General features: G+C 64.6%; 35 protein-coding genes. 7 read left to right on the forward strand and 28 right to left on the reverse strand.

Annotation, left to right across the window (positions count from 1 at the left end):
- Positions 1-46: 46 nt before the first annotated feature.
- The 8 genes from OPU71_RS18995 to pta all read right to left on the reverse strand — a co-directional run bounded on the left by OPU71_RS18995 (position 47) and on the right by pta (position 13,355).
- Positions 47-1,102 (reverse strand): type VI secretion system Vgr family protein, encoded by a 1,056-nt coding sequence (locus OPU71_RS18995; protein WP_267729645.1) that lies wholly within the window; start codon positions 1,100-1,102, stop codon positions 47-49.
- Between the two features lie 12 nt (positions 1,103-1,114).
- Complete coding sequence (locus tag OPU71_RS19000) at positions 1,115-2,026, reverse strand: hypothetical protein (RefSeq protein WP_267729646.1); 912 nt, start codon at positions 2,024-2,026, stop codon at positions 1,115-1,117.
- Positions 2,023-3,462, reverse strand: coding sequence for a hypothetical protein (locus tag OPU71_RS19005; RefSeq protein WP_267729647.1), 1,440 nt, complete (start codon positions 3,460-3,462; stop codon positions 2,023-2,025). The genes OPU71_RS19000 and OPU71_RS19005 overlap by 4 nt, the downstream gene beginning before the upstream one ends.
- 3 nt (positions 3,463-3,465) lie before the next feature.
- The gene (locus tag OPU71_RS19010) at positions 3,466-6,228 is read right to left on the reverse strand and encodes a type VI secretion system Vgr family protein (RefSeq protein ID WP_267729648.1); all 2,763 of its coding nucleotides are present in this window, start codon (positions 6,226-6,228) and stop codon (positions 3,466-3,468) included.
- A 127-nt stretch (positions 6,229-6,355) separates the two neighbouring features.
- Entirely contained in the window at positions 6,356-8,107 is a 1,752-nt protein-coding gene (locus OPU71_RS19015) for an ABC transporter ATP-binding protein (protein WP_267729649.1), read from the reverse strand.
- Complete coding sequence (locus tag OPU71_RS19020) at positions 8,097-9,842, reverse strand: ABC transporter ATP-binding protein (protein ID WP_267729650.1); 1,746 nt, start codon at positions 9,840-9,842, stop codon at positions 8,097-8,099. The genes OPU71_RS19015 and OPU71_RS19020 overlap by 11 nt, the downstream gene beginning before the upstream one ends.
- A gap of 164 nt (positions 9,843-10,006) precedes the next feature.
- Entirely contained in the window at positions 10,007-10,681 is a 675-nt protein-coding gene (locus tag OPU71_RS19025; protein ID WP_267729651.1) for a DUF642 domain-containing protein, read from the reverse strand.
- 625 nt (positions 10,682-11,306) lie between these two features.
- Entirely contained in the window at positions 11,307-13,355 is a 2,049-nt protein-coding gene (gene pta, locus OPU71_RS19030) for a phosphate acetyltransferase (protein ID WP_267729652.1), read from the reverse strand.
- A 232-nt stretch (positions 13,356-13,587) separates the two neighbouring features.
- Here pta and yegQ point away from each other — a divergent pair, with 232 nt between their 5' ends.
- On the forward strand, positions 13,588-14,901 hold the full coding sequence (yegQ, locus tag OPU71_RS19035; RefSeq protein WP_267729653.1) for a tRNA 5-hydroxyuridine modification protein YegQ: 1,314 nt from the start codon (positions 13,588-13,590) through the stop codon (positions 14,899-14,901).
- Between the two features lie 25 nt (positions 14,902-14,926).
- Here yegQ and OPU71_RS19040 read toward each other — a convergent pair whose 3' ends face one another.
- From OPU71_RS19040 to msrA, 9 genes are all read right to left on the reverse strand, one after another.
- Positions 14,927-15,877: a substrate-binding domain-containing protein gene (locus OPU71_RS19040; protein ID WP_267729654.1), complete on the reverse strand. Its 951-nt coding sequence runs from the start codon at positions 15,875-15,877 to the stop codon at positions 14,927-14,929.
- Complete coding sequence (locus OPU71_RS19045; RefSeq protein WP_267729655.1) at positions 15,874-18,171, reverse strand: PAS domain S-box protein; 2,298 nt, start codon at positions 18,169-18,171, stop codon at positions 15,874-15,876. Before OPU71_RS19045 ends, OPU71_RS19040 begins: the two co-directional genes overlap by 4 nt.
- Positions 18,172-18,253: 82 nt before the next feature.
- Entirely contained in the window at positions 18,254-19,003 is a 750-nt protein-coding gene (locus OPU71_RS19050) for a hypothetical protein (protein WP_267729656.1), read from the reverse strand.
- A 54-nt stretch (positions 19,004-19,057) separates the two neighbouring features.
- Positions 19,058-20,107: an aminopeptidase gene (locus OPU71_RS19055; RefSeq protein WP_267729657.1), complete on the reverse strand. Its 1,050-nt coding sequence runs from the start codon at positions 20,105-20,107 to the stop codon at positions 19,058-19,060.
- A gap of 67 nt (positions 20,108-20,174) precedes the next feature.
- On the reverse strand, positions 20,175-21,986 hold the full coding sequence (locus OPU71_RS19060; protein ID WP_267729658.1) for an aminopeptidase P family protein: 1,812 nt from the start codon (positions 21,984-21,986) through the stop codon (positions 20,175-20,177).
- 43 nt (positions 21,987-22,029) lie between these two features.
- Positions 22,030-22,239, reverse strand: a complete 210-nt coding sequence (locus OPU71_RS19065; RefSeq protein ID WP_267729659.1) for a hypothetical protein — start codon at positions 22,237-22,239, stop codon at positions 22,030-22,032.
- A 159-nt stretch (positions 22,240-22,398) separates the two neighbouring features.
- The gene (locus OPU71_RS19070; protein ID WP_267729660.1) at positions 22,399-23,421 is read right to left on the reverse strand and encodes an inorganic phosphate transporter; all 1,023 of its coding nucleotides are present in this window, start codon (positions 23,419-23,421) and stop codon (positions 22,399-22,401) included.
- 41 nt (positions 23,422-23,462) lie between these two features.
- Positions 23,463-24,089 (reverse strand): DUF47 domain-containing protein, encoded by a 627-nt coding sequence (locus OPU71_RS19075; protein ID WP_267729661.1) that lies wholly within the window; start codon positions 24,087-24,089, stop codon positions 23,463-23,465.
- Between the two features lie 83 nt (positions 24,090-24,172).
- Entirely contained in the window at positions 24,173-24,718 is a 546-nt protein-coding gene (gene msrA, locus OPU71_RS19080) for a peptide-methionine (S)-S-oxide reductase MsrA (protein ID WP_267729662.1), read from the reverse strand.
- A gap of 123 nt (positions 24,719-24,841) precedes the next feature.
- On the opposite strand from msrA, the gene OPU71_RS19085 reads away from it, so the two are divergent.
- Positions 24,842-25,051 (forward strand): hypothetical protein, encoded by a 210-nt coding sequence (locus OPU71_RS19085; protein WP_267729663.1) that lies wholly within the window; start codon positions 24,842-24,844, stop codon positions 25,049-25,051.
- On the opposite strand, the gene OPU71_RS19090 is transcribed toward OPU71_RS19085, so the two are convergent.
- The 7 genes from OPU71_RS19090 to rpe all read right to left on the reverse strand — a co-directional run bounded on the left by OPU71_RS19090 (position 25,038) and on the right by rpe (position 34,633).
- Complete coding sequence (locus tag OPU71_RS19090; protein ID WP_267729664.1) at positions 25,038-29,063, reverse strand: translocation/assembly module TamB domain-containing protein; 4,026 nt, start codon at positions 29,061-29,063, stop codon at positions 25,038-25,040. The genes OPU71_RS19085 and OPU71_RS19090 overlap by 14 nt on opposite strands.
- Before the next feature lie 20 nt (positions 29,064-29,083).
- The gene (gene trpC, locus OPU71_RS19095) at positions 29,084-29,911 is read right to left on the reverse strand and encodes an indole-3-glycerol phosphate synthase TrpC (RefSeq protein ID WP_267729665.1); all 828 of its coding nucleotides are present in this window, start codon (positions 29,909-29,911) and stop codon (positions 29,084-29,086) included.
- A gap of 15 nt (positions 29,912-29,926) precedes the next feature.
- Complete coding sequence (trpD, locus tag OPU71_RS19100) at positions 29,927-30,955, reverse strand: anthranilate phosphoribosyltransferase (RefSeq protein WP_267729666.1); 1,029 nt, start codon at positions 30,953-30,955, stop codon at positions 29,927-29,929.
- Positions 30,956-30,963: 8 nt separating this feature from the next.
- On the reverse strand, positions 30,964-31,527 hold the full coding sequence (locus tag OPU71_RS19105) for an anthranilate synthase component II (RefSeq protein WP_267729667.1): 564 nt from the start codon (positions 31,525-31,527) through the stop codon (positions 30,964-30,966).
- Positions 31,528-31,537: 10 nt separating this feature from the next.
- A complete protein-coding gene (gene trpE, locus OPU71_RS19110) occupies positions 31,538-33,025 on the reverse strand; it encodes an anthranilate synthase component I (RefSeq protein ID WP_267729668.1) in 1,488 nt (495 codons plus the stop codon).
- 226 nt (positions 33,026-33,251) lie between these two features.
- Complete coding sequence (locus OPU71_RS19115) at positions 33,252-33,938, reverse strand: phosphoglycolate phosphatase (RefSeq protein ID WP_267729669.1); 687 nt, start codon at positions 33,936-33,938, stop codon at positions 33,252-33,254.
- 2 nt (positions 33,939-33,940) lie between these two features.
- Positions 33,941-34,633, reverse strand: a complete 693-nt coding sequence (rpe, locus tag OPU71_RS19120; protein ID WP_267729670.1) for a ribulose-phosphate 3-epimerase — start codon at positions 34,631-34,633, stop codon at positions 33,941-33,943.
- Between the two features lie 137 nt (positions 34,634-34,770).
- Here rpe and apaG point away from each other — a divergent pair, with 137 nt between their 5' ends.
- Positions 34,771-35,154 carry a Co2+/Mg2+ efflux protein ApaG gene (gene apaG / locus OPU71_RS19125; protein ID WP_267729671.1) on the forward strand — a complete coding sequence of 128 codons (384 nt, stop codon included), beginning with the start codon at positions 34,771-34,773 and terminating at the stop codon, positions 35,152-35,154.
- An 11-nt stretch (positions 35,155-35,165) separates the two neighbouring features.
- On the opposite strand, the gene OPU71_RS19130 is transcribed toward apaG, so the two are convergent.
- From OPU71_RS19130 to secA, 4 genes are all read right to left on the reverse strand, one after another.
- Entirely contained in the window at positions 35,166-36,971 is a 1,806-nt protein-coding gene (locus tag OPU71_RS19130) for a diguanylate cyclase (protein ID WP_267729672.1), read from the reverse strand.
- On the reverse strand, positions 36,971-38,212 hold the full coding sequence (gene argJ / locus OPU71_RS19135; protein ID WP_267729673.1) for a bifunctional glutamate N-acetyltransferase/amino-acid acetyltransferase ArgJ: 1,242 nt from the start codon (positions 38,210-38,212) through the stop codon (positions 36,971-36,973). The genes OPU71_RS19130 and argJ overlap by 1 nt, the downstream gene beginning before the upstream one ends.
- 61 nt (positions 38,213-38,273) lie before the next feature.
- The gene (locus OPU71_RS19140) at positions 38,274-39,719 is read right to left on the reverse strand and encodes an HDOD domain-containing protein (protein WP_267729674.1); all 1,446 of its coding nucleotides are present in this window, start codon (positions 39,717-39,719) and stop codon (positions 38,274-38,276) included.
- A 120-nt stretch (positions 39,720-39,839) separates the two neighbouring features.
- Complete coding sequence (gene secA, locus OPU71_RS19145; RefSeq protein WP_267729675.1) at positions 39,840-42,560, reverse strand: preprotein translocase subunit SecA; 2,721 nt, start codon at positions 42,558-42,560, stop codon at positions 39,840-39,842.
- 78 nt (positions 42,561-42,638) lie between these two features.
- On the opposite strand from secA, the gene OPU71_RS19150 reads away from it, so the two are divergent.
- From OPU71_RS19150 to OPU71_RS19165, 4 genes are all read left to right on the forward strand, one after another.
- On the forward strand, positions 42,639-43,100 hold the full coding sequence (locus tag OPU71_RS19150) for a DciA family protein (protein ID WP_267729676.1): 462 nt from the start codon (positions 42,639-42,641) through the stop codon (positions 43,098-43,100).
- 165 nt (positions 43,101-43,265) lie between these two features.
- Positions 43,266-45,137, forward strand: a complete 1,872-nt coding sequence (locus tag OPU71_RS19155) for a tetratricopeptide repeat-containing diguanylate cyclase (protein WP_267729677.1) — start codon at positions 43,266-43,268, stop codon at positions 45,135-45,137.
- 54 nt (positions 45,138-45,191) lie between these two features.
- Positions 45,192-45,575: a DUF6394 family protein gene (locus tag OPU71_RS19160; RefSeq protein WP_267729678.1), complete on the forward strand. Its 384-nt coding sequence runs from the start codon at positions 45,192-45,194 to the stop codon at positions 45,573-45,575.
- Between the two features lie 8 nt (positions 45,576-45,583).
- The gene (locus OPU71_RS19165) at positions 45,584-47,275 is read left to right on the forward strand and encodes a potassium channel family protein (protein WP_267729679.1); all 1,692 of its coding nucleotides are present in this window, start codon (positions 45,584-45,586) and stop codon (positions 47,273-47,275) included.
- Positions 47,276-47,367: the final 92 nt, after the last annotated feature.

A 47,367-nucleotide genomic window follows, 5' to 3' on the forward strand; every position in this document is an offset into this window, starting at 1 on the left:
AAGCTCGCCGAACGCTTCGCCGCTTTCGTCGCTTTGTCCGCGTCCGTTATTTGGCTGGCTTGATTGTCAACAGACCCAAGCTGGCAGCGCTGTCGAAGGCGATCACCGGGTGCCCGAGCTTGTGGGCGGCCTCGGCCTCAGAGCGGCTGCCGGCGGCGTGGATCTTTTCGCTCTGGCCACCTTGCGGACCGCTGTGGCGCGCTTCGAGGGTCTTGATCAGTTCGGGTAGCGGCTGTTTGTCTTGCGCCGCTTGCAAGGTGCCAGCGCTGTGGGTGCTGGCGTGTTGCGCGAGGGTTTCAACCAGTTGTTTGGCGCCTTTGGCGCGGGCGAGCGCTTCGGCAGCATCGAGCTGGGTGGAGGCGCCCTGCGGCCGCGCGTGGGTGGTGAGGAGCAGGCCTTCACTGGCGCGCACGGTGGTCCAGGCGTCGGTGGCAAGCTCGAAGCCTTCGCCGCGCCAGGCGCCGCGGCTGCCACTGGCGCCGCTCTGGCGGGTGATCCAGCCCAGTTCCAGGCGTGCGGCGGCAAGGTTCGTAGCAAGGCGGGCGCGCTGCTGGCCGGGGGTGTCGTCGATCAGCCACTGGGCGTGGCCGGATTGGTCGAGCGTAGGCTGGTGGATGCCGCTGACCACGCCGGGCTGCCCGCTGGCTGCGTCGATGCCGCCTTCGAAGGGTGGCGTATGGCTGCCGTTGAAGGCGCTGCCGATCACTTGCGGGCGATCGGGGTCGTCACTGATGAAGCCGACCAGCACCTCGCTGCCGATCGGCGGGGTGAACTGGCTGCCCCAGTTGGGGCCGGCGGCCCATTCGGCGATACGCACCCAGATGCCGCTCTGTTCGTTGCCCGGTGCGCGTTCGGCGTCGGACAGGCCACCGGGGTTCGGTGATTCGCCGCGTTGCCACGGAAACTGCACTTTGACGCGGTGATCGCGCGTGGTGCTGACCGCCTCACCCTCCACACCCACCACGCGGGCGGTGTGGCTGCCGCTGGCGCGGGGCCGCGCAGGCATGTCGGGCACGATCGGCACCGCGGCGGGGAGTACGGCGAAGCGGTTGCGGTAGGTGCCAAATTCGGTGCCGCGCTCAACGCCCACGGCAGCGAGCAACTCGCTGGCGAGTCAGTCCACCAACTCACCTGGTTTGTACTGCTTATTCGGAAACAGCGGCATCTTCTTCGGCGCCTTTGGCACAGGCCATCCGTTCTTCGCAGCCCATGCCTTGATGTCAGGGATGATGCCTGGCGCATCCCCGTTGGGGCATTCGTGCAGGCAGACCCAGTTCGTGCCGTGGCGACCTATGACGGGTTTAGGCGGCACGTCGAAACGCCCCCACCCAATGACGGGGCGGATGTAGGCTTCGCGCCGCAACGGGTACTTACCTGCTTTGTTTCGCTTCTTCGTATCGTCCTCGCCCCACGTATAAGAGGTAACGTCGATGTAAGGGTAATCGGCGCTCATTAGGTAGTATGCCCATTCGCGGCAGCCAAAGTTACCGACTCGATCGTACGCTTCTGCCTGATAGCCTTTCGTATAACGCCGTTCGTCATCGCCTGAACAGATCGCCGGTATGTAAAGCGTGTCATCGGCGGTGTGGCCAGTGAACCACTCGCCGACGTCAAACTGCAAGTCGTTCGGGCCGTTGCCGGGGGCGAGCACGACGCCACGGATGCGATTGATGCGTCCGAATAGTTTATGGGGCCAATCGTATGGCGAGATCACTTCGCCTTGCTCGCTAAAGCTCATCAGCAGCGTGCTGACCTTGTTGTCGTACTCGTTGTACTCATTAGGGATTTCGAAGGTCTTCACGTCGGGCATGATGGATTCGGGTTCGTAATAGCCAAGAGGATCTCCCTTGGCCAGTTCATCCTTCCCCTGCTTTGCGCTGACCGCGAACCAAGACGGCTCGCCGATTTTCAAGATGTACCGGAACTCCCAGGCGCGTTCAATCCATACGCGTGACCCTCGCTCTTGCGCCTGCGCGGTACTCAGCATTCCCAGCAATATGGTTAAGGCAAGCAGATAGGGCCTCATGGCAGCGGCAACCCTTCGTTGCGCACGGTCAAATGCAAATGGTCTGCATGCAAGGTTTCATTGCTGTCTAATTGAACGTTCGGCTCCGGCGTAATGTCATCCTTAGTGTTCTTGTCCATAAACCAAGGGTCAAACACCGAGCGCACGCAATCGCACTTCATCAGACGGGTACGGAAAGATTTGACTGACGCGGGCTCGTTCTTGTCGCGCTCATCATTCCATGCCTTTGTAGCTTTCTGCCGCGCAGCTACTTTTGTTTTGGCTTCGGCTTTGGCCGCCTCAATCTCCTTCGGCAGCGCCGCCTCACGCAACGGATCGACCTTGCCGGGAGCGGTTTTCTTTGCTTTGTTCAGTTCAGCAAGCTCTCTCTCGAGTTTCTTCAGCGCAACGTCGGCTTCCACAACCGCCTTTTCCGCCGTGAGCTTCTCGTCAAACAGCCTCTTCTCTTCCGCGCTCACGTTCTCGGTGTCCGGTGCACTGCTGTACTTCTCCGACCGCAACTCACGGCGGTTTAGCCTTGCCTTGTCCAGATAGTTCACATCCAGCCCCAAGCCAACGCGGTGCAGGATCGACCCGATCATCGGGCGCCAGCCGGAGCTGATGGTCACTTTTCCGACCTGTGCTTCGAGTGCCGACTCAATGACAGCCACCCAGGCTTGCGGATGGACGCGCGGCAATCCGTCGCTGTATAGGTTGAAACTTTTGATGTTGTCCGAGCAGTTCTCGGAGGCAGCAAAGCTGAGGGTGACCGTACGGGTAGTCTTGTCGGCCTGCTCAACGCTCACACTCAAATCCCCGGTGTGTTTGCCGCCGTAGAGCTTAAGCACGGCATCGCGGATCGCCGCGGCGGTGCCCGCAGGAATGCGCGCCTTGGCTTCAGCCTCGGTGTACTTGTGCGTGATCTTGAGCCAGATGTCACCGGTGAGCGTACCGGTATGGTGGTGCGTCTTTCTTGTCGTTCCACTCTTGTCGTCTTTGACTTCTTTCGTTTCCTTGAAGCTCAAGCTCGCAGCGTCAGCGTGCTTGCCTGTCTTCTCGGTGATGCGAATTTCGGCTGGAGCGTCACCTACCGTAAAGGCATAGACCGGCTCCTTGCGGAAGTCTGGGTGCGCGTCGCTGCACAAGTAAAGCTCAATCTTGTCGCCTTGCGCGGCATGTATCGACAATCCCATGAGTACGACTTTTTTGCCGTTTTCAGTCGCGCAGGCATGCGATTTTGCTGTCTTGGCGAAGGCCGCATCGACCTTGCCATTGATGGCGTACGCATACGGGAGTTTGAGGGTCGCTTTCGAACCGATATCGAAGAAGTAAGTCACCTTGCGCTTCACAACGCACGGCACATCCACGCATGAGCCAAGCGTAGTGTTGGTGGTAGCCGTTGCATCGGGCTTCGGCGCATTGGCTTTGGGGCGTGGCGCGGTCAGTGTTTCGGCCATGTTTCAGCATTCCTGTTCCGCAGCACTGGCGGCTGCATTTGAGTCGAAATCCGTGCTCAACCAGTAGAGTTTGATGCCCTGCGGATCCTGCGTCATCACCCGCTGGGTCTTACCGTCCTTGTCCGTCACGCCCTCGAACACATCACCTTCCGCTGTCTCTATCCGGTAAGGCTGGCCAACAATCGACGCGCCATCGGCCTTGTCGACGGCCCTGAATTGTTCGTCGTAGAACTTGAGTCGCGAATCTGGCAACCCATTCAGCTTCGCCGCCGCACTCCCGCCACCCAAGAACGCATGACTCCCACCCTTCACCTCGAACTTGCCGGGGCATTTGAAGGTGATGTTTGAGCCTGCGATTTCGATCTGGCTTTGCCCGGCGCCGAGGACGATCTTGTCTTGGGCGAGGATGTCGATGCCTTCGCTGCTGCTGGTGACGGTGACGGATTTGTCGGCGGCGAGTTCGAGCGCGTCGGTGTGGGCGCGCAGCGTGAGCGGCCCGGCGGCGGCGATGGCGGCTAGATCCTGGCCGGCGGTGAAGAGACTGATTTCGCGCGCGGCGGTGAGCGTGGCGCTGTGGCCGGCGGCCAGATGGGCGTCGCCGTGGGCGGTGAGGCTGGTGCTCTCGCCGCTCATCATCTGCAGGCTGGCGGGGGTGGTGGCGAGGAGGCTGGCGGCGCTGTCGAAGGCGATCACCGGGTGCCCGAGCTTGTGGGCGGCCTCGGTTTCGCTGCGGCTGCCGGCGGCGTGGATCTTTTCGCTCTGGCCGCCTTGCGGACCGCTGTGGCGTGCTTCGAGGGTCTTGATCAGTTCGGGCAGCGACTGTTTGTCTTGCGCGGCTTGCAGGGTGCCGGCGCTGTGGGTGCTGGCGTGCTGCGCGAGGGTTTCTACGAGCTGCTTGGCGCCCTTCACGCGCGCGAGCGCTTCAGCGGCATCCAGTTGAGTCGATGCGCCTTGCGGCCGCGCGTGGGTGGTGAGGAGCAGGCCTTCGCTGGCGCGCACGGAGGTCCAGGCGTCAGTGGCAAGTTCAAAGCCTTCGCCGCGCCAGGCGCCGCGGCTGCCGCTGGCGCCGCTCTGGCGGGTGATCCAACCCAGTTCCAGGCGTGCGGCGGCAAGGTTGGTGGCGAGGCGGGCGCGCTGCTGGCCGGGGGTGTCGTCGATCAACCACTGGGCGTGGCCGGATTGGTCGAGCGTAGGCTGGTGGATGCCGCTGACCACGCCGGGCTGCCCGCTGGCTGCGTCGATGCCGCCTTCGAAGGGTGGCGTATGGCTGCCGTTGAAGGCGCTGCCGATCACTTGCGGGCGATCGGGGTCGTCACTGATGAAGCCGACCAGCACCTCGCTGCCGATCGGCGGGGTGAACTGGCTGCCCCAGTTGGGGCCGGCGGCCCATTCGGCGATACGCACCCAGATGCCGCTCTGTTCGTTGCCCGGTGCGCGTTCGGCGTCGGACAGGCCACCGGGGTTCGGTGATTCGCCGCGTTGCCACGGAAACTGCACTTTGACGCGGTGATCGCGCGTGGTGCTGACCGCCTCACCCTCCACACCCACCACGCGGGCGGTGTGGCTGCCGCTGGCGCGGGGCCGCGCCGGTATGTCGGGGACGATGGGGACTGCGGCGGGGAGCACCGCGAAGCGGTTGCGGTAGGTGCCACGCTCAACCCCCACGGCGGCGAGCAACTCGCGCGTGTCCGATTCCAGGTTGTTGGCCGCTTCGTGCTCGACCCATAGCACGGTGAGCTTGGCGTCGCGACCGGCAAGCGCGCCGAATGCGTCGTGATCAGCGAGCGTGAAAGCCTGCGCCGGGGCCAGTGCGCGCACCGAGGATTCGCCCGCCCAGGTTTTGACAGCGCGCTCCTGCGCCTGCATGCGCAGCCGTGCAAAGCGCTCGGCCGCGGCGGTGTCGGCGTAGCGGCGTTCGCCTTCGCCGAAATACTGTTCAAGCGTCGGCATCTCGCCTGCCGGCCAGGCGCTGGTTTGCTGCGCGGCGGTGGCGACCAGTGCGGTGTCGTCCCAGGCGGAAAGGGCGACCTGCGTGCTGCGTACTTCGCGCCAGGCGCCCAGGCTGTGGATCGCGTCGGCGCTGTCGGTAGCCGACAGGCGCGTGAAGCGGATGCTCGCTTGCGGGCAGGCCGGCCATTCGGCGCTGGCATCGGCGATCACCAGCGTGTGCGCGTCGCCGCTATCGGCGTGTTCGAACCAGTACGACAAGCCTTCTTCGCCCAGCAGGCGCTGGACGAAGTCGAAGTCGGTTTCGCGGTACTGGGTGATCAGCGCGCGCGGCGCGATGGCGCCCGCGTCGGCCACCCGCACATCGAAACGGGCGATCGGGTAATCACCGAACACCGCCTCGACCACTTCGAGTGCGCTCTGGTCCTGAAAGATGCGGCTGGTGCGGCGGTGATGCAGCGTGGCGAGCCAGGGTTCGAGCTGGATCCGGTAGCGGGCGAGGCCACCGTCGGCGCCCAGTTGCGCGGCGTGCGCGACGATGGTGTGCCAACTGCGCATCGAGCCATCGGCCTGGCGCAGGCGCAACGTGACGCCCTCACCGATCAGCTTGCGCAGATCCAGGTGGGCCGAAGCTGAGAGGCAATCGAGCGCGAAATAAAAGGGCTCGGACAAGGCTTCGCGGCCGGCGAAGCGCTCGGGCAACAAGGCGTCGGCGCCGAGCGGGGTCTTCAGATCGAGCAGGCGCGCCTCTTGCGACAAGGCGCGGCGGAAGGCGGCCAGTCCGGGCAAGGCGGCGGTGAGCGTATCAATCGAGAGCATGCGGGGTCCTGCGGACTTGCGGGGGTGCGCGAAGTTAGCAGTTTTGCATACGCGTCTGGCATTTTCATTGCCTTGCCGGGGCGCGGCGGGGAGCTTGTCACGGAGCGCCCCGTTTTGGCGGAAACCCTCAGGCCTCGATCTGCTGCAGCTCGTAGAGCCGCCGGTAAATGCCGCCTTCGATGGCCATCAGCGCGTCGTGATTACCGCGCTCGGCGATGCGGCCGTGGTTGAGCACGGTAATCGTGTCGGCATCGCGGATCGTCGAGAGCCGGTGCGCGATCGAGATGATCGTGACGCGCCCGCGCAGTTCGTTCAGCGCGATCTGCACTACCTGCTCGGTTTCGCTGTCGATGTGCGAGGTCGCTTCGTCGAGCAGCAGGATCTTCGGCTGGCCGGCGAGCGCGCGGGCAATCGCCAGCAACTGCTTCTGGCCGACCGAAAGCCGCGCACCGCCTTCGCCCAACTGGGTTGCGTAGCCCTCGGGCAAGGCGCAGATGAAGTCATGCGCGCGGGCCGCGCGGGCGGCGGTTTCGATTTCAGCGTCGCTCAGGCCGCGGCCCATGTCGATGTTCTCGCGCGCATCGGCAGCGAGCAGGAAGGGCTCTTGCGGTACGAGGCCAACCGCACTACGGAAGGTCGCCTCGCCCAGCTCGAACAGCGGCGTGCCGTCGATTTCGATGCGGCCACTTTGCGGGCTGTAGAAGCGCAGAAGCAGCGAGAGCAGCGTGCTCTTGCCGCTGCCGGTATGGCCGACGATGCCGTGAAAGCTGCCGGCCGGAATCGTCAGCGACAGATCGTGGATCACCGGATGCGCCGGATCGTAGCCGAAGGCCAGTTCGCGCAGCGCGACTTCGCCCGCGCCGATGTGGCCGCCCTCGCCCGCCGGCGTCGCGAGCGGTTCGGCCAGCAGGGTGTCGACCCGCGAGGCGGCAATCAGCGACTGCTGCAACTGCGAGAACTGCAGCGTGATCTGGATCAGCGGCTCAACCACACGCGCCATCAGCCCGACGAAGGCGTACAGCACGCCCACCGCGGCCACGCTGCCGCGCCCGGCAAAGCTGGCCAGCACGCCCACCAGCAGCAGCACGTTGAGCAGGTCGAGCGCCGGCCGCAGCAGCCAGGCGTTGGCGCGCAGCTCGGCACGGCGGGCGTCGAAATGCGCGCGGTTGGCCTTGGCAAAGCGCTCGGCGAAGCGGCCCGCCGCGCCGGTGGCCTGCAGCACCGGCATGCCGGCTATCGATTCGGCTACCTGCGCGTTGATCTCGCTGCGCAGTTCGCGGGCGCGCGTCACCGCCGGTGCGCTCAGGTGTTTGTAGAACCACACGATGCCGATCACGGCGGGGATCAGCAGCGTCACCACGCCCATCAGGCGCAGGTCGAGCCAGGCCATCGCGGCGAGCGATCCGCACAGCACGATCACGCTGTCGAGCATCACGAACAGCACCTGCACGTAGAGGGCCTTGACCGCCTCGGTGTCGTTCGTGACGCGGCTGACGAGCTGGCCGGTGATGGCGCGGTCGAAGTAGGCAATCGGCAAGCGCAAGACGTGGCCATACACCGCCTCGCGAATCCGCTGCACCGAGCGCGCGGCCACGCCGGAAAGCGACAGCAGCTGCAGGTAGCGCAGCGCGTTGGCGCACCACACGGCGACCAGTGCGCCGCCCAGCAGCAGCCCGATGGCGGCCAGATCGCCGTTGCGCGGAATCAGGTAGTTGTCGATGAAGGCCTTGCCGAGCATCGGCCCCATCACTTCAAGCCCGGCGGCGAGCGCCAGCCCGCACAGCGCGAGCCACAGGCGGCGGCGCTCGGGTTGGGCGGCGCGCGCCAGCAGCGCGGCGGCGCGGGCGATGTCGCCGCGTTTGTCCAGATCAGGCTGCATCGAGGCTGGCCTCCAGTTGCTGGTAGCGCCACTGGCTGGCGTACCAGCCGTCGTGCGCCAGCAGCTCGGCGTGCGAGCCGGCTTCCACCACGCGGCCCGCGCGCAGCACCAGGGTGTGTTCGGCATCCATCACCGCCGAGAGGCGGTGGCTCACGATGATCACCGTGCGGCCGCGCCGCGCGTCGCGCAGGTGGCTGAGGATGCGGGTTTCGGTTTCGGTATCCACCGCCGAGAGCGCGTCGTCGAGCAGCAGGATCGGCGCGTCTGACAGCAGCGCGCGCGCAATCGCCACCCGCTGCCGCTGTCCGCCCGAGAGCGAGACCCCGCGCTCGCCCACCGGCGTTTCGTAGCCCTGCGGCAGGCGCAGGATGTCGTCGTGAATCGCCGCGATGCGCGCCGCCTGCTCGATCTGCTCGCGGCTGGCATCAGGGCGCGCGAGCGCGATGTTGTCGGCGATCGAGGCGGAGAACAGGAAGGCTTCCTGCGGGACCCAGGCCATCGCGGCACGCAGCGCGTCGAGCGAGTAATCGGCGAGCGGGCGGCCGCCCCAACGTATCTCGCCACTGGCGGCCACGTCCTGACGCAGCAGCAGGCGGATCAGCGTCGATTTGCCGGCCCCGGTAGCGCCGACCAGCCCCAGCGTATGGCCCGCTTCGAGGCGCAGGTTCACTGAATCCAGCGCCGGGATGGCCTGGTCGGGGAAGCGGTAGCCGACGCCGATCAGCTCGATCGCCGCGTCGCTGCAGGGCGCGGCGTGGGTGCCGTGATCGGGCATCTCGGGCGCGGCGTCCAGCACCGGTTGCAGGCGCTCCCACGCGGCACGGCCACGCTCGATCAGCGAGAGCACATGCCCGGCGGCGAACATCGGCCAGATCAGCTGCCCGAGGTACATCGAAAAACCGGTCAGCAGGCCGATCGTCAGCTCGCCCTGCCATACCAGCCAGCCGCCGAGCGCGAGGGTGAGCGTGCTGGCGGCCGAGAGCGCGAGGCCGACCGCCGGCTCGTAGGCCGCTTCCCAGCGCTGTGCGGTGTCGCCCGCCTTCGCTGCGGCGGCGGTCAGTTCCGCGAAATGCGCGCTGCTGCGCGCTTCCAGCCCGAGGGCGCGCACCGTGCGCACGCCGGCCAACGTTTCCTGCACATGGTCGTTGAGCTTGCCGAAGCGCCCGAGCGAATCGCGCCAGGCGTGGTGCACATGGCGCGAGATGCGCCAGAACGCGAAGGCCATGAAGGGGAATGGCAGCAAGGCGGCGAGGCCAAGGCGCCAGTCGATCCCCAGGGTCATCATTGCAACGACGAGGATCAGCGTCATCGTGCCGTCGAAACCTGCCAGCAACGCCTCGCCGGCCGAGAGTTCCACCGCGTCGATGTCGTTGGTGGCGCGCGCCATCAGGTCGCCGGTGCGGCTGCCCTGGAAGAAGCGCGCGCCCTGCAGCGTGAACTGCCTGTAAAGCCGCGTGCGCAGCTCGACCCCGAGCTGGTAGGCGGTGGCGTAGAGCATCAGGCGCCAGCCCACGCGCAGGAAGTAGATCGACAGCCCCATTGCGATCAGGATCGCGAATTCGCCAGCCAGCGCCGAGGGCGTGACCTGGCCGTGCACCAGGCGATCGATGATTGCCGCAACGCGGCGCGGCACCCACACGGTCAGGATTGCAATGGCGGCCAGCATGAGCGCCGAGGCGGCGTAGGCGCGAGCGTTGCGGCGCACGAAGGAAAGCAGCAGGGCAAAAAGGCTCATCGGGGGTGTCCGCGGCGAAGGCAGGGCACACCGCACCCGGTCGGCGCGATGGCGAAGGGCGACATTCTACGGGTGTCGCACGCACACGACGGCGCCGCGCGCCCGGCGTTCGGGCAAAAAAAAAGCGCACCCGGCAGGGTGCGCTTTTGCGGACCGTGTGGCGCTTAGCCCATGCGGCGGCGCGAGATCAGCCCAAGGCCGATCAGACCTGCCATCAGGGTTGCCCACGACGCGGGTTCCGGCACGGGCGACACGGCAGAGACGCTGACATTGTCAAGCGAACCGCCGTAGCTGTTGCTGATGCCGCCTGCAGCGAAGACCAGCGTCGAGAAGCCACCGGTAGCAACGAAATTGAAGTCGTATTCTTGCCACACGTTGCCCGACGCGCCCACACCAGAACCGGATGCGGTCAGCAGCGCGGTGCCGTTGATGAAGGCAGTGATGTCGTTCGAGTTCGCAGCAACATTCATGCGCGGCGAGTAGAAGAAAGACACGTTGTAGGCTTGGCCCAGTGTCGTCTCGAACGTTTGCGCAATCCAGGAATTGGCGGTCGTGTCGAGTTCGACAAAGTTCTTGCCATCCAACGCGGAACCCGAGACGTTATTGCGGATCTCGACGCCTTTACCACCCACTTGCCAGCCTTTGAGCGACGAGTAGATGTTCCAGGTGCCCGCCTTCTGGCTGACACTTTCAAAACTGCCGTTTTCGATCAGATTGATCGGGCCTGCCGAAGCGGTGGCCGAACCAATCAACGCAAAACCGGCCGCAGCGGCGAGGGCCACGCGTAGGGACGTTGTTTTCATATGTTCTCCATGGGGGTAGGTCATCGTGTCATGCACGCATCACTGCCAGATCATGCAAGTAGCCGATTTGGAAATTGTGCGTGAGTTGGATGATATTTGCTGCGGCGAAACCGTTTTTGACGTTTCGTGCTGCGTCGCGACATTTATCACACCGAAAATAGTCGGGCAAGACCATGCGGCCATCCCCGGGCCGCTCAGTTGGCGCACGGATGCCCCCGATGCGGATTGGATCGCCATCGGACTCATCCCGCGGAGATCACGCCGCACAGCCGATATGCACGCCGGCCCTGCCCCGTAGCGGGCATTTGTTGCCTGCATCGCGACAACGGGTGGCCCAAGATGCCGCAATTGGCTGGCGGCAGCGCGGCGCATCCAATCGTCAGGGTGCCTGTCCGGACAGCCATCCGGGTTGAAGTGCCCGCCGCCCTCGATAACCCGATCTTGACCACAGCGCGCAAGGATTCAGGCGGCACCCCGGCTCCGGCCGCCGGCAGGGCTGCAGCGAACACAACAGAAAACGGGGGCGATTCAAATCATGGTGCGCCGCGGGGCCTTGCGAGTTCGGCTTGCGGCCTGCCGATGCAACGGGTGCCGGCAAGGCGCCGCCCAAAAGAAAACGGCATGCCCATTGGCATGCCGCTGCGCTTGGAGCGTCTTCCGCTCAGGATTTCGGCGGCGTGTCCGCCTGGATCGCGGTCAGCGCGATCGTGAAGACGATGTCGTCGACCAGCGCGCCGCGCGACAGATCGTTTACCGGCTTGCGCAGCCCTTGCAGCATCGGGCCAACCGACACGACGTTGGCAGAACGTTGCACCGCCTTGTAGGTGGTATTGCCGGTATTCAGATCGGGGAATACAAACACGGTGGCCTGCCCGGCAACCGGGCTGCCGGGTGCCTTCTGGGCCGCAACGTCCTTGACGGTTGCGGCGTCGTACTGCATCGGGCCATCGAGCACCAGTTCCGGGAAGCGCGCCTTGGCCAGTTCGGTCGCCTTGCGAACCTTTTCAACATCGTCACCGCTGCCCGAAGCGCCGGTGCTGTAGCTGATCATGGCGACCTTCGCGTCGATGCCGAACGCAGCGGCGCTGTCCGCGCTCTGCTTGGCGATGTCGGCCAGTTCTTCGGCCGTCGGGTCGGGATTGATCGCACAGTCGGCGTAGACCAGCACCTGCTCAGGCATCAGCATGAAGAAGCAGGACGAGACAATCGACGAACCGGGCGCCGTCTTGATCAGCTGAAGCGCGGGGCGCACGGTATTCGCGGTGGTATGCACCGCACCGCTGACCAGGCCATCGACCTCATCAACCGCCAGCATCATGGTGCCCAGCACCACCGTGTCTTCGAGCCCGGCGCGGGCCTGGCTCGGCGTGAGCCCCTTGCTCTTGCGCAATTCGACCATTGGCGCGACGTAACGGTCGGCAATCGCGTCCGGCTCAAGAATTTCGAGCCCCGCTGGCAATTCCAGCCCCTGCGCCTCGGCCACCGCCTCGATCGAGGCGCGTTTGCCCAAGAGCACGCAGCGGGCGATGCCTTTTTCGGTACAGATGACGGCGGCCTTGACCGTGCGCGGCTCGTCGCCCTCGGGCAAGACAATGCGCTTGTTGGCCGCACGGGCTTTCTTGATCAGCTGATAGCGGAAGGCTGGCGGCGACATGCGCAGCGATACGGCCAGATCGAGCCCGGCACAGATCGCATCGCCATCGAGTTGCTCGGCCACCGCGTCGATCACGCTGTCCATGCGGCCGGGATCGTCGCTCGGCACAGCCAGCGGCAGGCGGCTGATCTTGGCGGCGGTTTCGTAGCTATCGCCATCGGAACGCAGGATCGGCAAGCCGCTGTGGAAGGCCAGCGAACCGAATTTTTCGATGCGCGGGCTGATGTAGCTGTGGTGCGTGAGCAGCAGCCCGGCCAATTCGATGCCGTTGCTGGCCGCCAGCGCGGTGGCGAGCATCACGTCGTCGCGGTCACCGGCGCTGACCACCAGGGCACCCGGCTTGAGGCGTGGAATCACTTCCGACACCGAACGGGCGGCGAGCACGGTCTCGAACACGCGGCGGCTGGCGATTTCGCCTTCCACCATGACTTCGGCACCAAGGTGCTTGGCCACGTCGATCATGCGCGGCGCCGAAAGGCGCGGGTCTGCCTTGATCACGCCCCAGACCGGCACGTCACCCAACTGGGCCGATGCCTGCCCTTCGTCGAAAGCTTCGATCGCCTTGTTGAACACCACGCCAACGACGCGGCGACTGGCGTTGCGTACCTGCGCGATCAGGTAGTTGGCCTCGGCAATGCCTTCGGCGTCGGCGGCGCTGGCCACCAGCACCACATCAGCCTGCAGGCTGCGCGCGATGTCGCCCGACAGGCGCGGGATGAACGCGCGCCCCGGATCGGCGTGAATCCCTTCAACCACCAGCACGTCAGCACCGTCCGAGCCCGACATCGCGAGGCTGACAATGTTTTCCAGCAATTCGTCGGTGCGGCCGGCGGTGACGAAGTTCGTCACCTCGCTCATGCGCAGCGGGTCGGGGCTGGCGACGTTGCAGATGCTGCGCGCGAACAGCACCGACGGTTCGGTCTCGGGGGTGTACTTGGTCACCGGTTTGACGAATGCAACCTTCAAACCACGACGCTGCAGCGCGCGGACGAGGCCGAGCGAGACCGAGGTTAGGCCGACGTTGGGTCGTGTCGGCGCGATGAAATACGTGCGCATCAGGGGGAGCTCCGCTTGTGGTCAGCAGCCCCTCCGGTAAGCCGGGGGGAAATTGTGCGCTGCATGATAATCAGTCTGGTGGACTTTTTTGTTGACGTGACAGGGATGTTTCGCGATTTCTCAAATTAATTAGCCGCTTAGCCACGCCCGCGCCTGCTCGCCGAGCCCTTTTTACGTGCCTGCTGCGGTACCATCTGCGCCCTTCGCAACATGCCGCACCCAGGTGACACCCATGCAACGCCCGGAACTCCTCGCCCCCGCCGGCTCATTGGCCATGCTCGACACTGCCTTCGCATTCGGGGCCGATGCGGTGTATGCCGGGCAACCCCGCTACAGCCTGCGCGCGCGCAACAACGAGTTCGGCAGCCTGGAGAACCTGCAACTGGGCATCGACCGCGCCCATGCGCTGGGCAAACAGTTCTACCTGGTCAGCAATGTCTTCCCGCATAACGCCAAGGTCCGCACCTACCTGGCGGACATGGCGCCGGTGGTGGCCCTGAAGCCGGATGCGCTGATCATGGCCGACCCGGGCCTGATCGACATGGTGCGCGAGGCCTGGCCCGAGATGCCGGTACACCTGTCCGTGCAGGCCAACACGGTGAACTACGCCACCGTGCGCTTCTGGGGCAAGCTGGGGGTGCGGCGGATCATCCTGTCGCGCGAGTTGTCGCTGGACGAGATCCGCGAGATCCGCGAAGCCTGCCCGGAGATGGAGATCGAGGTATTCATCCACGGCGCACTGTGCGTGGCGTACTCGGGCCGTTGCCTGCTCTCGGGCTACTTCAACCATCGCGACCCTAACCAGGGCACCTGCACCAACTCTTGCCGCTGGAAGTACGAGGTCAAGCCCGCGGAAATCGACGCCACCGGTGACGCCACCGACGGCAAGGCCTGCTGCAACGCGCCGGCCGCAGGCGCCGAAAACCCTGCTTCAAAGGTCTACCTGCTCGAAGAAGAAACCCGCCCCGGCCAGCTGATGCCGATCGAGGAAGACGAGCACGGCACCTATGTGATGAACTCAAAAGACCTGCGCGCGATCGAACACGTGGCCAAGCTGGTCGAGATCGGCGTGCATTCGCTGAAGATCGAAGGCCGCACCAAGTCGCCCTACTACGTGGCCCGTACCTGCCAGACCTACAGCCGTGCGATTGACGATGCGATTGCTGGCCGCCCGCTGGACATGCGCTTGCTCGCAGAGCTCGAAGGCCTTGCCAGCCGCGGCTACACCGATGGCTTCTATGAACGGCATCACACGCAGGAATACCAGAATTACCTGCGCGGGCATTCGGAATCGGATCGCAGCCAGTACGTCGGCGACCTGACGGGCTACGGCGCGGACGGACTGGCCGAAGTGATCGTGAAGAACCGGTTCGCGGTGGGCGACCGGCTTGAGTTGATCCACCCGGCCGGCAATCGCGATGTCAGTGTCAGCGCAATGTTCAAGGCCGATGGCACGCCAACCGAGGTGGCGCCGGGCAGCGGTCACCATGTCAAGCTCGCCTTGCCGGCTGGCTGTGAAGGGGCGTTCATCGCCCGTTACGTCTGAGGGCGTCTGGCGCGCGCCAGCCCCGCTAACGCGCCTCCCAACCGCGGTACTGCCCAAGGTTGTCACGCGTGAGCAGCGGTGTCGGCAAGAGGATGCGGCGCTTTTCAACCGGCTTGCCCTCGCGCAAGGCCAGGCCGATGTCCACCGCTCGCTGGCCGATCAAGGCCGGCGTCTGACCGGCCGATACCACGATCAGGCCGGGGCGCTTCATTGCCACTTCCACTTCGGGCGATCCATCCACACCGCCGATCAGCAAACGATTCAGGCCGGCCCGGCGTGCAACCGTTTCGGCGCCCAGGGCCTGCCGGTCGTTGATCGCGAATACCGCATCCACCTGAGGGTAGCGGGCCAGGTGTTCCTCCATCAGCTTGCTGCCGCCCCAAGGCGACGCGAGCCCGTCGCCCTTGTCGGTCAGGAGCCGGATGTCCGGGTAGGCCCTGAGCGCCGCGCGGCAGCCCTCGACCCGGTCTATCACCGAAGAAACATTCGGCCCGTTCTGGATGATCAGGTTGCCCTTGCCGCCCAGGCGCACTGCGAGATCGCGACAAACCGCCTCGCCTGCGCCGCGATTGTCTGACTGGATCATCACCTCGGCGCCTTCGGTATCGACATCAACCGCCACCACCGAGATCCCCGCCTCGCGCGCGCGCATCAGCACCGGGCCCAGATCCTTCGGATGCGAGGCCGCGATCAGGATCAGGCTGACGCGGTCGGCAATGAATTTTTCGACCTCGCGAATCTGTGAAGCGACGTCGTACTCGCTCGCGCTGGACATCACGCGCACGCGCGGGTTGATTTCGAGAGCGCGATCCTGCGCGCCGCGCGCCAGCGCACTGAAATACGGATTCGCCAGCGAGGAAACGCTGATGCCGATCACGTCCAGCTTCGTACCGGGCTCCGCAGCCCAGGCACTGGCCGCCAGCAAACTTGCGGCGGCAAGCGCCATTTTTTGAAGCTGTCGTCGAATCGGCATCATGCAGCGGCTCCCGTGTTGCTGACTTCATGTAGTGGCCGATCTTCGGCCTCTGCGCCCTTGGGCGCAATCCGCGGCAGCTCGATGTGAAAGCGCGTGCCCCCGTCGGGCGGGCTCTCCAAGGCGATGCGCCCACCCAAGACCCGCGTCACCAGCGTGAACACGATGTGCAAGCCCAGGCCACTGCCGCCACGGCCAAGGCGCGTAGTGAAGAACGGGTCGAACACCTTGGTATGGTTTTCCGGCGGGATGCCACAACCGCTGTCCGTCACATCGAGCGTCACCCAGTCGTCATCGCGCACCGCGGCGCTGACCCGGATGGTCCCCGGCGAACCGTTGGCAAACCCATGCACACGTGCGTTTTCCACCAGATTGGTAAGCACCCGGGCGAGGGCGCCGGGGTAGGCGTCGATCCGCGCATCGCCCGCAATCGCCAGTTCGAGCGAAATCTGCGTCGTCCTCAGCGATGGCCGCAGGGTCGCAACGATTTCCTCCAGCGTGTGGGCAAAGTCGAAGCTGCGCCGGTTCTCACTGGTCTGATCCACCGCCACCTGCTTGAAGCTGGAGATCAGCTCATGCGCTGCCGCAAGGTTGCGGTTGAGCAGGCGCGCCGCTTCGTCGCAGGTTTGCAGGAACTCAAGCAACTGGCTGCGTCGCAGGGCCGCCCCTTCAACCGCCTTGCGTGTGCGCCCGGCTTCGTGGCTGAGCGTGCTGGCAAGCGTCACGCTGTTGCCGATCGGGGTGTTCAGTTCATGTGCAATCCCCGCCACCATGGCCCCCAGCGAGGCCAGTTTCTCTTGCCGCACCAACTCCCCCTGCGCGCTGCTCAGATCCTTGACGGTGCGGGTCAGGGCGCGGTTCACCTCTGCAAGCTCGGCAGTGCGTTCCTCAACCTTGGCTTCGAGGCGGGTGTTGAGTTCGTCGATCGCGGCGCGGGTTGCCCAATCCTCGGTGGTATCGCGTGAGCTGGTGATCAGGTAGCGCACGCCGCTGATCGTGAAGATCCGGCCCGACATTTCGCAGCGCCGCGTCTCACCGTTACGGCGCACGAAGTAGGTATCGAGCCGTTCGACAAAGCCGCCCCCTTCACGCATGGCCTGGACCATGCGCTGCATTTCTTCCTCGCTTGAAACGAGCTTGAGCTCAAGGGCGGTGCGGCCGATGGCCTCTTCGCGGCGGTAGCCTGACCAGCTCTCCCAGCTCCGATTCACCGCGATGTACTTGCCGGTAACGAATTCATGCAGGGTCCAGGCATCGGGGGAGAGCTCGAACATGGTCTCCAGCCGCGCCTCGTTCTCTCGCAGCCGTTGCTCAGCAAGCTGGCGGGCCGTGACATCAACGAACTGCGCGATCACCAGCGTGCGCCCGTTGGCCTGCACCGCCCGGGCCGACAGCTCGCAGCGCACCCAGCGTTCATCGGCCGCGCGCACGGCCAGGGGCATCCCGGCAATCGGCACGCCGCCCTTTGCCAGCGCGGTGAAGGCAGGCACCAGCGGTTCCGCAACATCGAACAGGCCCAGCATGTCCAGATTCTCCCCCAGCACATGCTGGGCGTCGCGCCCGGTCAGCAGCAGCCATTCGTCGTTGGCGTCGCGCACGGCGCCGGTCACCGGATCGACGATGATCGAAGCCAGCGGCCCATCGCGGAAGAAGGTGGCGAATCGCGCCTCGGATTCTGCCAGCGCAAGGCTCGCACGCCTGTGCTCGGCCGCACTGGCATCCTGCGCGGCAAGCGCTTCGATATAGTGCTGGCGCACGATCACCAGGATCGCGTAGATCATCAGCGCGAAGAAGCTGAACGTTGCCGCCTGATTGAAGACCATCGGCGCCGGGTCGCTCGCGCTGCCCCGGTACAGTTGCCACAGCGCGATGCTCCAGAGCAAGCTCAGCACCACCCCCAGCGCCACTGCTCCGGCGCGCCGCCCAAGCACCAGGGTGCCGATGACGATGGCGATGAACACGCCCGACATCTGCAAGACCCGGATCGAACCGAGCTGGAAGGTGACGCCCACAGCGATCGCCGAGCACAACACGATCAGCGACAAGGCCACCGGCCGGATGATTCGCCGCTTCAAAAGCCCTAGAAAAAAGGGCCAGAACCCCAAGGCGAACAGCAGCGAATACATGGCCGAGGGGCTGGAATACCAACCGGTGACGGACATCACCAGGACAAAACAGAGCGTCAGCACGCCCATCACGACCAGCAGATCGCGCAGCACGGAGAACAACTGGTCACCATGCCCGAATGACCAGCCGCCCGAGTGCTCACCGAAGAACCGCCGCCAGGTTTCCCGCATTCCGCTCCGCTCGTTTTTTGCCACTTTCCGGGTTTACGGCAGATCCGGCAGATTCCGAAGGCGGCGACGGGTCTTGCGGCGTTCAGTGTTCGGTGCGTGCCGCGCGCTGCCAGGCAATCACCGCCTGGTTCGCGTGCGCCATGATGCGATCGCGCTCGTCCTTGGCCAGTTCGCGGGAGAGTGCGGCAAAGAGTTCCTGCGTGGTTTCCTGCGCCAGGCCCTCGGTCGCCAAGCCATGCTGAAGACAGCGCAGTTGAATGTGCGCCAGCGCATCCGCCACCAGGCGCCAGCCCGCTTGCGGCATCAACCGCAGCAGCCCCAACATGAGGCCGCCAAGGGTGCGCAGTACCGCCAGCGCCTCGTCGCGATCGGCTGAGGCGATCATCGTGTGCCACAGCGCAAGGTGGATGCCGCGCCGCAGTTCGACCTTGAACGCGAAGCCGCAGCCTTCGTCGTCGTTAAGCAGTGAAAACCAGGTCTGGCAACGCCCTTCCTGCGCCACGTCCATCGTGTCGCGCAGGGCGCCGACCAAGGCCGTGATGCCCACCGCAGCGGCGGGGCCGAAGGCCTGGCTCCAGGCCAGGCCCCATTGATCGAGCCCGCTCAGCAACAGCGCCTTACGCGCCGCACTGCCCTCGGCGTCGCTCATGCCGGCCCATTCGGCGAGCTTGGCGCAGACCGACACGACCGCCGTCACTTGCGCCTCGGGCGCCGCATCGAGGGTGTTGCGAAACACTTCGGCGAAGGCGTCCTGCACCAGGCGGGCGGCTTGCTCTTGGGCGTCGTGCGCGACGGTGGCTTCAAGGCTATCAACGGGCGTAGGCGTAGTCATGACACACAGGCTCAGGGAAACGAGGCGCGATTGTGCCCCAGGCGCGGCACGCCGTCAGCGCGGGCACGCCGCCGCGTCGAGCAAGGCGTTTCGCACCACGGCTGGCTCGGCCGCGATGGCGGCCACGCGCGCGTAGAAGCGCGGCAAGTCCTCGTCGCAGGCGGCGAGCAATCGCTTGAAGGCCGGCACCTTGCCGGTGTAGACGCCCACCGAGGCCAGCAGCGCATTGTTGATCGGCTGCGCAAACCAGCGGTCGTAGCCGGTGTAGCCGCCCCAACGCTCGCGCTTGATCTGCTGGTACTGCTCGCCCATCTTCGCGATGATCGCCTGCTTCTGCTCCCGCTTCTCGGCGGCTGGCAAGTCGCTCGCGTAGAGCGCCTGCAATTGGCCACGATAGTCGAGCACCAAGGCTCGAAAGTCCGCCCGCATGGCCTGGGCGCGCTCGAACGCCGGGCGCAGGGCTTCTTTGCCCGGCTGCGCGGTCCAGCGCGTGACCGCGACCTCCTCCACCGCGCTGGCGAAGGATTCGTTGAACTCGGTGTCGTCCTTGACGTAAGCAAGCTGATGACTCAGTTCATGGAATAGCAGGCGGGCGAACTCGGTTTCGGGCCAGCCGATGAAGGTCGACAGCAGTGGGTCCGAAAACCAGCCAAGGGTTGAATAGGCCGGCACACCGCCAACATGCACGTCGTAGCCCTGCGCGCGCAATTCGGCCGCGTGCGCGTCGGCGTCTGCTTTGTCGAAGTAGCCCAGATAGCCGATGCAGCCCGCGACCGGCACGCACCACTCCTTTAGCCGCATCGACAGCGGCTCGGCGGCAAACACGTTCCAGGAGACGAAGGGGCGGTCGAGCGCGGCGTAGCGGCTGTAGCTGCTGTTGTCCGGCAAGCCGAGGTGACTGACCGAAAACGCGCGGACCGCTTTGGCGCGCAAGAGCTGATCGCGCACGCTGGCCGAGGTGGCCGGGTCCTGCAAGACCTCGTCGATCGGACGCGCGCGCGCGAGCAGATCGATCTGCCCGCTCGCCGCCTGCCAGTAGTACGTGGGCGACACCGCGCAGCCGGCGAGCAAGGCCGCACACAGCCATGGAATCAGTCTTTGCATGGGCGCGAGCTTAGCAGGAGCGTGCGGCGACGCCGGCGCCTACAAGAGCACGCGCCGGCCACCCGTTTCAGATCGGCGCGGTGCGCTGCTCCAGCCAGGCCAGCGCCGCCCCGCTCACGAGCGGCGCGACGCGACTGCGCACTTGCGCGTGGTAGTCGTTGAGCCAGGCCACTTCATCCTCGCGCATCAGGCTGCGGTCGATGCAGCGCGTATCGATTGGGCACAGGGTCAGCGTTTCGAAGGCGAGGAAGTCGCCGAACTCGGTGCTGCCCGCTTCCACGTTGAGCATCAGGTTCTCGATCCGCACCCCCCACTGCCCGGGGCGATAGATGCCCGGTTCGTTCGAGGTGATCATGCCCGGCAGCATCGCCATGTCGGGATTGGCGATCGCCTTCGAGATCGACTGCGGGCCTTCATGCACGTTCATGAAGTAGCCAACGCCGTGGCCGGTACCGTGGCCGTACTCGATGCCCTCGGCCCAGATCGGCGCGCGCGCGAGTGCGTCGAGCGCGGGCGACAGCGTGCCAGCCGGGAACTTCGCGCGTGACAGGTTGATCATGCCCTTGAGCACCAGCGTGAAGTCGCGCTTCTGCGCGGCACTGGGTGAGCCCACGGCGACCACCCGTGTGATGTCGGTCGTGCCGCCGAGGTACTGGCCGCCCGAATCGATCAGCAGCAGCCCATCGCCTTCGATGTTTGCGTGCGAGGCTTCGGTCGCATGGTAGTGCGGCATGGCACCGTTGGCATTCCAGGCGGCGATGGTGCCGAAGCTGGCGCTGACGAAATTCGGGCGCCGCGCGCGCTCGGCGGTGAGTTTTTCGTCCACCGTCAGTTCGGTGATGGTCTCGTGCCCGACTGCCGCTTCGAACCAGGCGAAGAAGGCCGCCAGCGCGGCACCGTCCTGTGCCATGGCTTCGCGAACACAGGCAGCCTCGGCCGCCGTCTTGCGCGATTTGGCCAGCGTGCTCGGGTTGATGGCCTCGCGCACACAGACGCCCTCGGCGACCTTCTCGCGGAAGCCTTGCGTGACGCGTCGCGGGTCCATCAGCAGGACGGCATCACCCGGCAGCGCGGCCAGTGCCGCCGCAGCATCCTCATACGGCGCAAGCTGCACGCCATCGCGCGCCAGCGTTGCGGCAAGCGCGTCGGGCACCTTGCCGGCGCCGACAAACAGCGTCACCGTTTGCGGCCCCACCAGGGCGTGCGCAATGAAGACCGGGTTGTAGCTGACATCGGAACCACGCAGGTTCAGCAGCCAGGCAATGTCGTCGAGGGTCGAGATGAAATGCCATGCAGCGCCGTGCGCCGCCATGGCCTTGCGCAAGCTGTCGAGCTTTTCCGCACGCGAGGTCGCCGCATACGGCGGCAGGTGTTCATACACCGCCTCTGCCGGCAGCACGGGGCGATCCGTCCAGATCTCCTCAATCAGATCCAGATCAGCGCGCAGCGTGATCGCCCGCGCCGCAAAGGCGCTGCGAAGCTGTTGCGCCGACGCAAGCCCGAGCGAGGCCCCATCCACCGCGAGCGAGCCGCCCTCCGGCAGCTCGGCGGCAAGCCAGTCCACATGCTGCGTATTGTTGCCGGTGGGAATCTTCATCAGCGTGATGCCGGTGCCGGCCAGCTCTGCCTCTGCCTGCACCCAGTAGCGGCTATCGGCCCACACGCCGGCGAAATCCGCGCTCACGACCAGCGTGCCCATCGAGCCGGTGAAGCCCGACAGCCATTGGCGCCCCTGCCAGCGCTCGGGCAGATACTCCGACAAATGCGGGTCTGACGAGGGCACCAGACAGGCATCCACCTGGTGGCGGCGCAAGGCCGCGCGCAGGGCGTCAATGCGGGTACGGATCTGGGTCAGGCGCTCGGCGTTCTGGCTGGTCATCGTGTCTTCCGGCTTTTGGCGGGTTGTAAAAACAGGGGAACGATCAGTTCGCCCCGGCGAAGGACACGCCACGCGCATGCCCTTGGCCGGAGAAACTGCCATCGTCCCGCCCGCCAACGCGCGGCAAGGTCGCCAGCAGCGCGATACGTTCTGCGCGGCGCAGCGCCTTGCCGGTTTTGCGGTGGGCGCCCGCCTTGCGCATCAAGGCCGCGGCAACCAAGGGGTTGCGCGGAGCCAACAGGGGTTTCTTCATCGCTGTCTCCAAATGCCACGCGGGCCAGCACGGCCCGCGCAAGTCGCGCACGCGGGCAGGATTGCCCATGTGCAGGACGATGATCGCATGCCACCGCCCCAAAATGCAGCAGGGCGGCCCAAAGGCCGCCCTGACGAAACAAGCCGACGCGGATTCGTCTTAGAACAGGCGGCTGCCGATCTCGTACGAAACGCCGGCCATGAAGGCCGAGCACGGAATCGTCAGCACCCAGGCCCAGACGATGTTGCCGGCAACCCCCCAGCGGACGGCCTTGGCATTGTTGCAAGCGCCCACGCCGACGATGGCGCCGGTGATCGTGTGGGTGGTGGACACCGGAATACCGAATGCCGTGGCGATGAACAGCGTCATCGCGCCGCCGGTTTCGGCACAGAACCCGCCCACCGGCTTGAGCTTGGTGATCTTCTGACCCATCGTCTTCACGATGCGCCAGCCGCCAAACATGGTGCCGCAGGCGATCGTCACATAACAGGCGATCACAACCCAGTGCGGCAGGTGATCCTTGCTCGCCTGCATCCAGTGCGGAACGATGTCGGGGCTGGACACCGTGGCAGCAATCAACAGCATCCAGATGATGCCGGCGGTTTTCTGTGCGTCATTGCCGCCGTGCCCAAGGCTGTAGAGCGCGGCCGAAACGAGTTGTAATCGCCGGAACCATTTGTCGACCCTTCGCGGCGCGACCTTGAAGAAGATCCAGGACACCGCAAGCATCAGCAGCGAGCCGAGCAGCAAACCAAGCATGGGCGAAACGACAATGAAACTGACGGTCTTGATCAGGCCGGACGAGATCAGGGAATCGGTGCCCGACTTGGCCACCGCCGCGCCCACCAGGCCGCCGATCAGTGCATGGGACGAACTGGACGGAATGCCATACCACCAGGTGATGGCGTTCCAGATCACCGCCCCCATCAGGGCACCAAAGATCACATAGTGATCGACGATGCTCGGGTCGATCGTGCCCTTGCCGATCGTGGCTGCGACCTTCAGCGGGAACAGGAAGTACGCGACAAAGTTGAAGAAAGCCGCCCACAGCACAGCCCACTGCGGCCGAAGCACGCCGGTAGACACCACTGTTGCGATCGAGTTGGCCGCGTCGTGAAAGCCGTTCATGAAGTCGAACAGCAGCGCGAGCGCGATCAGAAGCAGAAGGACCTCAAAGGTCATCGGAAAACCCCGGTAGTTTCGGCAGACATGTTCGCGAACGCTTACGCGTTCTCGAACACGATGCCTTCGAGGATGGTGGCCACGATGTAGCAACGATCGGCCATGTCTTCAAGCCGTTCGTACACCGTGCGCATCTTCATGACCTGACGCACTTCCGGCTCTTCGCGGAACAACCGGGCCATCGCGGCACGCATCACGACATCGGTTTCGTCTTCGATCGAACCGATCTGCTTGCACAGATCGAGGATGCGCTTGGCATGCTCCATGTTCGAAATGAGCGAGACCGCCTCACGCACCTTCTCCGAGGCCTGCACGCACAGATCGGCCAAGTGCTTGGCTTCGGGCGTGAGCTTCTGGATGTCGTACTCATAGACGGTCATCGCCGCGCCGTGCGCGGTATCGATGATGTCGTCGAGCCGCAGCGCGAGGGCGTGGATGTCTTCGCGGTCAATCGGCGTGATGAAGGTCTTGTGCAGCATCTCCAGCGTGGCGTGGGTCAGCGTGTCGGCTTCCTTCTCGACCGCTTCGATCCGGCGCATCCGGCTGGGGAGTTGATTGATGTCACCCATCAGCGCGGCAAGCTCTTTCGAACCTTCCACGACCTTCACGGCGACCGCATCGAAATTCTCAAAAAAGCGCCCTTCACGGGGCATGAAACGAGCAAACATGGGGCTCTTCTCGGCCAGTTGTAATGAAACTGTAATTTTAAGGTACTGCAGCCGAATCACCCACAACTATCTGGGTTTTCCCCTCACTTCAGCAGCCGCGCGAAGCGCTGGCGAAACTTGCCAAGCTTGGGCGCCACCACGAAGGCGCAGTAGGGCTGGTTCTCGTGGCCCCGATAGTAGCCCTGATGGTAGGGCTCTGCCGGATAGAACTGCGCGGCGGGCACGAGCTCGGTCACGATGGGCGCCGAGAAGACGCCTTCGCGCTGCAAGCTCTCCATCATCGTCTGCGCTGCCAGGCGCTGGGCATCGCTGTGCCAGAAAATCACGCTGCGGTATTGCGGCCCGACGTCGTTGCCCTGACGGTTGGGTGTGGTCGGGTCATGAATGACAAAGAACACCTCCAGCAATTCGCGATAGCTGACCACCGCCGGGTCAAAGCGCAACTGCACGACCTCGGCATGACCACTGCTGCCCTTGCAGATGTCGTCGTAGGTGGGCGCACTCAGGTGCCCGCCGCTGTAGCCCGAGGTCACGGCCTGAACGCCGCGGACCTGCTCGAATACCGCCTCAAGGCACCAGAAGCACCCGCCGCCGAGCACCGCAATTTCATCCGGATGCTGACCTGTCATCGCACACCTCCGTTTTCGATAATCTGCTGTGACCCGGCGGATCATGAATCGATCCCGTCCACGCAACAGTTTTTCACAAACCACCCACTCAAGCGCGGCCGACTCAAGCCGATTCCGTCAGTCATGAAAGTAGAAAAGAAGCCTGACGGCACCTGGACTGTGAGTGCCGAAGACGGCCGTGTTGTGGGTACTCTCGACGGCCGCTACGGCGAATGGGTTGCCCGTGCCGGGTCGATCACCCTGGGGGTATGCCGGACCCGCCAGACGGCCGAGGTGCTGGTCCGCGCCTACGCCCAAGGCAAGAAGTCAATGAAATGGCTTAACGGAAGCTGATGTTGTATTGCAGATCGAGCGCATTGTCGGTACCGGCACGCGCCACCAGGGAAAGCGTTCGGGTCAGCGCATAGCTGAGCTTGACGAGGGTTTCCCCACCCGACAGGCTTTGCTCAAAGCTCAGGTTTATGTTCTGCGTGAGCCGTTTGCCGATCAACAAGACCTGCCCCGGTACGGAATCGGAGGCCGCCGCCGCGCTGCTGCTGGAAAAGCCGGTCGCGGAGCCTGCCACCTGGCTCACCGCGGCATTGCCCAAGCCGCGGTTGTCTGACTGTGCAAGCGTGATCTGGTCGACGCCAAAAGTCCGTGCCACCTGGTTCGTCAGACCGCCGGTCTGATCGCCAAGCAAAGCGCTTGCCGCCGCAATCAGCAAGGCACCATCGCCTTCCGACGAGCCCGCCGGGCCGCGCCCGAGGATGATCCACGAGAGCTTCTCAGCATCCGGCACGTTCGGGTCCGATACCAGGCGCACCTTGGGGCGCTGCGCCGAGCCACTGATCGCGACACCGGCCTCCACCTGAAGCCCCTTGCGCAGCGCAGTAATCGCCAGCGTCGGGTTATCCAGCGGCCCCTGGAAGGTAATCAAGCCCTCTTCGATCGAGAGGCGCTGGCCGTACGCATCGTACTGACCATCGCGGGTTTCGATCTGCCCGCTGGCGCGGAAGGGTTCGCCCGGCCGCCCACGCAGGTGAATTTCACCCGCCAGCCGGGTATCCACGCCATAGGCGTGCAGGTACAGCGAGCGCCCCAGATCGGCGGCGAGATCCACGTCGATGCGGAAGGGGCGCTCCTGCGGAACCGAACGGCCACGCACAACGACATCTTCGTCAAGCTGCGGCGCGCGGTTCGAGGTCAGGCCCACATAGCCCGCCGGCGCAGCGAGGCGCCCCTTGATCGCCACCGAATCCCAGGTGGTGACCACTTCGGCCTCGCCCGAGAGCATGAGCCAGAGGTTGGGCTGCTGAAGAATCGGCAATCGCTCCGCCGTCACCTGAAACTGCCCCTTGCCGGTGGCCAGATCAATGTCGCCGACCACGCCCGCCAAGCCCGGCTGCGCCGCCAGGTTCGCATAGTCGATACGGCGCTCGTTCGGGCGCACCCGGCTGGGCGAAACGAAGGAGAGTCTTTCAAGACGGAAGCGGTCGGCATCAAAACGCGCGACGAGCGATCCGCCGCTCAGTCGCAAGCCCTGCTCGACCAGGAGCACGCCGAGCCCCTCGCCCACAATTTCACCACTTGCGATCGGCTGGTCCGGCGTGCCGCTAAGCGAGAAATCACCCTGGATCGAACCTTCGGTACGCAGGTTCGGGTCGACCACCGGACCCAGCCAGCTCACCGAAGGCACTTCGATTCGTGCGCGGCCGAGCAGCGGTTCGCTGCGCGCCAGGCGCCAGCCGTGGCCGTGACGCCGCGTCTGCGCGGTAGCCGAGGCCGAAATCACACCGATGCGCTTGCCTGCCGCGCTGGCGGCCAGCGCCACGCGATCATCGGTGGCGGCAATGATTGCTTCAAATTCGGTCAGCCCTAATGCCACCGGCGCATCGCCGTCGAGCACGAGATCGCCCGCCTCACGGAATACCCGGATCTGCCCATTGACCGTCTGCTTCAGGGCCAGATCCCACTCCGCCCCCATCTGCAAGCTGTCACCCCGGGCCACCACCTGCTGCGCATCGTTCAGACTCAAGCCCAGCCGCATTCCCGTCATGCTGCCCTTGGCGATCAGCTCATCGGGCCGCCAGGAGGTTTGCTCCAGCACGATTGCCGCGCGTTCGCCTTGCAGCCGCGTGCTTGCCAGTTGCAGGTGATCCGGCCCAAAGGACAGCGCAACCGGTTCGGTCAGATTAAGCTCGGCATCCCAGTCGATCATCATCGCCTCGATCATGCCGGACCAATCAAGCCGCTCCGACAAGCCGCCGCGCGCGGTCAGCGAGGCCGAGCGCGCTTTCGGGAAGTCCAGTTCCATCGTCAGCTTGTGCTGCGCGCGCGTGCCAAGCAGGGTCATCGCGCCGCGCCGCACATACTGGTCAGCCCCCTGCATGCTGCGCACACCGGCAACCGTGAGCCGCACATCCATCGCACCGTCGCGCCCTTCGTTCAAACGCCCCCGCAGATTGATCGCGTCGGCTCGCACCACATCGGGCAGTGCCAGTTGCGAGGCCGCCAGGTCGATCGCGCCGGCCGGCTGCTCGATCGTGCCGCCTAGGTTTCCGCGCGCAACAAGTCGGCCGGAAAAGCCCTGGCCCAAGTGTTCAAGATGGGGCGCATCAACCCTCAAGGTCAGGCGATCGCCCTTCACGCCGAAGGCCCCCTGGGCCGCAAGCTGGTTGCCGAGCGCATTGAGCTTGATATCGGCCGCGCGGACCCGCGCGCCGTCCAGCATCAGGGTGCCCCCGCCAGCGAGCGGCATGCCGGCCAGCGTGCTGTCGGCAAGCGCGAGCCGGGCATCGAGCACCAGGCGCGGCACCAGCTTGCCGGACGCCGCCATCGTGCCGGTGAGCTTGCCACGCGGCGCAGGCTTCCACAGCGCCGATGGATCGACCGACTGCGCCTCAGCTTCCAGCTTGAATGCCCGCCCGCCCGCCATGTCCAGGCTGCCGGCCGCCTTGAGCCGCATCGGGCCAGAAATCAGCTCGACGCGATCAACACCGACATTGCCGCGCCGATAGCTGGCCACCAGATCCGCGACAACCCGCCCGTCGCCCAGGCGCCCTTCCACCCGCTGGCGATCGCGATCCGGCTTGGCCACCAGTTCGCCGCCCACGCTCAAAACCGGCAAGGCCGAGTGAATACGCGCCAGATCCAGCGCCTTGATCGCAAGGCGCGCCTCGGTGCGGCCCTCGGGATCGGCGGCGGCGTCATCGGTCGGGCGCCAGGCAATATCGCCGCGGACGCGCCCGCCGCCGGCTGCAGTGAGGTCCAGATCCTTGACGATCAGTTCGCTGGCATCGAAGGTCAGGCACGCCGCAAGCCGTTCGATCGGCAGGCGGCCGGAATCCAGCGTACCGGGCGCGGCATTCGAGACTTCGACCGGGCCTTCGATCCGCGCAGCAGCCAGCCGCGCCGCCTCCGGCACGCCCCCCTGCGGCAGCGAAGGCTGAAGTCGCACTTTGAAGCTCAGCGCCGCACTCGGGGCATCCGGGAAGAACTTCTTCGGATCGAAGGTGCCCCCTTCGGCTTCAACCAGCACCACCGGCAAGGGGTCGAACACCCGCAGGCCGAGCCTGGCGGTGCCGGCCAGCGCGTCGCTACGGGCCTGCACGTCAAGCATCATCTCGGTCAGCGAACCGGTCGCGGTGAAGCGGGTATCGATGGCGTGCGCGCCGTAGTGGGCAGCCAGGCTACCCTGCGCATCAAGCGCGAACGGGGCTTCGCTGCCGATCGTGCCGTTCAGGCTCGCCGCCCCCCAGTCGGTGATGCCGGAGACGCGATTGATCGTCCAGCGTGCGTGATCGAGCCGCGCGGCCGCCCGCGCATCGCGCAAACCAAAAATGCGCTGCACTTCGCCCGCCACCCGCTCGTTCAGCGTGAACTGGCCCAGCACCACATCGTCCAGTTGAAGGCCGATCGGCAGAGCCATCGAAACGAAGGGTCCGCTCGGCTCGGGCGAGATGGCGTAAGTCACCGTCAGCTCGCGCGCATGCACCCGCGAGGCATTGAGCCAGCCGGTTAGCAGCCCGCCCAGCTGCCAGCGCAGATCCACCTCGCGCGCATCGATCTGAATGCCATCCAGATCATAGGCAAAGCGTTTTGCCTTCACGCCGTGCAACAGACTGCCGTCGGGTTGTTCCAGGCGGATCTGCCCGCGGGTGGCCGCATCCAGCGCACCGGCCACAAAGCGCAAGCCGGATACAGTCGAGATCAGCCAGGCGACCAGCAACCACGGCGCAGCGGCGGCCAACAACCCGAGCAGGATCGCAATCGGCCGCCGGGCGGCGCGGTGCACAACACCGCGCGGCGGGCGCACCAGCGCAGGGATTTCGCTTGCGTGCGGTGCCGTTTCGTCAGGCTGCATGGCGCCGCAACGCGATCGCGTCAAGCAAACAAGCGTGCCAGCTCGACGCCCGGCTCAGGGGCCCGCATGAAAGCCTCGCCCACCAGGAAGGCGTTCACATGGCGGACGCGCATCGTTGCCACATCGGCGGCAGAAAGGATGCCGCTTTCGGTCACAACGATGCGGTCTTCCGGGATGCGGTGCAACTGCGACAAGGTCGCATCGAGACTCACTTCAAATGTGCGAAGGTTGCGGTTGTTGATGCCGATCAGCGGCGTTTTCAGCTGCAAGGCGATATCCAGTTCATCGCCGTCATGCACCTCGACCAGCACTGCCATGCCCAAGGAATGCGCCAGCGCTTCGAGCGCAGTCAGTTCAGCCAGCGCGGCCGCCGCCGTATCCCCCTGGGCGCCCTCGGGCGGCAGGAAGGCGGCGACGATCAGCAGGATGCAGTCGGCGCCCATCGCGCGCGCCTCATGCACCTGATAGCTATCAACGATGAAGTCCTTGCGCAGCACCGGCAAGCCGCATACCGCGCGGGCCGCCTGCAGGTATTCCGGCGCGCCCTGGAAGTAGTCACGGTCAGTGAGCACCGACAGGCATGCCGCCCCGCCCCGTTCGTAAGAAGTGGCGATCTCGGCCGGCGCGAAGTCCGCACGGATCACGCCCTTCGACGGGCTCGCCTTTTTGATCTCGGCAATCACGCCCGGTTTGCCGGCGGCAATCTTCGCGCGCAGCGCCCCCACGAAATCGCGGATCGGGCCCGCAGCCTCGGCCGAGGCCCGCATCGACTCGCGCGACACCACGGCGACGCCCGCCGCCACTTCCTCGCGCTTGGTCGCAATGATCTTCTGGAGAATGTCAGACATGGGCTTTCCCGTCGCTCAAGCGGCAAATTGCTGGGTGAAGGCCGCGAATTCATCCAGCTTGGCGCGTGCGGCGCCACTGGCGATTGCCGCCAGCGCACGCTCGACGCCATCGGCGAACGAATCGGCCGCGCCCGCCACGTAAAGGCTGGCACCGGCATTGAAGGCCACGATGTCACGCGCGGCTGGCAGCTTGCCGCCCAGCGCACCGAGCAACATCTCGCGCGAATCTTCCACCGTAGCAGCGCGCAGCGCAGAGGCCGCGTGCAGGGGCAAGCCCACGTCTTCGGGCGACACCCGGTACTCGCGCACCACGCCATCGCGCAGTTCGCCGACCAGCGTCGGCGCCGAGATCGACAACTCATCGAGCCCGTCGAGCCCGTGCACGATCATCACGTTGCGCGCCCCCAGGCGCTGCAGCACCCGCACCTGGATGCCAACCAGATCGGGGTGAAACACCCCCATCAGCTGGTTGGCGGCATTGGCCGGATTGGTGAGCGGCCCAAGGATGTTGAATATGGTCCGCACGCCAAGTTCGCGGCGAACCGGGCCCGCGTGCTTCATGGCGGCATGGTGATTGGGGGCGAACATGAAGCCCAGCCCCACGGTATCGATGCACGCACCCACCTGCTCGGGCGTTAGCGCCAGATTGACCCCAAGCGATTCCAGCACGTCTGCCGAACCCGACTGCGACGAGACCGAGCGCCCGCCGTGCTTGGCAACCCGCGCACCGGCCGCTGCGGCAACGAACATCGCGCCGGTGGAAATATTGAAGGTGTGGGCGCCATCGCCACCGGTGCCACAGGTATCCACCAGCGATTGCGGGTCGGACTTGAGCGGCACCTTGCTGGCGAATTCACGCATCACCGTGGCTGCGCCGGCGATCTCGCCGACGGTTTCCTTCTTCACTCGCAACCCGGAAATGATGGCGGCAATCATGACCGGCGACACCTGGCCAGACATGATCTGCCGCATCAGATCGACCATCTCCTCGTGGAAGATCTCGCGATGCTCGATGACGCGTTGCAGGGCTTCCTGGGGGGTCATGGCAGTCCTCAGAGGTCGAGAAAGTTCTTCAGCAAGTGGTGCCCGCCCTCGGTCAAGATGGACTCCGGGTGGAACTGCACGCCTTCGATCGGCAGGTTGCGGTGGCGCACACCCATGATCTCGCCGTCTTCTGTCCATGCCGTCACTTCAAGGCATTCAGGGCAGGTTTCCCGCTCGATCGCAAGCGAGTGATAGCGCGTTGCCGTGAAGGGATTCGGCAGCCCGCGGAACACCCCTTTGTCGGCGTGCGAAATCGGCGAGGTCTTGCCGTGCATCAGGCGCTTGGCGTGCACGATCTTGCCGCCAAAGGCCGCGCCGATTGACTGGTGCCCGAGGCACACGCCAAGGATCGGCAGCTTGCCGGCGAAGTGCTTGATCGCCGCGACCGAGATGCCCGCTTCAGCCGGCGAACACGGGCCGGGCGATACCACCAGTTTGTCCGGCCGCAGCAGCTCGATCTGCTCCACGGTGATCTGGTCGTTGCGGAACACGCGCACGTCGGCGCCCAGCTCGCCGAAGTACTGGACGAGGTTGTAGGTAAAGCTATCGTAGTTATCGATCATCAACAGCATGGCAGGCTCCTTATTCGAATCGGGTATCGAGGCCACGTTCGGCCATCTCGGCAGCGCGCAAGACCGCACGGGCCTTGTTTTGCGTTTCCTGCCATTCCGATTCGGGGTTGGAGTCGGCAACGATGCCGGCCCCCGCCTGTACATGCAGCTGACCATCCTTGAGCACTGCCGTGCGGATTGCGATTGCCACGTCCAGTTCGCCATCAAAGCCGAGATACCCCACCGCACCGGCATAGATGCCACGCTTGACCGGTTCAAGCTCGTCGATGATTTCCATCGCGCGAACCTTCGGCGCGCCTGACACGGTGCCGGCCGGGAAGGCCGCACGCAGCACCGCCAGCGGCGCGGCGCGCTTGTCGTCGAGATCCTTGAGCTTGCCTTCGACGTTCGAGACGATGTGCATCACGTGCGAGTAGCGTTCGACGATGAACTGCTCGGTCACCTTCACGGTGCCGGTGGCTGCAACACGGCCGACATCGTTACGCCCAAGATCGAGCAGTTGCAGGTGTTCGGCGCGCTCTTTTTCGTCGGCGAGCAATTCCTTTTCCAGCGCGAGATCTTCTTCCTGCGTGGCGCCGCGTTTGCGCGTGCCGGCAATCGGGCGCACGGTGACTTCACCGTCTTCGAGCTTGACCAGGATCTCCGGCGAGGCGCCGACGACCTGGAAATCCTCGAAGTTGAAATAGAACATGTAGGGGCTGGGGTTGAGCGCGCGCAGGCTGCGGTACAGCGCCATCGGGCTCGCCGCGAAGGGCTTGCTCATGCGCTGAGACAGCACCACCTGCATGATGTCGCCATCCACGATGTACTGCTTGGCCTTCTCGACCGCCTGCTTGAACGCCACCTCGCCGAAACCGGACACTGCTTCGGCCGGCTCAACGCTCACATCGGCCGGAATCGAGACCGGCTCGCGCAGCTTGGCGAGCAGTTCCTTCAAGCGACGCTGCGCGCGCTTGTAGGCGCCGGGCACTTCCGGCTCCGCATACACGACCAGCGTCAGCTTGCCCGAAAGGTTATCGACAATCGCGATCTCTTCGGAGAGCAACAACACGATGTCCGGCACGCCCAGCGGGTCTTTCGGTTCGTGCTTGGCGAGCTTGGGCTCGATGTAACGCACGGTGTCGTAACCGAAGGCGCCGACCAGACCGCCGCAGTAACGCGGCAGGCCGGCACGCGGCGGCACCTTGATCCGCTGCATGAATTCGCCGATGTAGTTGAGCGGATCGCCATAGTCACGACGCTCGACCAGGCGGTCGTTGGTCAGCAGCAGGGCCGAGCGGCCATACACTTCGATGCGCGTGTTGGCGCGCAGGCCAATGATCGAGTAGCGGCCGAAACGCTCACCCCCCTGCACGGATTCGAGCAGGTAGGTCCAGGATTCGTTGGCCAGCTTGAGGTAGATCGAGAGCGGCGTGTCGAGATCGGCAAAGGTCTCGAGCGTCAGCGGGATGCGGTTGTAGCCCTGTTGGGCCAAGGCGTTGAATTCGGATTCGGTCATCATGACTCCACGGTCTTGTCCCGCACCGGGTACCCAAGGCGGGCACCTCAAAGCTGGTCGCGGGCGGATTGTCCTGAACATCGAGGCGCGCCAAAACGCGCCGAAACTGCGGGTGGGTCAGCCGACCCGCCATGAGCACCCGGTGCGCTGCCATCGAGCGGCGGCGCGAGACGGGAGGTGCTCCTTTCCGATGTGCAGGTTCTCGCAGGTCATTTGGGTATCGTGTTCAGGCCGAGTTGCGCCGGACATGGCGCAGCAATTCGGGGAAGGCCGATACTAACCCGTCGCATTCGATGGTGTCCACGGCGCGGCCTTCGCTGTAGCCGTAGGTCATCAGCAGCACCGGCACGCCCGCCGCTTGCGCCGCCAGCGCGTCGTTTGCCGAATCGCCCACCATCAGCGCGCGCGTTGTCGATACGCCCAGCGCCTCGCAGGCGTGCAGCACCGGGGCCGGGTCGGGTTTCTTGACCGGAAGCGTATCGCCGCTGACGACACAACCGAAGAACCGGGCAAGCCCCATGTGCTCAAGCAAGGGCGCGGTGAACGCACCTGCTTTGTTGGTGATGCAGGCCATGCGGATGCCCTGAGACGACAGCGCGTCAAGCGTTTCGGCAACGCCTTCGTAGATGCGCGTGGAGTGGCCATTCACCGCCGCGTAGTGGCGCCGGAACACCGCGACCGCAGCATCGAGCACCGCTGCATCGCGCGGTGCCCGGCCATCGGTGAGGCAGCGCTGCACCAGATTCGGAATGCCCTTACCGACGAAGCGGGTGACCTCGTCGAGCGAGCGCGTCGGCTCGCCCAGTTCGGCAAGCATGCGCCGGGCTGCTTCGTGCAGATCGGGGATGGTGTCGAGCAAAGTGCCGTCAAGGTCGAAGAGCACCGCATCCACATCGAAAACCGGCACCGGCACGATCAGACCTTGGCCAGTTCGCTACGCATCGCGGCGATCACGCTGTCGTAACGGTTCGGATCAGAGGCTTTGCCCGCACCGAACACGGCGGACCCGGCAACAAAGGTGTCCGCCCCCGCCCGCGCGATCTCCGCGATGTTGTCGATCTTCACGCCCCCGTCGATCTCCAGCAGGATCTTCTTGCCGGTTTCGCGTTCCCAGGCGTCGAGCCGCGCGCGCGCTTCGGCTAGCTTCACCAGGGTCTGCGGGATGAACTTCTGCCCGCCAAAGCCGGGGTTCACCGACATCAGCATGATCAGGTCGATCTTGTCCATCACATGATCGAGCCAGTTCAGCGGCGTTGCCGGATTGAACACCAGGCCCGCCTGGCAACCGTGATCGCGGATCAGCGCGAGCGTGCGGTCGACATGGCGCGAGGCTTCCGGGTGAAAAGTGATGATGTTGGCGCCCGCTTTGGCAAACAGCGGCACCAGCGAATCGACCGGCTCGACCATCAGGTGCACATCGATCGTTGCGTTCGTGATCGGGCGAAGGGCCTCGCAAACCAGCGGGCCGATGGTGAGGTTGGGGACGTAGTGGTTATCCATCACGTCGAAGTGAATCCAGTCAGCCCCCGCTGCCAGAACGTTGAGAACCTCTTCGCCCAATTTGGCGAAATTTGCCGAGAGAATGCTCGGTGCAATGCGATAGCTCACGGTATCCCCCGCACGAAAAGCGCGATTTTCCCAGAAGCGGCGACAAACCGGAAACCAAGCGTGAATTCGACCATGGCGCCGCGCCGCCATGCGCGATTGAATGGGCGCCTTGTTCCGCAGGATGCGCGCGCCTTCCAATGACCCAATCGACCACGCCAGCAATCGCCGTTACCGCCCAGGCGCAGTACATCGAAGACCAGTCCGCACCGGAGGAAGGGCGATTCGTTTTTTCCTACCATGTGACGATCGAGAATACCGGCGAGATCCCGGCGCAATTGATCAGCCGGCACTGGGTGATTACCGATGCGGACGGGCGGGTGCAGGAAGTGCGCGGCGTGGGGGTGATCGGCGAGCAACCGCGCCTGGAGCCCGGCGAAGCATTCGAGTACACCAGTGGCTGCGCCCTGGCGACGCCGGTCGGCACCATGCGCGGCGCATACCAGATGGTGACGGACGCGGGCAGCAAATTTGAAGCCGCGATCCCGGAGTTCGTTCTCGCAGCGCCGCGCAAGCTGCACTGAGTTCGGGCGCCTCAGCCGAGGCGCAAGCAGGCATCCGCGGCAAAATCGCTGCTTGCCGTCTCATCGGCCCCCAGCGTCAGCACCACGGCAACACCCAGGCGTGCTGCGGCGGCAGCTGCCGCACTTGAAGCCCGCGCAACAAGGCCGTCGCCGTTTGGCAGCCGGATGTAGCTGAGCGCGTCCATCAACAAGGTATCGACGCGCAAGCGCGCCGGATCATTGGCCGCGAGGCCGAAGCGGAGCCCACGCGCAATCAGTTCATTCAGCCCTTCCGGGCGAACCATGGCGGCGTCAAACTCCAGCACCAGTTGGGCACCAACGACATCCAGGCGCGCGAGGACGCCACGGCACGCAGCGATGAAGCGGGGGTCGCCCAGGCTTGCGCGGGCAGGTGCAAACGCCCAGACGCCACCCTTTGCGGCCTCCGCCAGGGCTGCCAAGCGCTCAAGCACGCGGGTATCGGATGCGAGCGCCAGCGCGGCATCAGGCGAAACCAGCTCGGTCAACGCCACGGGGGATTCCCCGGGCACCGTCGCAACCGGGCGAACGCGCCGAGCCCAGACCGCACCATCCGGCGCCAGAAACTCATCGGCCACCGCATCCAGCCGGTCCGCGTCCAGCGCCTCCCGCAGCGCGGCTTCTGCCGAATCCTGCTGCGCCACCAGTTCATCGAATTCGTCGGCCACGAAGCGCACGCAGTTCTTGCCTGCGTTCTTGGCGCGATACATTGCCGCATCGGCGCTTGCAACCAGTGCGTCGTCGGCACCGTCATGCGGATAGACAGCAATGCCGATACTGGCCGCCACCCTGATCAGATTCCCTTCGTACTCGACCACCTCGGTGGCGCAGGCGACCAGCTTCTGCGCAAGGCGCGCCGCCGCCAATGGATCGCTCAACTCATCGGCGATGACGATGAACTCGTCGCCGCCCAGCCGCGCGACCGTATCGCTTTCACGGACTGCGGCGACGAAGCGCCCGGCCACCGTTTTCAGAACATGGTCACCGGCACCATGGCCAAAACGGTCGTTCACCGGCTTGAAGTTGTCCAGATCAACGAAGAACACCGCAAAACCTGCGCGGTTGCGCCGGGCCTTGGCCTGCGTGGCCACCATGGCCTGACGAAAACCGTTGCGGGTGAGCACGCCGGTCAGTTCGTCGACGCCCGCGAGCGAGCGGTTCTGGGCTTGCGCCTCGTTCTGCGCGGCGGCCTGGCGGGCAATTTCTGCACGCGCCTCGGCAAGCAAGCCGGTCTGTCGGCCGATGTCTTCCCGCAAACGGTTGGTGCGCAGCGCGGCGATCACACCCATGGCAATCACGGCCAGCACCAGGGCCAAGCCGACCCACACGCCCGCCGGCTGGCGATCAGCCGCTTGCTTGGCGACTGCGATGGCGGCCTTGACCGGCGGTGTCGCAGGCGGCTGCGCATACAATTTTTCATCGCCAGCCCGCACCCAGACTTCTCGGTTGAACTCGTCCAGCGGCAACAGCTGATCCGTCGCGACGCTTTTCTCAGAGCCACGATGCACGATGAAGTTGATTACCGTCGCCCCTTCCTGCAACGGTATGTCGAAGTAGATGCCGTAGTCGGTCGTGCCGGTGGGTTTGAGCGGATCGGTCCAAAGCACGTCGCTGCCAAGCGCATGGCCGTCGCCCCAGACATGCAGCCCCCAGCCTTCGTAACGGCCATCGCTGCGCTGGAAGTGAATCCGCGCGTAACCATCCGGCGCCTGTGCCAGGCTTGCAGGCGCAAGCCCAAGCGCGGTGAGCGCAAACGCGAACCAGCAAAGCAGCCTTAGCAGCGGACGGTATCGTGGCATCAGGAACGGTAGTCGGCGTTGATCTTCACGTAATCGTAGGAAAAATCGCAGGTCCACACCGTTGCGGCAACCGGGCCGCGCGCAAGGTCAATACGGATCGTGATCTCGTCGGACTTCATGATCCGCGCGCCGTCGGCCTCTTGATAGCTCGCAGCGCGGCCGCCCTGCTCCGCTACCAACACCTCACCGCAGGCGTCGCCCAGCCACACGCGCAAACGATCAACATCCAGATCACCCACGCCAGCGTAACCGATCGCAGCGAGGATTCGGCCCAGATTCGGATCAGACGCGAAGAACGCGGTCTTGACCAGTGGCGAGTGCGCTACGGCATAGGCAACCTTGCGGCATTCGTCGCGATCCGCGCCGCCTTCGACGGCCACGGTCATGAATTTAGTGGCGCCTTCGCCGTCACGCACGATGGCCTGCGCGAGCCAGACCGCCGCATCGATCACCGCAGCACGCAGTGCGGCGAATTCCGGCGATGCTGCGTCGACGATTTCGCTGGCGCCTGATGCGCCGGTCGCAATCAGGATGAACGAATCATTGGTCGAGGTATCGCCGTCGACGGTAATGCTGTTGAACGACAGATCGGCCGCCTCGCGCACAAGCTGCTGCAATAGCGGCTGCGCCAGGGCGGCATCGGTTGCCATGAAGCCCAGCATGGTCGCCATGTTGGGCTTGATCATGCCGGCGCCTTTGCTGATGCCGGTGATCGTGACGGGCTTGCCGCCAATGCTGATACTGCGTGAGGTGGCCTTAGCGACGGTGTCGGTGGTCATGATGCCGTGTGCTGCGTCATGCCAGCCATCGGCCCGCAGATCCGCCTTTGCAGCGGGCAGCCCCGCAACCAGGCGCTCAACCGGGAGGTGCTCGAGAATCACCCCGGTGGAAAACGGCAGCACTTCATTGGCGGCCACCCCCAGGGTTTCGGCGACGGCATCGCAGCTTGCCTTGGCGTTGGCAAGTCCAAGCTGGCCGGTGCCGGCGTTGGCAATGCCGGTATTGATGATCAGCGCACGAATCGCGCCGTGCACCGCCAGATGTTCTTTGCAAACGTGCACCGGTGCTGCGCAGAAACGGTTCTGCGTGAAGACGCCGGCGGCGCGGCTGCCCGGCGCGAGTTCGATCAATGTCAGGTCACGCCGATCGACTTTGCGGATGCCCGCTTTGGCAACACCAAGGCGAACGCCGGCAACCGGCAGGAGTTCAGAGGCTACAGGGGGGGCAAGGCGAACCGGCATAAAGACTCCAGATCAGTGGTGCCGCATCACAGTGCGGCAGGACAAACCGCAGTCTACCGGATCATGCGCGCGCAGCCCGCGTCAGCACATGTTCGAACCCGAGCGATGCCTGCTGCACAAAATGCAACACGCCTTGGGCGTCCTCATCACTCAAAACGGCATCGGACTTGGTTCGGTCAGTATAAAACGCACCGATCACGCGCCCATTCACAACAATGGGCGCCATGACGAACGGTGTGACACCGCCCGCACGGGTCAGTCTTTCAAGACGAACGGGCGCGTCGAAGGCATTCAAGACCACAAAACTTTGCTGACGGCCGATGACTGAATTGACCAGTTCGCCGGGGCTTCCATCGAGCGAAAACTGAAAGGCGCGCACCAGCGCGTCCGCCCCCTTGCCAAGCCCGGCCTTGCCGATCAGGTGCAGGCGATCGGGCGACAGCAGCGCAAAGAGCGCCCGATCCATGCCGATACCGCGAAAGACCCCCTCAAGCGCGAGAGTCAGCACCTCGTTAAGATTCGGTTTGCCGGCGATCAGCATCGACAAGTCACGCAGAATTTTCAGCTGAAGCAAAGGATTCGGCCCGCTTGGCTCATCAATTTCAATCACCGGCTTGGCGCCCGGACTACGCGGCAAGGGGATCAGCTTTGCCGCTTCATGCGCGCCGTAGTAGCTCGCCGCCTCCGCCGCTGCGATGGCGTTATCGGTGATCATGGGCAGAATTTCGTCCAGCGGACGATCGAGGTGCTTGGCGATCTGCTCGAGCGCCAGGCGGGTCGACGGCGCATCCCAGCCAGCCTCGGCCTGCCGTGCCAGGCTGTGCGCAAGCACAACCCCTGTTTCGCGATCGCCTCCGCGCTCCCCATGTTCGATCACGCTGACGAGCAGCCCGCCCAGGCGCCAGTCCTTGACCAGCCCAACGGTGATCTGGCGCAAGCGGTAGCCCAGTACATTCTGCTCCGCCACCTCCTGCGTCACGCCGGTCGACAGCGCCGTGTCGAGTGCTTGCGCGGCGTCATCGCCAAAACACCAGAACGCCATTTCGCCCACGCGCGCGAGCAAGGCGGTAATGAACACCTCTTCGGGATTCGGATCGGCCTTGAGCATCGCCAGCGTTCGTGCCTGCACGGCAGCATGGAAGGCCCGGGCCATTTCGGTGATGACTCGCTCCCGGGTGCTCCCGCCCAGCAGGGCATCGATCAGAATCAGGCTCAGCGCCATGTTCGCGACAGCATCAAAACCCAGCACGACCAAGGCGCGACTGACCGTATTGATGTGCGCGCGTGCCGGGTTGAAGAAGGCACTGTTGGCCAGCTTGAGTACTTTGGTGGTCAGTGCCGCGTCTTGCAGGATGATCGCGGCCAGCGCCGCCGCCGATGCGCGCTCGTCATTGGTGACCTGGCGGATCGAATCAACCGTGCGGCCAAAGGCGGGCATGTCGCGCTCGCGTATGCGCGCAACGAAGCCCTGCGCACCAAGACGACGAACATCCTGCAGAGTGGTCACGGGTTTGATCCTTGCTGGTTCTAGTCAGCAAGATAACGGCCAGATCAGGCCGAAGCTGTAGGGCAGGAAGCACAACGCCGGCAAGAAGCCGGCGTTGTGAGTTTGATCAGGATGCTGCGTTCAGCTCAATTTGCCGTGGCAATGCTTGAACTTCTTGCCTGATCCGCACGGGCAAGGATCGTTGCGCCCAACCTTGACACCGCCATGCACCGGCATCGGCTTGGCTTCACCGGTCGCAACCGACGCCAGCGCCTCTTCATAGTCGGCATGGTGATACTGGACGTTATCGACCGGCGCTGCCTGCGGTTCGGCCTCTTCCAGTTGCTCTTCCGAGCGAATCTGCACCGTCATCAACAAGCGGGTGACTTCAACCCTGACTGTCGAAAGCAGCGATTCAAACAACTCGAAGGCTTCGCGCTTGTATTCCTGCTTCGGGTTCTTCTGCGCGTAACCGCGCAAGTGAATCCCCTGACGCAGGTGGTCGAGCGCAGCCAGGTGCTCACGCCAGTGCGTATCCAGGTTGTTGAGCATCACGTTGCGCTCAAAACCCTGCCAAGCCTCACGATTGACCTGTGCGATCTTGGCTTCGTATGAGGCGTCCGATGCTTCGATGACCTTCTTGAGCAGATCCTCATCAGAGAGGCTCTGGTCATCCTTGCTCCATTGCGCAAGCGGCAGCTTGAGCTGGTACTCGCCTTCAAGCGCGCGCTCGAAACCTTCCAGATCCCACTGCTCTTCAACGCTGTCAGCCGGCACGTAGGTGCGGAAAAGGTCGTGCATCACGCCATGGCGCATGGCGGTAATCGTCTCGCTGATCTCGCTGGCCTCCAGCAACTCGTTGCGCTGCTGGTAGACCACCTTGCGCTGGTCATTCGATACGTCGTCGTACTCAAGCAGCTGTTTGCGGATATCGAAGTTGCGCTGCTCGACCTTGCGTTGCGCCGATTCCAGCGAACGGGACACGATCCCCGCTTCAATCGCCTCACCTTCCGGCATTTTCAGGCGAACCATGATCGCGTTCAGGCGCTCACCGGCGAAGATCTTCATCAACGGATCTTCAAGCGAGAGGTAGAAGCGCGAGGCGCCCGGATCGCCTTGACGGCCGGAACGGCCACGCAACTGGTTGTCGATGCGGCGCGATTCATGGCGCTCGGTGCCGATGATCTTGAGGCCGCCGGCCGCGATCACCTTCTCGTGCATCCCCTTCCATTCGGCGCGCAGGCGCTCGATTTCAGCGGTCTTGTCCGATTCGTCACCGTTTTCGCGCAGCAGGGCGATCTGCTTTTCCACGTTGCCACCCAACACGATATCGGTACCACGACCGGCCATGTTGGTTGCAATCGTGATCACGCCGGGGCGCCCAGCCTGCACGATGATCTCCGCTTCACGTGCGTGCTGCTTGGCGTTGAGCACCTGGTGCGGCAACTTCTGCGCATCCAGCAAATTGGAGAGCAGTTCGGAATTCTCGATCGAGGTGGTTCCCACCAGCACCGGCTGCCCACGCTCGTGGCAGTCCTTGATGTCGCGGATGATCGCGTCGTACTTTTCCTTGGCCGTCCGATAGACAAGATCGTTCGCATCGATCCGGATCATCGGGCGGTTGGTCGGGATCACCACCGTCTCCAGCCCGTAGATCTGGTGGAATTCGTAGGCTTCAGTGTCCGCGGTGCCGGTCATCCCCGAAAGGCGGGCATACATGCGGAAGTAGTTCTGGAAGGTGATCGAGGCCAGCGTCTGGTTCTCGGCGTTGATCGACACGCCTTCCTTGGCCTCAACCGCCTGATGCAAGCCCTCTGACCAGCGGCGACCGGCCATCAAGCGGCCGGTGAACTCGTCAACGATGACCACCTCACCGTTCTGCACCACGTACTGCTGATCGCGGTGATACAGCGAATGCGCGCGCAGCGCCGCGTACAGGTGATGAATCAGGAGGATGTTCGCCGGGTCATACAGGCTGGTGCCCTCGGCCAGCAGGCCGGCCTTGGCCAGCAAACCCTCGGCCGCTTCATGCCCCTGCTCGGTCAGCAACACCTGATGCGCCTTGAGGTCGACGGTGTAATCGCCCGGCACGGTGACGTTATCGCCGTCGCCCTCCTGCTGCTTGAGCAGCGGCGCCACGGCGTTCATCTTCACGTACAGCTCGGTGTGGTCTTCAGCCTGGCCAGAGATGATCAGCGGCGTGCGCGCTTCGTCGATCAGAATCGAGTCAACCTCATCCACCACCGCAAAGTTCAGACCGCGCTGTACCCGCTCGCTGGTCGAATAGACCATGTTGTCGCGCAGGTAATCGAAGCCGAACTCGTTATTGGTACCGTAGGTGATGTCGCAGCCATAAGCCGCCTGCTTCTCGGCATGGCTCATCTGCGAAAGGTTGCACCCGCAAGTCAGGCCGAGGAAGGAATAAACCCGCCCCATCCAGTCCGCATCACGACTGGCCAGATAATCGTTGACCGTGATGACATGGACGCCCTTGCCGGAGATGGCATTGAGGTACGCCGGCAGCGTCGCCATCAGCGTCTTGCCTTCGCCCGTGCGCATTTCGGCGATCTTGCCGTAGTGCAGTACCATCCCGCCGATGAGCTGCACATCGAAATGGCGCATGCCGTGGACGCGTTTGCCCGCCTCGCGGACCACTGCAAACGCTTCCGGCAACAACTTGTCGAGCGACTCGCCATTGGCATGGCGCTGCTTGAATTCGTCTGTCTTGGCGCGCAACTGTTCGTCGGTCAGCGCAGCTACGCCCGGTTCGAGCGCATTGATCGCGCGCACCACGGACGAATACTGGCGAATCAGCCGCTCATTCCGGCTGCCGAAAATCTTCTTGAGTAGGCCTGCAATCATGTTGGACCGGGGGTCAGGCGTAAAAAAATTGATTCTATCACGCGGGCCACACACCCCCGGGGCGAGGGGGCTGCGCGGATGAGTTCCCTGCCCCGCAGCCGTGCCCGCCAACTCGGCAACGCCATCGCTGAAGACACGCCGCTTGCACGATTACAGCAACACGCACAGCAACTGGCACGTATCCAGCGCCAGCTCGACCTGCTGTTGCCCGACTACTTGCAGGGCGCTGTGGCCGTGGCAAACCTGCAGCAAGGTGTGCTGGCACTGCATGTAAAGAATGCCTCGGTCGCGTCGCGCCTGAAGATGATCATGCCGCGCCTGAAAGAAGGTCTGTGGGCGCAGGGCGCCTCAATTGAAGAGCTCAAGGTGCGGGTGCGCCTGCCCCGCAAGAGCGAAACAGCCCGACCGACTGCGGTGCGCGAGATTGATGAGGACGTCCTGGCCAAACTCGAGACCCTGCGCGGCGCCCTGCCCGAATCATCACCACTGTCTGGCCCGCTTGCGCGACTGATTGCGCGGGCGGCACGCAGGCGAAGCTAGCGCCACGCACATCCGGCATCACAGACGCCCGGCGTTGCCGCCGCACCCGGTTATCGCTCGAACACACCGCACGAAGGCGGGCCATCCAAACACATGGCTTCACGTTCAATTTGCCGCGGTCACACGGCTCAGCCAGAATCGGGCTTTTCCTGACGCCCGCTGCACATGCCGCAATCGCCTCGCACCACGTTGTTTGCGGCCCTGATAGTCTTGGTCAGCCTGTGGACCACGGACCCGGCGCTTGCTGCCGAATCGCCTGCCGATCTGGTGCGCAAGGCGCGCGAAAACATTCGCTTCGACCCCGAGGCCAGTCGCCGCAACGCGGAAGCCGCATTGAGTGCGCTCAAGGCGCAGCCGAACGCCGATCTGGAAGCGAGCGCACATCTGGTGTTGTGCGATTACCAGGCAGAGCGGGACACGCGGGCCGCGCAGGCCCATATCGATGCCGCCGCCGCGCTGCTGCCCCGCGCCCAACGCAAGGGCCTCGCCGCCTCACTGGTAATCTGTGAGGGCCAGTTGCTGGAGTTCGCCGGCAAAACGCGCGCAGCAATGGCGAAGTACGACCAGGCGGTGATTTTCGCCGAGGGCGCGCGGGACGGCGAACTGCTCGGCGACGCCCTGTACGAACGCGGCTACATGCGAGCACTGCTCGGCGAGTATGCCGAGGGCCTGATCGACCAGCGACGCGCGCTGGCGCTCTACCAGAAGCTTGCCTTGAATTCGCGCGCCCGAACCGCCCTGAACGGAATCGCCATCTCGTACAACCGGATGGGCGACTACGCCCAGGCGCGCCACTACTACGAACAGTCACTCAAGGGCCACATCGCCGAGGGGGCACGGCGCGAACAGGCCGTGACGCTCTACAACCTTGGACGCGCACACGAAAACCTGGCGCAATGGGATGAAGCCCGCAAGGCTTACGAAAACGCCCTCACGCTGCACAAGGAACTGGGCTACGCCCGCGGCATGGCCTATGCGTACCGGGGCCTGGCAGGTGTCTGCAACGCCGCCGCCGATATCCGCTGCGCCATTGAGAACCTTCTGCTCGCCGAGTCCGCCGCAGCAGCATTGCCCGATGCCCGCCTGAAGGCGCAGATCAAGCTGCAACGCGGCATCACACTGCGCTTGCAGAAGCGCTTTGCCGAGAGCATTGCGGCATTGCAAGACGCGATTGCCGCCTTCAACGATGCAAGCTCGATGTCGGAACTGCGTGATGCCTATCAAGCCATCGCCGCGGCATACGCCGAGGCGGGCGATTGGAAGCAGGCCTATGAACTCACCGCCGCGTTCAAAGCCACCTCCGATGCGCTGCTGCATCGCCAGCTTGATCAACGATTCGCGACACTGAAAGTGGAGTTCGATTCTGCCGCGAAGGATCAGGAAAACGCCCTGCTGTTACGGGAAAAGAACGTCGCAGAGCGCGCACTGGATCAAGAACGGATTGTCGGCCGCCTCCAGGCGGCGGTGATTGCGCTGGCTTGCACCCTGGCCCTGTTGCTCGGCAGCCTTGCCTTGCGACACCAGCGTGCCAGCAAACGCATGGAAGCCCTGGCGCACACCGATGAACTGACTGGCCTGCCGAACCGTCGTGACATCCTCGCGCGGCTCGCGACCGCACTGAGCGACGCGGGCGGCGCGCCGATCGCGATCATGATCGCCGACCTTGATCACTTCAAACCGATCAACGACCAGTACGGCCACCTGGTGGGCGATGAAATCCTGCGCGCGATTGCCCACGTGCTGACCGACACGATGCGCGCGCCCGCCTGCGTGGGCCGGATTGGCGGTGAAGAGTTTTTGATTCTGCTGCCCGATTCGTCGCTGACCGATGCGCTGGCCGCCGCCGAACGCTTGCGGACGACCATCGCGGCAATCGACGCAAGCCGCTGGTTTGCCGATCGTTCGATTACCGCCAGCTTCGGGCTCACCACCGCGGTGCCCGGCGATAACGTCAGCAGCTTGTTGCGGCGCGCGGACGAAGCGCTTTACGACGCGAAGGCGAACGGGCGAAACCGGGTCGACGCGCGTTGCGCGTGACGCCCCCGCCGGCCGCTTTCATAATCCGCGCCACACCACTTGAAGGAGCGCAGCGTGAACCTTGAGAAAGTGATCTTCGGGTTTTTCATCGTACTGGCGGCAACGCTGAACTTCGGCTTCTTCATCGGTGATATCGACAACCCCGCGCATCACGACGTCTTTGAGTTGTTTGCGGCAATCACCGTCAACCTCATCGCAACCGTGCTGAAGTTCGGTGACCGCACGCAGATCGGCGCCATCCACCTCGCCACCAGCCTGGTCGCGGACTTGCAACTGATCGCCGCCGGTGTCTATTGGGCCTACGCGGTGCACGTTGCCGGGATCGGCATGACGCCCAGCGTGACCGCCAGCATCGTTTCGCTCGCCGCCGGCGCCATGCTCGCCAACGTGGTATCCGTGGTCATCCTGATCGCCGAAACGGTCATGATGCGTCGCTGAGCGCCACCATGGACAGCGTGATCTTCCTCGTGCTGCGGCGCATGCGCGCGCCGCTGATCATGCTGATCGCGATCTACGCGGTATCCGTGCTCGGGCTGGCGCTGATTCCTGGCGTCGATGCGCAGGGCAAGCCGGCGCCGCCGATGAGCTTCTTCCACGCCTTTTACTTCATCAGCTACACCGCAACGACGATCGGCTTTGGCGAACTGCCCAATCCGTTCTCTGAAGCACAGCGGATGTGGACCATCTTCTGCATTTACCTCACCGTGATCGGGTGGTCGTATTCAATCGTCACGATTCTCGGCTTGGTGCAGGACAAGGGCTTCCAGAGCGCATTTGCGCAGATCCGCTTTTCGCGGACCGTGCGGCGCATCGGCGAGCCCTTCTACCTGGTGTGCGGCTGCGGCGAGACCGGCACGCTGGTGTGTTCCGCCCTTGATCGGATCGGAACGCGCTTTGTCATTGTCGAGCGCTCAGAGCAACGGGTGCAGGAGCTTGATCTGCTCGCCTGGCATTCCGACGCGCCGGCTCTCGCCGGCGACGCGCGCCTCCCGCAAGTGCTGTGCGCAGCCGGGCTGCAACACCCGAAGTGCCGCGGCGTGCTGGCGGTCACCAACGACGAAGAGGCCAACCTGGCCGTGGCGATTGCGGTGCGCCTGCTGCATCCCGGCATACCGGTACTGGCCCGCGCGCGCTCGGACTCGGTCAGCGCGAACATGGCGTCGTTCGGTACCGACCACATCATCAACCCCTTCAAACACTTTGCCGCGCAACTGGCGCTCGCCGTTCACGCGCCTGACACCTTCCGGCTTGAACAACTGCTGACCGGCATCACCGGCGAGCCCGTCCCCGAGCCCCACCGCCCCCCGCGCGGCGATTGGATCGTTTGCGGCTACGGGCGTTTCGGGCATGCAATCGCCTCGGCGCTGCACGGCCAAGGGCAGCCGGTGACCCTGATCACCACCGAGCTGACGGAAGACACGCCGCACCGCTGCGTGCGCGGCGCCAGTACCGAAGCGCAGCAACAGCTCGATGCCGGCATCATCGACGCCGTCGGCATCGTGGCGGGCACCGACAACGACATCAACAATCTGTCGATCGCCGTGACCGCGCGCGAGCTCAACCCCAAGATCTTCGTCGTGATGCGGCAGAACCATGCCGCAAACACTGCCTTGTTCGATGCCTTCGTGGGCGATTTCGCGCTGGTGCCCAGCCGGCTGATTGCGCAGGAGTGCCTGGCGATCATCACCACCCCGCTGCTCTCCCAATTCCTTGACCTGATCCGCAAGCAAGAGAACGCCTGGGCTGCGAACCTGCTGGAGCAGATCGAATCGCTGTGCGGCACCCAGGTACCCGAACGCTGGGGGTGCGCGCTCAACATCTCGGACGCGCGCGCGGCCTATCTGCACCTGATGGCCGGTCGGCCGCTGCCGCTGGCAACGCTGCTGCGGGACGCCGCCGACCGCAGCCAAACCCTGCCCGTGGTGGTCTGGATGCTTCGCCGCGGCAAGCAGATGACGCTTCTGCCCGCCAGAGACACCTTGCTCCAGGCCGGTGATGCGCTGCTGATGGCGGGCGCACCGCATGCGCGCGAGAAGCTGAAACTGGGGGTCCAGAACGCAAATGCGCTCGACTATCTACTGAGCGGCCGCGAAGCGCCCGGCGGCTGGATCTGGCAGCGCTGGGCCGAACGCAAATGAAAAGGCCCGCCTGACGCGCAATGCCAGTCAGTTAACCGCTGTCTGGCATTTTTTTCGTCGGAAATTTGTGTGCTCGGTTCTTGACGACTCTG

The organism is Niveibacterium sp. 24ML (genome assembly GCF_026586805.1).
Classification (GTDB): Bacteria; Pseudomonadota; Gammaproteobacteria; order Burkholderiales; family Rhodocyclaceae; genus Niveibacterium.

Bases quoted from the DNA above. Each gene is read 5' to 3' on its own strand.
- OPU71_RS19005 (WP_267729647.1), bottom strand. From the start codon at position 3,462: ATGGCCGAAACACTGACCGCGCCACGCCCCAAAGCCAATGCGCCGAAG.
- OPU71_RS19045 (WP_267729655.1), bottom strand. From the start codon at position 18,171: ATGCGGGAAACCTGGCGGCGGTTCTTCGGTGAGCACTCGGGCGGCTGG.
- OPU71_RS19020 (WP_267729650.1), bottom strand. From the start codon at position 9,842: ATGAGCCTTTTTGCCCTGCTGCTTTCCTTCGTGCGCCGCAACGCTCGC.
- msrA (WP_267729662.1), bottom strand. From the start codon at position 24,718: ATGACAGGTCAGCATCCGGATGAAATTGCGGTGCTCGGCGGCGGGTGC.
- OPU71_RS19050 (WP_267729656.1), bottom strand. From the start codon at position 19,003: ATGACTACGCCTACGCCCGTTGATAGCCTTGAAGCCACCGTCGCGCAC.
- apaG (WP_267729671.1), top strand. From the start codon at position 34,771: ATGACCCAATCGACCACGCCAGCAATCGCCGTTACCGCCCAGGCGCAG.
- OPU71_RS19015 (WP_267729649.1), bottom strand. From the start codon at position 8,107: ATGCAGCCTGATCTGGACAAACGCGGCGACATCGCCCGCGCCGCCGCG.
- OPU71_RS19060 (WP_267729658.1), bottom strand. From the start codon at position 21,986: ATGACCAGCCAGAACGCCGAGCGCCTGACCCAGATCCGTACCCGCATT.
- trpC (WP_267729665.1), bottom strand. From the start codon at position 29,911: ATGTCTGACATTCTCCAGAAGATCATTGCGACCAAGCGCGAGGAAGTG.
- trpD (WP_267729666.1), bottom strand. From the start codon at position 30,955: ATGACCCCCCAGGAAGCCCTGCAACGCGTCATCGAGCATCGCGAGATC.
- OPU71_RS19065 (WP_267729659.1), bottom strand. From the start codon at position 22,239: ATGAAGAAACCCCTGTTGGCTCCGCGCAACCCCTTGGTTGCCGCGGCC.
- OPU71_RS19070 (WP_267729660.1), bottom strand. From the start codon at position 23,421: ATGACCTTTGAGGTCCTTCTGCTTCTGATCGCGCTCGCGCTGCTGTTC.
- OPU71_RS19105 (WP_267729667.1), bottom strand. From the start codon at position 31,527: ATGCTGTTGATGATCGATAACTACGATAGCTTTACCTACAACCTCGTC.
- OPU71_RS19010 (WP_267729648.1), bottom strand. From the start codon at position 6,228: ATGCTCTCGATTGATACGCTCACCGCCGCCTTGCCCGGACTGGCCGCC.
- OPU71_RS19130 (WP_267729672.1), bottom strand. From the start codon at position 36,971: ATGCCACGATACCGTCCGCTGCTAAGGCTGCTTTGCTGGTTCGCGTTT.
- OPU71_RS19090 (WP_267729664.1), bottom strand. From the start codon at position 29,063: ATGCAGCCTGACGAAACGGCACCGCACGCAAGCGAAATCCCTGCGCTG.
- OPU71_RS19150 (WP_267729676.1), top strand. From the start codon at position 42,639: ATGAGTTCCCTGCCCCGCAGCCGTGCCCGCCAACTCGGCAACGCCATC.
- OPU71_RS19165 (WP_267729679.1), top strand. From the start codon at position 45,584: ATGGACAGCGTGATCTTCCTCGTGCTGCGGCGCATGCGCGCGCCGCTG.
- OPU71_RS19075 (WP_267729661.1), bottom strand. From the start codon at position 24,089: ATGTTTGCTCGTTTCATGCCCCGTGAAGGGCGCTTTTTTGAGAATTTC.
- OPU71_RS19155 (WP_267729677.1), top strand. From the start codon at position 43,266: ATGCCGCAATCGCCTCGCACCACGTTGTTTGCGGCCCTGATAGTCTTG.
- OPU71_RS19040 (WP_267729654.1), bottom strand. From the start codon at position 15,877: ATGATGCCGATTCGACGACAGCTTCAAAAAATGGCGCTTGCCGCCGCA.
- OPU71_RS19055 (WP_267729657.1), bottom strand. From the start codon at position 20,107: ATGCAAAGACTGATTCCATGGCTGTGTGCGGCCTTGCTCGCCGGCTGC.
- OPU71_RS19000 (WP_267729646.1), bottom strand. From the start codon at position 2,026: ATGAGGCCCTATCTGCTTGCCTTAACCATATTGCTGGGAATGCTGAGT.
- secA (WP_267729675.1), bottom strand. From the start codon at position 42,560: ATGATTGCAGGCCTACTCAAGAAGATTTTCGGCAGCCGGAATGAGCGG.
- argJ (WP_267729673.1), bottom strand. From the start codon at position 38,212: ATGCCGGTTCGCCTTGCCCCCCCTGTAGCCTCTGAACTCCTGCCGGTT.
- trpE (WP_267729668.1), bottom strand. From the start codon at position 33,025: ATGACCGAATCCGAATTCAACGCCTTGGCCCAACAGGGCTACAACCGC.
- OPU71_RS19085 (WP_267729663.1), top strand. From the start codon at position 24,842: ATGAAAGTAGAAAAGAAGCCTGACGGCACCTGGACTGTGAGTGCCGAA.
- yegQ (WP_267729653.1), top strand. From the start codon at position 13,588: ATGCAACGCCCGGAACTCCTCGCCCCCGCCGGCTCATTGGCCATGCTC.
- pta (WP_267729652.1), bottom strand. From the start codon at position 13,355: ATGCGCACGTATTTCATCGCGCCGACACGACCCAACGTCGGCCTAACC.